At 37.4% G+C, this 57,671-nt stretch carries 49 protein-coding genes and 4 pseudogenes (1 of these 53 running past the window's edge); 12 read left to right on the top strand and 41 right to left on the bottom strand.

What is annotated here, in order from left to right; all coding sequences use genetic code 11:
• Nucleotides 1–15: 15 nt before the first annotated feature.
• The 18 genes and pseudogenes from E4N78_RS01545 to E4N78_RS01460 all read right to left on the bottom strand — a co-directional run bounded on the left by E4N78_RS01545 (nt 16) and on the right by E4N78_RS01460 (nt 16,206).
• Complete coding sequence (locus E4N78_RS01545; RefSeq protein WP_255811348.1) at nt 16–1,065, bottom strand: hypothetical protein; 1,050 nt, start codon at nt 1,063–1,065, stop codon at nt 16–18.
• A 16-nt stretch (nt 1,066–1,081) separates the two neighbouring features.
• A complete protein-coding gene (locus E4N78_RS01540) occupies nt 1,082–2,290 on the bottom strand; it encodes an ABC transporter permease (RefSeq protein WP_255811347.1) in 1,209 nt (402 codons plus the stop codon).
• An 18-nt stretch (nt 2,291–2,308) separates the two neighbouring features.
• Nucleotides 2,309–2,998, bottom strand: coding sequence for an ABC transporter ATP-binding protein (locus E4N78_RS01535; protein WP_255811346.1), 690 nt, complete (start codon nt 2,996–2,998; stop codon nt 2,309–2,311).
• Nucleotides 2,995–3,837, bottom strand: coding sequence for a hypothetical protein (locus E4N78_RS01530; protein ID WP_255811345.1), 843 nt, complete (start codon nt 3,835–3,837; stop codon nt 2,995–2,997). The genes E4N78_RS01535 and E4N78_RS01530 overlap by 4 nt, the downstream gene beginning before the upstream one ends.
• Complete coding sequence (locus E4N78_RS01525) at nt 3,812–4,564, bottom strand: hypothetical protein (RefSeq protein ID WP_255811344.1); 753 nt, start codon at nt 4,562–4,564, stop codon at nt 3,812–3,814. The genes E4N78_RS01530 and E4N78_RS01525 overlap by 26 nt, the downstream gene beginning before the upstream one ends.
• A gap of 65 nt (nt 4,565–4,629) precedes the next feature.
• Nucleotides 4,630–5,277: a corrinoid protein gene (locus E4N78_RS01520; protein WP_255811343.1), complete on the bottom strand. Its 648-nt coding sequence runs from the start codon at nt 5,275–5,277 to the stop codon at nt 4,630–4,632.
• A gap of 9 nt (nt 5,278–5,286) precedes the next feature.
• The gene (locus E4N78_RS01515; RefSeq protein ID WP_255812303.1) at nt 5,287–6,528 is read right to left on the bottom strand and encodes an ASKHA domain-containing protein; all 1,242 of its coding nucleotides are present in this window, start codon (nt 6,526–6,528) and stop codon (nt 5,287–5,289) included.
• Between the two features lie 9 nt (nt 6,529–6,537).
• Complete coding sequence (locus E4N78_RS01510) at nt 6,538–7,056, bottom strand: 2Fe-2S iron-sulfur cluster-binding protein (RefSeq protein WP_255811342.1); 519 nt, start codon at nt 7,054–7,056, stop codon at nt 6,538–6,540.
• The gene (locus E4N78_RS13905) at nt 7,037–7,222 is read right to left on the bottom strand and encodes a hypothetical protein (protein WP_442267882.1); all 186 of its coding nucleotides are present in this window, start codon (nt 7,220–7,222) and stop codon (nt 7,037–7,039) included. The genes E4N78_RS01510 and E4N78_RS13905 overlap by 20 nt, the downstream gene beginning before the upstream one ends.
• Nucleotides 7,223–7,310: 88 nt before the next feature.
• Nucleotides 7,311–7,601: pseudogene (locus E4N78_RS13900) on the bottom strand (uroporphyrinogen decarboxylase family protein); the annotation flags it as partial.
• Nucleotides 7,558–8,052, bottom strand: a complete 495-nt coding sequence (locus E4N78_RS01500; protein WP_255811340.1) for a uroporphyrinogen decarboxylase family protein — start codon at nt 8,050–8,052, stop codon at nt 7,558–7,560. The gene E4N78_RS01500 and the pseudogene E4N78_RS13900, both read right to left, overlap by 44 nt.
• Complete coding sequence (locus tag E4N78_RS01495) at nt 8,045–8,881, bottom strand: uroporphyrinogen decarboxylase/cobalamine-independent methonine synthase family protein (protein ID WP_255811339.1); 837 nt, start codon at nt 8,879–8,881, stop codon at nt 8,045–8,047. The genes E4N78_RS01500 and E4N78_RS01495 overlap by 8 nt, the downstream gene beginning before the upstream one ends.
• A complete protein-coding gene (locus E4N78_RS01490) occupies nt 8,871–9,950 on the bottom strand; it encodes a uroporphyrinogen decarboxylase family protein (RefSeq protein ID WP_255811338.1) in 1,080 nt (359 codons plus the stop codon). Before E4N78_RS01490 ends, E4N78_RS01495 begins: the two co-directional genes overlap by 11 nt.
• A 396-nt stretch (nt 9,951–10,346) precedes the next feature.
• On the bottom strand, nt 10,347–11,603 hold the full coding sequence (locus E4N78_RS01485; RefSeq protein WP_255811337.1) for a ribose-phosphate pyrophosphokinase: 1,257 nt from the start codon (nt 11,601–11,603) through the stop codon (nt 10,347–10,349).
• A 115-nt stretch (nt 11,604–11,718) separates the two neighbouring features.
• Nucleotides 11,719–12,687 (bottom strand): GGDEF domain-containing protein, encoded by a 969-nt coding sequence (locus tag E4N78_RS01480; RefSeq protein ID WP_255811336.1) that lies wholly within the window; start codon nt 12,685–12,687, stop codon nt 11,719–11,721.
• Nucleotides 12,680–13,649: pseudogene (locus E4N78_RS01475) on the bottom strand (GGDEF domain-containing protein). Before E4N78_RS01475 ends, E4N78_RS01480 begins: the two are co-directional and overlap by 8 nt.
• An 84-nt stretch (nt 13,650–13,733) precedes the next feature.
• Complete coding sequence (gene rsgA / locus E4N78_RS01465; RefSeq protein ID WP_255811333.1) at nt 13,734–14,828, bottom strand: ribosome small subunit-dependent GTPase A; 1,095 nt, start codon at nt 14,826–14,828, stop codon at nt 13,734–13,736.
• Between the two features lie 676 nt (nt 14,829–15,504).
• Entirely contained in the window at nt 15,505–16,206 is a 702-nt protein-coding gene (locus tag E4N78_RS01460; protein ID WP_255811332.1) for a lysoplasmalogenase, read from the bottom strand.
• Between the two features lie 178 nt (nt 16,207–16,384).
• On the opposite strand from E4N78_RS01460, the gene E4N78_RS01455 reads away from it, so the two are divergent.
• From E4N78_RS01455 to E4N78_RS01435, 5 genes are all read left to right on the top strand, one after another.
• Nucleotides 16,385–17,158: a TatD family hydrolase gene (locus E4N78_RS01455; protein ID WP_255811331.1), complete on the top strand. Its 774-nt coding sequence runs from the start codon at nt 16,385–16,387 to the stop codon at nt 17,156–17,158.
• 3 nt (nt 17,159–17,161) lie between these two features.
• A complete protein-coding gene (gene dusB, locus E4N78_RS01450; RefSeq protein ID WP_255811330.1) occupies nt 17,162–18,157 on the top strand; it encodes a tRNA dihydrouridine synthase DusB in 996 nt (331 codons plus the stop codon).
• Between the two features lie 65 nt (nt 18,158–18,222).
• A complete protein-coding gene (locus E4N78_RS01445) occupies nt 18,223–19,887 on the top strand; it encodes a formate--tetrahydrofolate ligase (protein WP_255811329.1) in 1,665 nt (554 codons plus the stop codon).
• Between the two features lie 114 nt (nt 19,888–20,001).
• Nucleotides 20,002–20,502, top strand: a complete 501-nt coding sequence (locus E4N78_RS01440; RefSeq protein ID WP_255811328.1) for a LysM peptidoglycan-binding domain-containing protein — start codon at nt 20,002–20,004, stop codon at nt 20,500–20,502.
• 82 nt (nt 20,503–20,584) lie between these two features.
• Nucleotides 20,585–21,613, top strand: coding sequence for a M42 family metallopeptidase (locus tag E4N78_RS01435; protein ID WP_255811327.1), 1,029 nt, complete (start codon nt 20,585–20,587; stop codon nt 21,611–21,613).
• An 81-nt stretch (nt 21,614–21,694) separates the two neighbouring features.
• Here the strand turns inward: E4N78_RS01435 and E4N78_RS01430 are convergent.
• The 3 genes and pseudogenes from E4N78_RS01430 to E4N78_RS01420 all read right to left on the bottom strand — a co-directional run.
• Nucleotides 21,695–23,017, bottom strand: a pseudogene (locus E4N78_RS01430) (AAA family ATPase); the annotation flags it as partial.
• On the bottom strand, nt 23,010–24,047 hold the full coding sequence (locus E4N78_RS01425) for a hypothetical protein (protein WP_255811326.1): 1,038 nt from the start codon (nt 24,045–24,047) through the stop codon (nt 23,010–23,012). The gene E4N78_RS01425 and the pseudogene E4N78_RS01430, both read right to left, overlap by 8 nt.
• An 18-nt stretch (nt 24,048–24,065) precedes the next feature.
• The gene (locus E4N78_RS01420; protein WP_255811325.1) at nt 24,066–24,683 is read right to left on the bottom strand and encodes a TP0733 family outer membrane beta-barrel protein; all 618 of its coding nucleotides are present in this window, start codon (nt 24,681–24,683) and stop codon (nt 24,066–24,068) included.
• Between the two features lie 185 nt (nt 24,684–24,868).
• Between E4N78_RS01420 and folD the strand changes: the two genes are divergently transcribed.
• Nucleotides 24,869–25,750 carry a bifunctional methylenetetrahydrofolate dehydrogenase/methenyltetrahydrofolate cyclohydrolase FolD gene (folD, locus tag E4N78_RS01415; protein WP_255803421.1) on the top strand — a complete coding sequence of 294 codons (882 nt, stop codon included), beginning with the start codon at nt 24,869–24,871 and terminating at the stop codon, nt 25,748–25,750.
• Nucleotides 25,751–25,845: 95 nt separating this feature from the next.
• Here the strand turns inward: folD and E4N78_RS01410 are convergent, their stop codons facing one another.
• The 3 genes from E4N78_RS01410 to E4N78_RS01400 all read right to left on the bottom strand — a co-directional run bounded on the left by E4N78_RS01410 (nt 25,846) and on the right by E4N78_RS01400 (nt 28,881).
• Nucleotides 25,846–27,300, bottom strand: a complete 1,455-nt coding sequence (locus tag E4N78_RS01410; RefSeq protein WP_255811324.1) for a carbon starvation CstA family protein — start codon at nt 27,298–27,300, stop codon at nt 25,846–25,848.
• A gap of 106 nt (nt 27,301–27,406) precedes the next feature.
• Nucleotides 27,407–28,054, bottom strand: coding sequence for a peroxiredoxin (locus E4N78_RS01405; RefSeq protein ID WP_255811323.1), 648 nt, complete (start codon nt 28,052–28,054; stop codon nt 27,407–27,409).
• Between the two features lie 260 nt (nt 28,055–28,314).
• Complete coding sequence (locus tag E4N78_RS01400; RefSeq protein ID WP_255811322.1) at nt 28,315–28,881, bottom strand: NUDIX hydrolase; 567 nt, start codon at nt 28,879–28,881, stop codon at nt 28,315–28,317.
• Nucleotides 28,882–28,965: 84 nt separating this feature from the next.
• Here E4N78_RS01400 and E4N78_RS01395 point away from each other — a divergent pair, with 84 nt between their 5' ends.
• Nucleotides 28,966–29,787, top strand: coding sequence for a cytidylate kinase family protein (locus E4N78_RS01395; RefSeq protein ID WP_255811321.1), 822 nt, complete (start codon nt 28,966–28,968; stop codon nt 29,785–29,787).
• A 109-nt stretch (nt 29,788–29,896) separates the two neighbouring features.
• Here E4N78_RS01395 and E4N78_RS01390 read toward each other — a convergent pair whose 3' ends face one another.
• Nucleotides 29,897–32,572, bottom strand: coding sequence for a heavy metal translocating P-type ATPase (locus E4N78_RS01390; RefSeq protein ID WP_255811320.1), 2,676 nt, complete (start codon nt 32,570–32,572; stop codon nt 29,897–29,899).
• Nucleotides 32,573–32,835: 263 nt separating this feature from the next.
• On the opposite strand from E4N78_RS01390, the gene E4N78_RS01385 reads away from it, so the two are divergent.
• Nucleotides 32,836–34,914 (top strand): MBL fold metallo-hydrolase, encoded by a 2,079-nt coding sequence (locus E4N78_RS01385; RefSeq protein ID WP_255811319.1) that lies wholly within the window; start codon nt 32,836–32,838, stop codon nt 34,912–34,914.
• A gap of 187 nt (nt 34,915–35,101) precedes the next feature.
• Here the strand turns inward: E4N78_RS01385 and pcp are convergent, their stop codons facing one another.
• The 10 genes and pseudogenes from pcp to E4N78_RS01335 form a co-directional block, all read right to left on the bottom strand.
• The gene (gene pcp, locus E4N78_RS01380; protein WP_255811318.1) at nt 35,102–35,755 is read right to left on the bottom strand and encodes a pyroglutamyl-peptidase I; all 654 of its coding nucleotides are present in this window, start codon (nt 35,753–35,755) and stop codon (nt 35,102–35,104) included.
• 17 nt (nt 35,756–35,772) lie between these two features.
• Nucleotides 35,773–36,771, bottom strand: a complete 999-nt coding sequence (locus E4N78_RS01375; RefSeq protein WP_253696717.1) for a DUF979 domain-containing protein — start codon at nt 36,769–36,771, stop codon at nt 35,773–35,775.
• Nucleotides 36,764–37,438 (bottom strand): DUF969 domain-containing protein, encoded by a 675-nt coding sequence (locus tag E4N78_RS01370; RefSeq protein ID WP_255811317.1) that lies wholly within the window; start codon nt 37,436–37,438, stop codon nt 36,764–36,766. Before E4N78_RS01370 ends, E4N78_RS01375 begins: the two co-directional genes overlap by 8 nt.
• Before the next feature lie 73 nt (nt 37,439–37,511).
• A complete protein-coding gene (locus E4N78_RS01365; RefSeq protein ID WP_255811316.1) occupies nt 37,512–39,602 on the bottom strand; it encodes a methyl-accepting chemotaxis protein in 2,091 nt (696 codons plus the stop codon).
• 230 nt (nt 39,603–39,832) lie between these two features.
• A pseudogene (locus E4N78_RS01360) lies at nt 39,833–41,071 on the bottom strand (methyl-accepting chemotaxis protein); the annotation flags it as partial.
• 79 nt (nt 41,072–41,150) lie between these two features.
• Nucleotides 41,151–41,636, bottom strand: coding sequence for a transposase (locus tag E4N78_RS01355; protein WP_255811315.1), 486 nt, complete (start codon nt 41,634–41,636; stop codon nt 41,151–41,153).
• Between the two features lie 20 nt (nt 41,637–41,656).
• Nucleotides 41,657–42,238 carry an IS110 family transposase gene (locus E4N78_RS01350; protein WP_255811314.1) on the bottom strand — a complete coding sequence of 194 codons (582 nt, stop codon included), beginning with the start codon at nt 42,236–42,238 and terminating at the stop codon, nt 41,657–41,659.
• Nucleotides 42,239–42,599: 361 nt separating this feature from the next.
• Complete coding sequence (locus E4N78_RS01345) at nt 42,600–44,258, bottom strand: ATP-binding cassette domain-containing protein (RefSeq protein WP_255811313.1); 1,659 nt, start codon at nt 44,256–44,258, stop codon at nt 42,600–42,602.
• On the bottom strand, nt 44,258–46,066 hold the full coding sequence (locus E4N78_RS01340; RefSeq protein WP_370644991.1) for an ABC transporter permease: 1,809 nt from the start codon (nt 46,064–46,066) through the stop codon (nt 44,258–44,260). The genes E4N78_RS01345 and E4N78_RS01340 overlap by 1 nt, the downstream gene beginning before the upstream one ends.
• Nucleotides 46,067–46,232: 166 nt before the next feature.
• Complete coding sequence (locus E4N78_RS01335; protein WP_255811311.1) at nt 46,233–47,558, bottom strand: hypothetical protein; 1,326 nt, start codon at nt 47,556–47,558, stop codon at nt 46,233–46,235.
• Nucleotides 47,559–47,755: 197 nt separating this feature from the next.
• Here E4N78_RS01335 and E4N78_RS01330 point away from each other — a divergent pair, with 197 nt between their 5' ends.
• Nucleotides 47,756–48,523 carry an alpha/beta hydrolase gene (locus E4N78_RS01330; RefSeq protein WP_255811310.1) on the top strand — a complete coding sequence of 256 codons (768 nt, stop codon included), beginning with the start codon at nt 47,756–47,758 and terminating at the stop codon, nt 48,521–48,523.
• A 108-nt stretch (nt 48,524–48,631) separates the two neighbouring features.
• Complete coding sequence (locus E4N78_RS01325) at nt 48,632–49,531, top strand: adenosine deaminase (RefSeq protein ID WP_255811309.1); 900 nt, start codon at nt 48,632–48,634, stop codon at nt 49,529–49,531.
• A gap of 1 nt (nt 49,532) precedes the next feature.
• On the opposite strand, the gene E4N78_RS01320 is transcribed toward E4N78_RS01325, so the two are convergent.
• The 6 genes from E4N78_RS01320 to E4N78_RS01295 form a co-directional block, all read right to left on the bottom strand.
• Entirely contained in the window at nt 49,533–50,321 is a 789-nt protein-coding gene (locus E4N78_RS01320) for a sulfite exporter TauE/SafE family protein (protein WP_255811308.1), read from the bottom strand.
• A 92-nt stretch (nt 50,322–50,413) separates the two neighbouring features.
• The gene (locus tag E4N78_RS01315) at nt 50,414–51,427 is read right to left on the bottom strand and encodes a tRNA-dihydrouridine synthase family protein (protein ID WP_255811307.1); all 1,014 of its coding nucleotides are present in this window, start codon (nt 51,425–51,427) and stop codon (nt 50,414–50,416) included.
• A 1-nt stretch (nt 51,428) separates the two neighbouring features.
• Entirely contained in the window at nt 51,429–52,109 is a 681-nt protein-coding gene (locus E4N78_RS01310) for a hypothetical protein (RefSeq protein ID WP_255811306.1), read from the bottom strand.
• Nucleotides 52,110–52,129: 20 nt separating this feature from the next.
• A complete protein-coding gene (locus E4N78_RS01305; RefSeq protein WP_370644990.1) occupies nt 52,130–52,759 on the bottom strand; it encodes a rhomboid family intramembrane serine protease in 630 nt (209 codons plus the stop codon).
• Between the two features lie 20 nt (nt 52,760–52,779).
• Nucleotides 52,780–53,895, bottom strand: coding sequence for a diguanylate cyclase DgcA (gene dgcA / locus E4N78_RS01300; RefSeq protein WP_255811304.1), 1,116 nt, complete (start codon nt 53,893–53,895; stop codon nt 52,780–52,782).
• Nucleotides 53,896–53,909: 14 nt separating this feature from the next.
• Nucleotides 53,910–55,514 carry a hypothetical protein gene (locus tag E4N78_RS01295; RefSeq protein WP_255811303.1) on the bottom strand — a complete coding sequence of 535 codons (1,605 nt, stop codon included), beginning with the start codon at nt 55,512–55,514 and terminating at the stop codon, nt 53,910–53,912.
• Between the two features lie 145 nt (nt 55,515–55,659).
• Here E4N78_RS01295 and E4N78_RS01290 point away from each other — a divergent pair, with 145 nt between their 5' ends.
• Nucleotides 55,660–55,968: a helix-turn-helix domain-containing protein gene (locus tag E4N78_RS01290; RefSeq protein WP_255811302.1), complete on the top strand. Its 309-nt coding sequence runs from the start codon at nt 55,660–55,662 to the stop codon at nt 55,966–55,968.
• A gap of 221 nt (nt 55,969–56,189) precedes the next feature.
• On the top strand, nt 56,190–57,671 hold the 5' portion of the coding sequence (locus E4N78_RS01285) for an EAL domain-containing protein (RefSeq protein WP_255811301.1). 918 nt of this gene lie beyond the right edge of the window; only the first 1,482 of its 2,400 coding nucleotides appear in the window; the start codon lies at nt 56,190–56,192; the stop codon falls past the right edge of the window.

Raw genomic sequence — 57,671 nt, 5'->3', positions numbered from 1 at the left:
CAAGAAACTCTATCATCAAACCCCCTGAATAATTCTGGATACTACACCTAAAAAAAAGATCGGTTTAAAGTCTTGATTAAATCCGGCTTGGAATGTAAAAGGAACATTATCAAATAATGTATAGCCTGCTCCTAGACCGAACTCGGCGATAAGATTTAATTTTTTTACTTCGTTAGAACCGAAGCCGGCATCTGCAAAGGCTGAAATAAAAAATCCGTTTGAATTAACGCCCGTTCGGGCTGCATACCATCTAATTTCAGTTCCCCAAATATGCATCGAAGAATATTTTTGAACATCTTTAAACGAAAAGCGCCGCGTCATAGCTTCTTGAGATTTTTCTATTTGGTAATCGGCGGCGGCATTTATATTTTTAGAATTTATCCTATCGGTATTATAAAATGTATAAACAAAACCTATGTCAACATAATACAGTTTAAATGTTATCGGCAAATCGAATTTAAGTCTGTAATTAACAAAACGGCTTTCCGGAATCCAATCGGTAAAAAAAGAAAAAGAAGTTGTTGCTTTAAGATAGCCTAAATCTGCAAGATAAACATCAAACCTGATTCCCTGCGATATTTCAGTAATTGTTTTCGGCAGCAAATCCTTTTGTGTGCCTTTAAGTTTTATTTCATTAACAAGTCTTCTTCCCACACGGGCTGGAAAAGAAATTTTCAGTCTGTTTATAACAAAGATAAAATTATTTCTTGCGTAAAAAATTTGGTCGGAAGCTTTTTTATGCATTGTAAACGGAACAAAATCATAAAAAGCGTTTATATCCCATTTAAACAAATCTTTTTGAACAAACATTCCTATGGAAGAACTTATAGCGAGTCCGTTGTCTGCCGAAAAGAAGATGCCCGTATTCGGGAAAACACTGAAATTATCTTGCCTGTAAAGCCATCCGAATTTTACCGAAAGAGGAAATCCGAAATAATGCGGACGAATATTAAATTTGGAAATGTTTAAAGATTCTTCTTCATCAGCTTTTTTAAGTTCCTCTTTACTTTGAGAAAAGCCTGCCGTCATCATAAAACAAAAAAACAAACATAAAATCTTTTTCATCTTAAAAGTCCTTTGATTAACTTATATTATAATTTATAAGTTTTATACTGCTATATTTTTTAATAGTATAAATCGGATATATAACCGAAATAAGAGCCGTAAAAAATATAAAAAATTGGGTTTTGATTACCGCTTCTGCCGTAATAAAAAAATTTAATAAGTAATAAGAAGTTGAGCCCGGAGGATTCATCTTTATATCAAATGTTTGCGTAATAATATTTCCTGCTTGTGATAATAAAATGCCTCCGATAATCCCCGCAATAGATAAAATACACACTTCCAAAATTAAAATCGAAATAAGCAGGGATTTTTTTAAGCCTATAGCTTCCATTGTGCCGAATTCGCCGATTCTTTCCATAAAGCTTGCTGAAAGACTTTGTGTCAGTGCTGTAAATATTAAAACATACAAGATGCTGCTTATTACAATGAATTGTGCATTAAATAAATTGCTTACCTGTTGCCATGAGGGATTAAGAGTTTTCCAGTTTTTAACTTCAAAATTTAAATTATTTTCTTTAAAAACAGAATTTAATTTATTTTCGATTTTTTCAATATCCTTATTATTTTTTAAATATAATCTTATATATGAAGCGGCATCTTCCATTCCAAAAAAATCAAGAATACCTTTTCGGGAAGCAATTAAAAAGCCGGCGGCATTTTGAGGCGTGCCGATATCTATAGTTCCCGAAACCTCAAAAGAACCGGCCGCAATTTTCTTTTTTCCCATTGCCGACATTATATTTACATAATTATTATTTTCCAAATCCAAACCGAGGGAATTAAATAAAGTTTTATCGAGAACAAGGCTGTTATCTCCCTCAAAAACAGGACATCCTTCGGTTGATCCCAGAGAGTGAGGTTCATCGTACCCTGCCCCGCAAAATATTGAAGAAGAATTTTGCGTTCTTATTATCCCTTGAAAATTAAGTACCGCATCGGAGCTTACTATTTCCGGTATTTTATCAAAAAGATCTTTAAGTTTATTTATATCGTGTGCTGTAAGTATCATATCTGCCGTATTTTTGTTATTCCAAAAATCTTTAAGCGCAACTTGAAGATGGCCTGATTCTTGTATAAAACCTATAGCCATTCCTTGTTCCGAATATTCTACAAATCCTCTATACAATAAGATTGCGGCAGATGCAATTGTAATTAACAATATGGAAAGAATACTTCTTTTTTTGTGAAATTTAATATTATCCCATGCACTTTTTAATAAAAACATTTTTTCTCCAAAACTTTTTTATTCCCCGGCCGCTTCATTCAATGAACCGCTGACCATTTTATAAATTTTATCCGCATAATTTTTTATAATAGGATCATGCGAAACAAAAATTCCTACTCCGTTTTTTTCTTTTAAGTATTTGCGCAAATATTTATAAACTTGATTTGAACGGTCCGAATCAAGTGAGGAAGTTATTTCATCTGCAAGAATGTATTTAGGATTACAGGAAAGAGCTCTGACGATTGAAACTCTTTGTTTTTCTCCGCCTGAAAGTTCATTAGGTTTTTTATAAATCAAATCTTTTAAATCAAAATATTCAAACAAAGGCGTAAGCGTTTCTCGTATTTCTTTTTTGGATTTTTTTTGAATTTTTAAAGGTATGGAAGCATTATCAAAAATAGTTTGAGATTTTATTAATTCAAAAAATTGGAAAATAAGGCCGCAGTTTTCAAGCCTAAATTTAGCTCTTTCACCGTTACTCATTTTATTTATGTTCTTATCTCCCCATTCTATTTCTCCTGCGTCGGGATAATCTATTCCTGTTATAAGATTTAAAAATGTGGATTTTCCCGCTCCGGAATTGCCGTAAATCCAAATCAAGTTTCCCTGTTCGGCAGTAAATGAAATATTTTTTGTAACTTCAATTTTTTTACTATTAACGCTGTAAGTTTTATATAAGTTTTTAACTTTAAGTTCAGGATTTATCATAAATTTAGAATTCCTTTTTTGTAATTTTCATAAAGCAAGGAAACAATCGGATGATTGGGAAAAATATTTTTTGCTTTGTAAAAGCATTCCCAACCTTTTTTTGTATCATATATCTTCATATAAAATATGGAATACCATATATAAGCATTAAATTTATCAACCTCATTTAATTCTTCAATGTATTCTTCCGTTGCTTTAATTTGAGAATTAAAATTAGATGTAGTCTCATCAGCTGAAGAAACATGCCAGCATGACAGTTTTACAAAAGCAGCCTTATTGTTTTTATCTTTTAAAAGAGCCATTCTGTATAAAACCGGAAGCGTTAAAATTGTATTGAAACGTTTTGTTTCGGGAAGCGGAAGTTTTGTATAAAGGTAGTCTGCATATTTTAAATATACCTCACCTTCCAAATCGGATAATTTTAAAAATCTTTTTAAATCTTTATCTATTTTTTTTATTATCTTAGCTTGATGATTCATACTGCCATAATTATAAATGGTAGAAATAATCTCAGCATGTTTAAGATATGAAATTAAAAGTTCATTTTGTTTTTTTATATCCCTGTTTTTTTTATTCTCTAAAAGAATTTTTTCCAGAGAATCTGTGAGTGCCTTTATTCCGTCTATTAAGATTTTCAAATCTTCATCGCCGATAGTATTATTTCTATAATATTCGGTAAAAATAGAATCGCACTCATCCAAACTAAAGATTTTTATCTTATCCGAATCTAATGATTTTACAGGAATTTCTTGGGCAAAACAAAATGATGAGATCCCGATAAAAAGAAAAATTTCCGCTATCAATTTATGCGTTCTATTTTGAAAAGAATATTTTTCCATTTTTATTTAACTCCTCAATAAACAGGGTAAAAGTTTCATCAGGTATTAAGATGGAAGCATCTTTTAAATCCTTTTGGGACAGCTCAAAGTTTTCAAGTGCAAAGTTGACTTGAGCTCTGAAAATAAGGGCTAAGTATTTTTCATAATTATTTTTTGCATTCGATACGGCCTTTGATATTTCATTTAAAGAATTTTCATAACCGCCGCCTACTATAGGAGGAGCAAAGAATAGCCATAACCCAAATGAGATACTTGCCGGAGCAAATTTTTTATCTTTTTTTAAGGCAGCAAGATAAAGCATTTTTGTATCATTAGCTTCCTTCTGTATATCTTGTCCCGATAAAAAAGCTATATATCTGGATTTTATATCCGCCCAACTTAACAAAAACCATTTATCGGCTTTGGAATTCTTTTTGCCTTGCATAAAGGCGGCGGATTCTTCATTTTGTTTTTTAAGCATAAGGTATATTTTCTTTTTGTTGTTTTTATCTCGATTTAAAAGATTTATTTCTTCCAAAACTAAAAAATTTTGAAGAGTCAATTTTTCTTCTTCGGAAATTTGCATTTTTTCAATTTTATTCCTATGTTCATCGATGGCAGCCGCCGTTTTTTCCGAAGGCGTGTTATACAGTTCGGCTTTGAATTTATAAAAATTATCGTAAATTTCTTGAGAGTTTAAACTGAAATTTAACACGAGAAGCAAAAAAAAGATTAATTTTCCTTTCATAATAAATCTCCGACTTTCTTATAGATTATATTATTTTTAATAAAAAGGGAAGTACTGTCAGCCATTTATGACATATTTACCAATCGTTTTGCCAGTTTTACCGCTTCAACAGCGTCCTTAGAATATCCGTCGGCTTTTATTTTATCCGCAAAGTTTTGAGAAATTGGACCGCCGCCTATCATTATTTTAAACTTGCTGCGCATATTTTCGTTTTCCAGTTTTTCAATTACACGGCGCATATTGGGCATTGTCGTCGTCATTAAAGTAGACATTGCAATTATTTCGGCATTTTCTTTAACAGCCGTGTTTACAAATTCATTAACCGGAACATCTCTGCCCAAATCGATAACCTCAAAACCTTCTGTTTGCAGCATTGTTTTTACAAGATTTTTTCCGATGTCATGAGTATCTCCTTCAATTACACCTATAACTATTTTATGACCCGAACTTATATCTTTTTTTTCCAAGCAGGGACGCAAAACCTCAAGCGCATTTTCCATTGCATCGGAACAAAGAAGAATATCCGTAACAAAATATTCGTCTTTTTGAAACATATCGCCGGCACGCTTCATTCCGTCTACAAGTCCGTCCATAATTGCATCGAGTGCAGGATATCCCTCGTTAAGATAATCCTTTGCAACTTGTGCAATTTTTTCATCTTCATATTCGAACACATAATCCGAAAGTTTTTGCAAATACTCGATTTTTTCCATATCGGCTCCTTATAAATCGGGAAAGTAAGAACTTTCCATAAAAAATTTTTGATACTTAGAATCTAAACTTAAATCGCTAAAACCTATTTTATTTTTTAACTCCATTAAATTGTTTCTTTTATTTATATTTAAAACCGCACTTATCGCTCCATCGAGAGATGTATTTTTCATATACGAAAGTTTTTCTTTTTCTATGAATGGAAGAAAGCCGGTATTTATCAGCATATCTTCAGTAAGATGATTTCCAAACTGTCCTGCAATAATTATTTCGTCGAGCTGAGAAGCGGTTAAATTAAATTTATCCAGTAAAATATTGATGCCTGAAAGAATTGCCGTTTTAGAAAGCTGGATGTTCCGTATATCTTTTTTTGAAACATACACTTCATCAAAGAGCCTTATGACAGTTTCTCCATTTATGTCCAATAAAAATTTTCTCCGCACATCGGAAATATCAAGAGAAGAACAAGAAACCAGCCGTCCTTTTTTATCGATAAGTTTTGCTTTTAAAGTTTCGCGTATTAAAGCAAGAATTCCCGATCCGCAGATAGTTTTCGGTTTTATATTTCCTATTACTTTTAAATCTATGTTACCTGAAATTAAATCAAAATGGATATCTTCGATAGCACCGCTTTGCGCACGGGATCCGCAGGTAATATTCATGCCCTCAAGAGCAGGACCTGCTGCACAAGATGTAGCAAAAAAAGAAGAGCCGTGTTTTAATACAAGTTCGGTATTTGTTCCGATATCTATAAAGAGAGTGTTTGTTTTAAGCTTTTCCATTTCGATAAAATTTATTCCGGAAACAATATCAGCTCCGATGTAGGATGAAACCGAAGGTAAAATAAGAGCATGAGTATGAGCTCCTATATGTAAGCCGATTTCGGAAGCTTTAAAGTTCAGCATTTTATCAAAAACATTTTTATACGGAGCCGTTCCTAAAACGCGAGGGTTTATTCCTAAAAGAATATGGTTCATAACAGAATTTGCAGAAAAAACTATTTCATAAACAAAATCCGGATTTACTTGCAATTCATCTATCATTTCAAAAGCAGTTTTTTTTACCGCAGCTGTAATGAGGCTTTGCATTTTAAAAAGATTATCTTCAGATTCAAGCGCAGCACTTATACGGGTTAAAACATCGGAACCGAATTCAATTTGCGGATTTATAAATGAACGCTTTGCGGAAACCTCCATATTTTCCACATCGATTAAAACCATTGCAACCGTTGTCGTGCCTATATCGGCTGCAATTGCGTATTTTTAATTTTTTTCTCCATCCAATACCGCAATTAATTTTTTATCCAAATATACACCGGTGTAATCACCGCTTATTGGTTTTAAGGATTTTAAAATTTCAAAATCGATTTCGCCGAAAGCATCCTCATATTTATTAAGCCAGCTTTTATTTTCATATGCTTCAGGAGCTTCTATTGTTTTTGTTACTGTTTTTATCGCAGCTTCCGTTTTTTTATCGAATTGTGTTTCGCTTATTAAAAAGCCTTCCGCTTTTTCTGCATTCGGAACCTCGACTATAATATCTATTGAGGGCTTTATAATACAGGAAAGCCGGTATGGATATAAATTTAATTCTTTTTCTTCCGGTAACAACGGAATATCTTCACCGGTAAATTTTACTTTGCACTTACCGCATTTTCCCTTGCCTCCGCACGGCGCATCGATAAAAATGTTTTCGCGCTTTATTATTTCCAAAATAGTTTCGCCTAGAGTATAATCGGTTTCCTTTTTAAAATCATTTATTTTAATTACTGCTTTCGGCATTTTCCACACCTATTAAAATGTTCTTTATGTTTTCAAGTTTTGAATTCATACCGAGCCCGCAGGCGGGGGCAATGATGTCTATATTTTTCTTTACCCTGTTTACAGCCATCTGTTTTATAACTTCGGGACGTGAATGCTCCAATGCATAAGTGCTTATGTTCCCCATTACCGGTTTTTTGTATTTTTTCTTTTGCCTCTTTTAGCGAAACTATTGCATCAAAAGAAAAAGCATCGGCATTTATTTTAGCTAAAGGGGTAAACACTTTTTTCATTTGACCGCATATATGAACAATAATCGGAATATTTTTATCGGTTCTAATTATCGAAATCATTTTATTCATATATGTTACCATATATTCTTCAAAATATTTAGGCCCTAATATTTCTCCCGTACCGCTCGGGTCCGAAATGGTAATCAAATCGGCACCCCGCCTAGTTTGCTCAAGTGCAAAGTGTCCTACTTCTTCGCTTATAAAATCAAAAAAGGCGTGAGCGGTTTCTTTATCTTTTTTTAATGCCGTATACACTTTTAGCGGATCTACAATGCTTGTACCGACGGAAAAAGGACCGGGAATATTTCCTATTACCGGAATGCTGACGTTTTTTTAAAATAGAAACCGCCTCCAAGACAGCCCTAGGCCTTCCTTTGGTAAAATCTATTTTATGGAAATGCGTCAGCTCCATAGTATCTGCGGCATATGCTTTTATATGGGGCTCGCAGGTATCCGAGCCGATATCGCATTCGGCTCCCATAGCTTCAGCTTCTATGCTCATACAAAAGGGAACGGCGTAATTTTCAAAAAGATTTTCCTCGACAACCAGTTTTGAAAGAGCTGCCATAGTTTTCCCGTCGGAGTTGGCTTTTTTAAAATCGATATTATATTTTTTAATTAACTCCGTAACACAAGGATTCATCATACCGCCGGGACAAATGACGGGCGGCCGGTCTGTTTTGTTTCCGTTTAAGATAGCAAGAAGACGCTCTTTTTTATTCATCCGTTTCTCCTTTTGTAAATTCAAAAACTTTTATTCTGTTTATTTCGGGGTTTAAATTGATACATATATTTCCGAATATGTTTTTTTCGGCCGTCAAAGCTTTAATAGCATCTTGAACATTCTTTTTCTCTATCTCTATCGTTTTGCCTTTTAAAAAACCTAGGTCTTCCATTACAAAACTTAATTTAGGACAAAGATAAATTGAAAACTTTGTATAATGTAAAATATAATCTAGTAGAGGTACATAAAAATTATTGATTGTATTTTCCAAAGCGGATGGGCCTATAATATCAACGGAGGCTGCCGGATCTGCAAGAGAAATAAGTTTTATATCAAAACAATTTAATGTATTTATAAAAGAAAAATACTTTTTTAAAAAAAGGTTTGCAAGAACTTTTTCAGTTTCAGGATTTTTTCTAAAGGTTCTAAATATTTTTTCTGCGGGAATGATAAACGATAAAAATGTGTAAAAGCCAGTCATCTCATAAGCGAGAGGCTTATCATATTTACAATTAAGACACTCGCTCATTATTTTATAATGAGAAATGGTGTAGTTGAATTCTTTTAAGGAAAATAATTTTTCGACATCCGTTATAATAGGATTTTTTACTCTTATTAGGCTGTTTTCATTTATTAAAGCTCCTTGCAATTCTGCTTCGAGCGTATTTGTAATGGGAAAAAAAACAAAAGAGCCGTTTTTTGATAAATCTTCGGCTGCTTTTTTGTAAGAGTTTATATCCGAAAAAACTACCGATGCATCAATTTCATCTTGAAGAGAGCTTTTAGTTTCCCCGTCTTTATAATTGCAAATATAATTTCTAATCTTCATCAAATCTGTTTTTATCCATCGGCATATGAGCGTAATACCGCCCCCATTTCATAAAGGCATCTATATTTTCAATTTTAGTTCCTTTCGGAATTTGACAGCCGGTTGAAAGAATATATCCGCATGTATTATCCCAGCCTTTTTTTACGCAATCCTTAACCGACTTGCGTATGTCTTCTTCATTCCCCAGATACATAACATCGACGGGCGGAACATTTCCGGTAATCATTACCTTGTGTCCCATAACGGCTTTTGCTTCTTCAAGGTCTTCACAATTATCAATCGAAAAATTCCCGATACCTGTTTCCATTACATCTTCCCATAATTCGCGGGATTTGCCGCAGATATGCACGGTGGGATGGGAACCGCAATATTTTATTACATCCTGAACATTTTCTTTAAAATACGGAAGAGAGAATTCCCTGTACTGCTCCAATTTTAAAATGCTGGAAGAAGAAACGGGGTCGCAAAATCCGGTACCGAATCCCAATTTACCTAAGGCTTTTATATATTCGCGGTTATTCGCCGTAATAATTTTCATAAGGCGGTGCAAGGCTTCCGGTTTTTTGACGATCCAGCGTAAGAGGACTTCGGTACCAAGTACGGAAGCTGCAACCGTAAACGGAGCGGTCATCGAGGCTCCTATATCGGCAATGTCTCCGATTTTGTCGCGTATTTTACAAAGTGCCTCCAAAAGAATGGGAAGTTTTCCGTCTTTATGCGGGTTAACCGGTTTTAGTTTATCTATGTCTTCTTCAGTTTTTACTATAGGTTCTTTTAAATTGGTTATATTGTCATAAGGATAATTTAATACGGACCCCATCGCTTCCGCCATTCCGCGAAGCGTTGTGGAAATACCTACACCTTCGTGTCTGAAACGGTTAAACAAAGCAACTTCCGTTTCCGCCATTACATCGGAACTGGTATAATAATCGTTCGTCGTATGACCTGTAAAGCCCGCCATCGTAACCCCCATATCAGGTACAACAGGCAGTCTGTCAATTGGCTTATGGGAAGCAAAAGCCTCCATCCTTTCTTTCGGCGTCATTTCATCTTTAAATTCTTTATACATACAATAAGACTCCTTTTTGCAAAAAATAAATTCTCTGATTTCAAGCGGAGGCTTTATTCTTTTACAAATAATTTTTAGTTTTTTCAATTTTACGGTTATTAGAATTCAAGGTTAAGACTTATAGATATAAACCGGAAAATCTTTTGATATAAATTTTTAAGTGCTTTAAATTAAGAATACCAAATTTAGGCAACACTTGCCGTAAAATCAGCTTGAGGTCATGCAGAGAGTTTAAATGAATAGTTTTTCATAAATAACCTCCTTGAGCGGGATGATGAAAATACTATACCTAAAATTTATTTGAGTGTCAATAACATTGTCATTCTATAACTGAATTTAAATTATACCGCCATCTTTGAATACGGCTATACCATAATCAAAGACGGAGCAAAAAAATCATTTTTTTTGAGTTGAGGCGTTTTTTAGCAGCTTTTCAATTATATCTCTGTTGTCAAGAAGACTCGAAAGAGAGAGGTTTTCATGAAGACGCATGATAACTTGAGCAAAGAGCCCCGATACATCGGTTTCAATATACCATTCTTTTTGTTTTAACTGGGTATGATAAACCGCATTAGTTCCTATAACCCTATAAAAAAGGCCCTTAGAATAAGCTTCGTCAAATTGCTGAATGGCATCTCCAGTAAAGAAAGGAAGACTTACAGCAGCTATAACTTTTTTTGCTCCCTTGCTCTTCAAAAATTCCATAGCCTTTAAAAGAGTACCGCCCGTTCCCAGCATATCGTCTGCGAGGAAGGCATTTTTTCCTTCTACATCACCCAAAAGCTTAATGCTTATGATATTCGACTGCTTTGCATTTTGGGTAACAACGGAATAATCTCTTTCTTTATAAATCATTGCAAGAGGTTTTTGTAAACCCGATGAATAGAATTTATTTCGGTCTACAGCTCCTGAGTCAGGAGAAACAACTACAAATTCTTCTTTCGAGTCGGCACTTAAATCGAGTATTCTTGTAAGCTCCCTAATAATTTGGTAACTTGCATGAAGATTTTGTAAGCGTGCAGAATGGAAAGAATTTTCAATCTCTCTGGAGTGGATATCAAGGGTAATAATCTGTTCTACATCAAGGTCTTCATAAATATGTCCGAGTAAGCTGGCAGTCAAGCCTTCTCTTCCCTTCTTTTTATGCTGGCGGCTGTAGGGATAAACCGGAAGAACTAAGGATATTCTTCCTGCGCCGGCATGGCGGACAGCATCTATGGTTACGATGAGGGACATAAGGTGATCGTTTACCGAAAAGACCTCCTTGTTTTTTCCCTCATTAATTGTAATTTCCTGCTTGTTTTCAACATCCTGAAAAATATAAACATCTTTTCCCCGTACTGTCTCAAGAAGTTCGGTTTTAAACTCGCCGTTCATAAAGTATGTAAAGCGGGTATCCACTTTGAATTTGGGCACATGTATTTGATTTATATCCTTGTTTACGGACATCCTATTTGAAAATATGTCATTATAAAAGTTAAACTTTTGAATCATATCCTCAGCGGAGGTATTGTACCTTTTTGCTAACTTTTCGCTTTGCTGGTACAGCTTACGGGCATAGATATGCCTTAAGTTTTTAATCGTTAAATTTGCAAAGTCTTCTCCCCCCGGGCAAGCAATAATCGCGAGGTTATTTGATTCAAGATAATTCATTTTGCCTCCAAAAAGAATGTAAAAAAATCTTACTTGGCCTACTTTATCACTTGTTAAGGAAAATTACAATAGGGGAAGATGCGGCTATTTTAACAATAGTAATCTTAAGCCGTGTTTATTTTTGATAAACAGAGACCCTGTTTCTGCCGCCTTCTTTAGCTGAATAAAGAGCCGTATCGGAAAATTTTAAGAGTTCAGGAGTTGTCATCTTTTCGTCATATACGGCAAGTCCGATTGAACATGAAACCCGTAATTCAGGATGCTCTTGAAAAGTTAAAGCATTAACTTCGGTACAGACTCTTTTGCACTGATATTCGGCTCTTTCCAACATTCCTCTGATAATAAACGAAAACTCGTCTCCGCCGTACCGGATTAAAATATCATCAGTATCAAAATTACGTTTAAAAACTTCGACAATGGCTAATAGAACCTTGTCGCAAAAGACGGCTCCGTAGTCTCTGTTAAGCTGCCCAAAGTGGTCGATATCCACCATTGCAAAACTAACCCCTATATGCTGGCGGACACATCGTTTAAGGAGATTTTCAAATGATTCATCTAAATATCGACGGTTATATAAACCTGTAAATTCGTCGGTAATTGCTCTTTTTTTTGCATCATCACCCCATTGAATTATCTGCGATAAAAGGCCGTCCGTCTTACTTAATCGGCTGCCTGTGATTTTAAGCATATTGAACAAAACAGTTGATGCTATTTTCGGCTGATCTATAATAAGGGAAGAAAAATCTTGAGATTTTAAAACGAGGCAAGAGACAGGTTCAACGGCCTGGCATGTTGCCGAGCGGTGTTCTTGTTCCAGCATTGCCATTTCACCGAAAAAGTCTCCGGCACCCAGACGGACAAGCTCTATTTCTTTTCCTTCCGATTTTACAGAAACGGAAATTACTCCTTTTACGATGATAAAAAGCTCATTACCCGACTCACCTTCATAGACTAAAGCTTGGCCCGCTTCAAATTCGGCATAAAACATTGCTTCAGCTAAGACTTTAATTTCTTCTATGGAAAGATGTTCAAAGAGCCGTGCCTTCTGTAAAATTTCAAGCCATTTTTGTTTTGAGCTATTCATTTATGTCCTCCTCAAAGAGAATCTGAGAGCCTCCGCGGGCTCGTCCGATAAGAGGCATTTCGGCACATTGTTTGATAAATTCCGTCTTTTCAATCTTTGTATCCGGATATAATAAAATGCCTAAACTCATGCTCAACTTAAAAGGACTGTTTAAGACCGGAGAAATATCTAAGTTTTCAAGCTCTGCCTTTATCTTTTCGGCTAAACTTGCAGCCCCATCCCGCTCTAACTCAGGCGTTAAAACGGCAAATTCGTTTCCCTGATAACGGATTAAAACCGAATCCGTATCTAAAAAATGGCTCAGGTGATTACCTATAAAGGTAAGACAGGCATCGCCCTTTTCGTGGCCGTATGTGTCATTAATAGCCTTAAAGTTATCGGGCTTCATCATAATAAGAGAAAAAGAGCTTTTCATAAAGTCCGCAATGTTTTCTTCAAGATAGGCTTTGTTAAAAAGTCCTGTCAGCTTGTCCCCATAAACCTGCTTTTGTAATTCTTTCATAATAGGAGAATTTTCTTTTATTAAAGAGTTAGCCTTTCTAGTTCTTCTTGAAACCATTACCAAGTAGGACTTTAAAAGTTGAGCATAAGTTACCGGATTGTTTTTAAAAACCTCTTCCATAGGAACTCCGTCTTTGGGAAAAGAAAGAATAATAGAATTTTCATTAGCAGAGGCTATGGCCTTTTGCTCATCTTGGGTAAGCATAGCCGTTTCACCGAACATTTCACCGCTTACAAATTCTGGCTAAAACGGATTCATCTTCAGGAGATAAAATTATAACATTTCCTTCTACAATAATATAAAAGCGGTCTCCTTTTGTATTCTGCCTAAAAATAATATCCCCTTTTTGATAGCTGTCTACCCCTGCCTTATCGGCTATGTCTTTTAAGTAGATTTCATCCCATCCTGCAAAAAGGGGAGTATTACTTAAAGCTTCTATTTTCTGTTTATCAGTAATCATGCATACCACCTAAGAGCATTATAGCATATTTTAGATAAAAGAAAAGTGCTTATTAAAAAAAACAAGAAAAGAAATCAAAAAAACTTATTCATAAAGCAGTTCATCCAAATCTTTTTTAAAGGTTTGTTTTATGTTTTCCTTTTCTTTAAAGCGCCTTTTTGCCGACTTGGACTTTTCTTCCTTCTTTATTAAGAATTTTTCCTGCCGTTTTTCCCGTCTTATTTTTTTTCTATCCTCCTTTAATAATTGCAGGTAAAGTTCATACCTGTTTTTATCCAGTAAGCCCGTTTTAAGAGCCTCCAAAACGGCACAGCCCTTTTCGCATGTATGTGTACAATCGCTAAAAAGACACTTGGATTTTAGCTCGGTAATATCGGCAAAAGAATTTTCCCCGCTGTCCGAATCCCAGATACCCAGAACCTTCATTCCGGGAGTGTCCATTATAACCCCCGCATCTTCTCCTAAAGAAATTATCTGCCGGTTCGTTGTAGTATGAACTCCCTTATCTATTTTTTTATTTATGTCGCTTGTGCGTAAAATTTCTTTCCCCGTCAGGCTGTTTATGAGGCTTGACTTTCCGACACCGGAAGAACCTATCAATACCGAAGTCTTTCCCTTTTTAAAGTAATGCTTTATATTTTTTAAACTTTCAGGTTCAAAAATACTTATGCAATAGACTTTTAAATGAGGATAAATCTTTTTTATCAAATTTTCAGCATCCTCCCTTGTCTCGGATAAGTCCGCCTTAGTTAAAAGCAAAACGGTTTCAATATTTTGCAGGGCAAAAACATATCTAGCCAAACGGTTTAAATTAAAATCCTTATTTAAGGACATACATATAAAAGCCGTATCAATATTGGCCGCAATAATTTGTTCAAGCTCAATACCTGACCTAGGATCCGTTCGCGAAATCTTATTTTTGCGCTCATATAAAAAATCTATAAGTGCAATCGAAGAATTTTCTTGAGACTCAAAGCCTATCCAATCTCCTACCGAAGGATAAGAACCGGATACCTCGCATTCTTTTTTAAAAGAGCCTTTTAAGCGGGCTTCTTTTTCGCCATCTTTACATATTATTTTATAAGTATTTCCGCCAAAAAAAATAATACGCCCAACCTCTTTTTCGATCTTTTTACCTTTAAAAAAATCTTCAAAGCCGAAATTTAAAATTGTTTCCATAATGTTTCCTTTAAGTTCATCAACCGCAGATTGTATAAACAATCGAGGATTGATGAATTTCCGCACTTTTGCAATGAAATGAAAAAGTGCATACGATAAAGCGATGTTTGCCGTAAGGCAAACTCGCAGCGTTTTTAGACAATGCCGTCAGCATTGTCTAAAATAAGCCTTCCTTTCAATAGAGAATTATTTTCTCCCGGGATATACATCACAAAAAATTCGGATTTAAAAATCTTCAAACTTGAGCACAGATAAAAATCAAGCAAGTGAATTTAAGGTGAGAATCTTATAAATAAAATTGATTTGATAAAATGCGGTCTATAAAGAACTTCCGGGAGTAAGGTCTTTGCCGCTTGTTAAAAATAATACTGTAATCATAGAGCACCTCCCATAAGTTTTAAAATTCAGTAAAAAGACATTAAGCTAAAATAAAGATTTTGTCAAGCAGGCGGTAGGGATTATTTCAGCTATTTTCATAAGCATCTTACCTCATTTTAGATTTTTGCGTCTTTCCGCATTTTTCTAAAATAGAATTATGCCATATATTCTTACAAATAGCAATACCAATTTTTTTTAAAAACAGACTAATTGTTGTCATTGCAAAAAAATAAGCGGCAGCAGATAAATACCCGCTTCCGCTTACTGGTTTGAATTACTAAAGGCTCTTACTAAGCCCTTAGGCTCCTATAATTCCTATAGCTCCTAATACGATTAAAAGTTGGGCAAGAATATAGGTTTTCATAATAAGAAAGCGCATTCCGGCCTTGCCGCCGAAAAAGTATTTGGCTGAAACCATAGTATCCGATATAAGAAACAAAACACTTCCTATAGCAGCCAATATAAGCCCTAAGGACGGATTTGCAAAGGCAAAAACTATAAATAGCCAGCTCATTGATGAGATTATAAGCCCATAAGTTATTACAATAGGTTTAAGCCCTTTTAAGTGTTTTTTTGTTCTCATTATAATATAAACAATTGCCGCTAAAAAGATCACTGCCGCTATGATTCCGGGGATAATGGGAATGTATTCAACCTTAGCACCGAGTATTGCAAAAACTATATAAGATATTTGTGTAATTGCAAAAAATAAGATACCAAGAGCAAAATTCTGTTTTTCTCTATCAAAAAGAAGTATTGCATCTCCCAAAAAACTGAAAACCAAAGCAATTATTATTAAAACATTCAATATTGAAAATGTTTTAATACTTACAAAGCTGAAGGCCAAAAAGAATAAAAGAAGGGCCGGCATCAGCATAAATTTTGTCATATCAGCCCATTTTTGTCTTTGCTGAAAGCACTTGATTAAATGAATAATCGAAATAACTAAAAACAAAGCAAGGGCTGCAATACACAAAGGATCTAAACATTCATTATACATATATACCTCCAAAAATATACTTATACAATAATCATATACTGAAATCATCAAAAAAGCAAGATATTTTTAAAATTTAAGTTGACGATTAAGCATTTCTATGCTATCCTGTACAGGACGGTAATATTACCTTAATTAATAGGTAAAAATTTATTATATCAATTTTACATGGAAGAATAATATGCAGATTTTTGATACTCATGCTCATGTCGGGTTGATCTATTCCGATCCGATTGAGCAATTACGCGTTGTGCAGGAAGCCCGCCAAGGCTCTGTAACGAGAATAGTAAGTATATGTAACAGTTTACACGACTTTTCCAAGGTGTATGAAACTCTTAGGTTTTCACCGGCGGTATACCATGCCGTAGGTGTATCTCCGTCTGAAGTTACATCTCCCGGAAAAGACTGGCAAAAAACAATAGAAGAAAGCTTAAAATTACCCAATGTAGTGGCTGTAGGAGAAATAGGCCTTGATTATTGCAAAAAATACGGAGACAAACGCTCCCAGATTGAGCTTTTTATAGCCCAGCTTGACATTGCCTCAAAGGCAGGTTTTCCGGTAATTATTCACAATAGAGAAGCCGGAAAAGATCTTCTTGATATCTTAAAGGAAAGGATTCCCAAAGAAGGAGGCGTTTTACATTGCTATTCAGAAGACGATATTTATGCAAAAGAAGCCTTAAAGCTTCCTCTGTACTTCTCCTTTGCAGGAAATTTGACTTACCGCAATGCAAGAAATTTGCATGATACGGTTTTAGCCCTTCCCCTTGACCGTATCGTAGTCGAATCCGAAAGCCCTTTTATGCCCCCATCGGTATATCGCGGCCAAAGAAATATGCCGGCCAACACCATCGAAACCGTGAAGTTTATGGCGGAAATGCTGGGTAAAGATATTGAAGAACTTGCCGATCAACTTTGGAAAAACAGCTGTAAGCTCTTCCGGCTGCCCGAATAAAACATGGAAGAATTTCTTTACAAGCCCGTCTCAATAGGCGGGCTTCTTTTATCGGGGAACATCTTTTTAGCCCCTGTTGCAGGCTACTCCGACAAGGCATTCCGTTCCATCTGCGTGGACTGCGGTGCGGATTTTACATACACCGAAATGGTATCCTCGGAAGCCCTCGTGAGGGATTCCGATAAAACCGAAAGCCTCATAGGAAGAGCTCCTAACGAAAAAGCTTATGCCGTACAGATTTTCGGCTCAAACCCCGAATATATGGCAAAAACAGCCGTCATAATCGCCGAAAAATATTCTCCCGAATGTATCGACATAAATTCGGGCTGCCCCATGGCAAAGATTACCAAAAACGGTGCCGGATCAGCTTTGATGACGGACATTCCTCTTTTGTACAGGATTGTAAAGGCCGTAAACGATGCTATGACCCCTTATAAGATCCCCGTAACCCTTAAAATACGCTCAGGCTTTACCGCCGACAAACTTAACTGGAAAGAAGCAGCCTCAGCCGCCATAGATGCAGGGGTTAAAATGCTCACCCTTCATCCCCGTACCCGCTCACAGGTGTATTCGGGCAAGGCCGATTGGAACATCCTTGCTGAGCTGGTTCAATTTGCAAAGCCTTATCAAATTCCGATTTTCGGATCGGGAGATTTGTTTTCGCCTGAAGATGCAAAAAAAATGCTTGAAGAAACAGGTTGTGCAGGCATAATGTTTGCCCGCGGTGCTATGGGCAACCCTTTAATTTTTACCCAAACAAGGGAGCTCTTGACCAATGGAACATACGGCGAAATAAGCACGGAACAAAAAATCCGTACCGGCTTTAAAGAGCTCGTCTTTTTATGCGATGAAAAAGGAGAAGAAAAAGGCTGCCGCGAAATGCGTAAACGCTTTGCCGCCTACACCAAAGGAATACCCGACGGCTCTCGCCTCCGCCAAGAATTGGTACAAGCCTCAACAATAGCGGAGTATAAAACCATAATTCAAAGAATTCTTTAGCATTCATTTCTGATTTCCGTATATTTTAACTTGTAAATATTCTATTTCTATGTCATAATATTTATATGAAAACTGATATAGAAATAGCTAGAGAAGCGAAGCTAAACAAAATCGCTGAAATTGCAGACGGCTTAGGGATTCATGACGACAATGTCATTCCCTATGGAAAGTACATAGCCAAGGTTCCCTATAGCGTTATAGATGATGCAAAGGTAAAAAAGAATAATTTAATCCTTGTTACCGCCATCACGCCTACAAAGGCGGGAATCGGGAAAACGACCGTATCAATCGGTCTTGCCCTGGGCTTAAACAAAATCGGGAAAAAGGCTGTTGCAGCCTTGAGAGAACCTTCTTTAGGACCTTGTTTCGGTATGAAGGGAGGTGCTGCAGGAGGGGGCTATGCCCAAGTTTTGCCTATGGAAGACATTAACCTCCACTTTACCGGAGACTTCCATGCTATCACTTCGGCCCATAACATGATAAGCGCCCTTTTTGACAACTACATCTTCAGAACTCAAGGGACTCCAAAGGCTATTAAAAAAATCCTTTGGAAGAGGGTCTTGGACGTAAACGACAGAAACTTGCGCCAAATTGTTACCGGATTAGGAGACGGGAACGGCGTGGTTATGGAATCGGGCTTCGATATTACCCCGGCTTCCGAAATTATGGCTATTTTCTGCCTTGCAAAGGATATTGAAGATCTTCGCCGAAGAATCGAAAACATTATTCTGGGCTATGATACGGAAGATAAGGCTGTAACCGTAAAGGATTTAGGAATTGCAGGTTCAATCGTAGTTCTTTTAAAGAATGCGATTAACCCCAACCTTGTACAAACAACGGAAAATACCCCCGCCTTTATCCACGGCGGCCCCTTTGCAAACATCGCTCACGGATGTAACTCGGTAATTGCAACAAAAACAGCGCTTACCTACGGAGAATATGTAATTACCGAAGCAGGCTTCGCTGCAGACCTCGGTGCCGAAAAATTCTTCGATATCAAGTGCCGAAAAGCAGGTTTAAATCCGAAATTGACTGTAATTGCGGCTACTACAGGCGGTTTAAAAATGCACGGAGATGTTCCCGAAAAGGAAATATCCAAGCCCAATGCAGAAGCCCTCAAAAAAGGTCTCGCCAACTTGGATAAGCACATCGAAAATATGAAAAAATTCGGACAAACCGTAGTTGTAGCCCTCAACCGATACGGATACGACATTGACTCCGAATTGGATCTGGTTAAAAAGCACTGTGAAGCCCAAGGTGTAGGCTTTGCTGTCAACAATGCCTTTGTTGAAGGAGGAAAGGGCGCTGTTGCACTTGCCGAGCTTGTTGTAAAGACAATCGAAACTAATCCGTCGAAGCCCTTAAAATTCGTTTACGAAGATAAGGATCCCATAAAAACAAAGATAGGAAAAATCTGTAAAGAAATCTACGGTGCCGCTGATGTTACTTATTCGGGAGCTGCCGATAAGATGATTAAAAAGATTGAAGAAGCCGGAATGGCAAACTTCCCGGTTTGTGTTGCAAAAACACAGTATTCATTCTCGGCAGACCCTAAACTTTACGGAGTTCCTACAGGCTTTGAAATGAATGTCAGGGACATCGTTTTAAATTCCGGTTCTGAAATGATTGTAGCCATTATGGGAGACATGATGAGAATGCCGGGGCTTCCGAAAGATCCGCAGGCCGTCAGAATTGACCTTGTAAACGGAAATATTGAAGGCTTATCATAAAATTTGCGATTTTATTTGATTTTTTGGGAATAATGTTGTATAATATTAGAATAGCTATTTATAAACTTGCCGCAAGGCAAGTTTATAAATTATATATTATTTAAGGAGTAAAAAATGAAAAACATTTTGAAAATTTTGACCTTATTGACTGTTTTTTCTTTTATCTTTACGAGCTGCGGAACACCTCCGGCTCCTCCTCCCAAAGAAAAACCGGCACCTGTAGTTGTAGAAGAACCTGCACCGGAAGTAAAACCTGAACCTACCCCCGAACCGGAACCAGCACCCGTTGTCGAAGAACCTCGGGATGTTCCTGTAAAGGAATATGTAGTAGTACAAGGAGATACTCTATCCGAAATTGCTTTAAAATTTTACGGAACAAGAGAAAAAGCTTACTACTTCCCCATAATTATGGCAATTAACCCCGGTATAGTTAAACATCCGGATAAACTTGCACCTAAGACCAAGCTTTTAATCCCTGATTTTGAACTTTTTATGAAACACTCGCCTTCAAAAATGCTTGCAAGACCTGAGTTTGAAAAATGTATCAAAATTTATGAGGATGAAGGAAAATCCGGAGTAGCAGAATCTTTAAGACGACGGCTTAAAGAGCTTTAATCTTACCAAACTTCCTCCCTCGGGAGGAAGTTTTTTTATTCCTTGCAAAAAATACTTATAAATAAATAGGAGAATTTAGTTTATGAATGTCAGATATGCTGTCGAGTTTTCAAAAGAACTTTTACAAATACACAGTCCCGGAGGCTATACAAAGAATGCCATAGACCGAATAAAAAAAGAATTTGATTCTTTAGGCATAAAATATACGGAAACAAATAAGGGTGCTATTTACGGCACTATCGAAGGAAAAAATACGGCTAAGCATAGAGTCGTTTCAGCCCACGCAGATACCCTCGGCGCTATGGTGCGCCAAATAAAGCCTAACGGCTGCTTAAAGCTTGCTGCCATTGGAGGCATAGCCTTTAACAGCATCGAGGGAGAAAATCTTTACATAATTACAAGAACGGGAAAGGTTATCACCGGCACAGGTCTTCCCGAAAAAGCCTCTGTTCATATTTTTGAAGCTATAGAAAAAGAAGAAAGAAACTTAGAAACCTTTGAAGTGCGCCTTGATGCGGAAACTCACTCAAAGGAAGAAACACTGGCTCTCGGCATAAACATAGGAGACTTTGTCGCCTTTGAACCCCGCACAATCGAAACCGAGGACGGCTACATAAAATCCCGTCATTTGGATGATAAGGCCTGTGTTGGTATGCTTTTTGCCGCTTGTAAGGCCCTTAAAGAAAAGGGAGACAAACCGGCCTACACCACCCACTTTTTTATAAGCAATTATGAAGAAATAGGGCACGGTTTTTACGGTATTCCTAAAGAATGTTTTGAAGTACTAGCCCTGGATATCGGAACAGTCGGAGGCGAGCAAAATTCGGATGAACACGCAGTAACAATCATCGCTAAAGATTCACGCACACCCTACGATTTCGGCTTTAGACATAGGCTTGAAGATCTTGCTATTCAAAATAAAATCAACTACAGAACCGATGTTATGTTTAGATACGGCTCGGATGCAAGTATGTATGTAATGCAGGGATTCGATATAAACTTTGCCTGTATGGGTCCGGGAGTAAGTGCTACCCACCACTATGAAAGAACCCATATAGACTCCTACAAAGAAACTATAAACCTCTTATACGCTTATTTAATGAGTGAATAGGTTTTTAGGATTTAATTTAGTTTAATATTATCAAAGTGATAATGTTTAAAAGCGGTAAACCTATAAGGCTGTAAGTCTTTAGCTTTGCCGCTTTTTTAAAATTTCAGGCTTTATCTTGCCCTCATAGCCTTGATCGCTCGGCTCATAAAAATGAGTGCCCTCAAGCCCATCCGGAAGATATTGCTGCTTTACCCAATGCCCCTCAAAAGCATGAGGATACAAATAGCCTTCACCATGACCCAGAGCTTCTCCGTCGCGATTTGAATCTTTTAAGTGATTAGGCACTTCTTTATTTTCTTTTTGAACACAATCAAGGGCTTTGAAAAAGGCTTCGGCACTGTTTGATTTAGGGCAGGTCGCCAAATAGAGGGCAGCATGAGCAAGATGATACCTGCCTTCAGGCATACCGACCCTGTCAAAGGCTTCGGCCGCACCTGCAACCACGCTGACTGCCCCAGGGGACGCAAGCCCTATATCTTCGCAGGCAGAAATTAACATTCGCCGGAATATAAATCGCGGGTCTTCTCCTGCCGCTATCATTCTGGCAAGCCAGTACATGGCGGCATCAGGATCGCTCCCTCTGATAGACTTTATAAAGGCACTTATGACATCATAATGATAGTCGCCGTCCCTATCGTATAAGACAACCTTCTTTTGGATGCTTTCTTCGGCTGCCTTTAGACTAATCGTGATTTTAAAATTCTCTTCAGGAGGCCAATGTTCAACACTCGTTTCAACAGCAAGCTCAAGGGCATTTAAAAGACTTCGCGCATCTCCGGATGCCGTATCGACAAGATGCTCCAAGGCACCTGCTTCAAATTCTATTTTCCAATTACCGTAACCCCTTTCTTTATTTGTCAGAGCAAATTGTGCAACTTTTTTTAGCTCATCATCGGTTAAAGGCTTTAATTCAAAAACACGGCTGCGGCTTACAAGAGCCTTGTTTACCTCAAAATAAGGATTTTCCGTTGTGGCACCGATTAAAATTATCGTTCCGTTTTCTACCCATGGCAGGAGAGCGTCCTGTTGGGATTTATTCCAGCGGTGAACTTCGTCCACAAAAAGAATAGTCTTACGGTTATAAAGCTTTTTGTTTTCCTCAGCATTGGTTACGGCTTCCCTTATCTGCTGCACACCTGCTAAAACGGCATTTAAACTTAAAAAATTGCTTTTGGTTGTATTTGCGATAACTCTGGCAAGGGTTGTTTTTCCTGTTCCGGGGGGCCCGAAAAAAATAAGTGAAGAAAGCCTATCAGCTTGGATTGCCCGCCTTAAAAGACATCCCTTTCCGATTATGTGTTCTTGGCCTATATATTCGTCCAAGCTGACAGGCCTCATGCGGGAGGCAAGAGGTTCATTTTGTTTAGAACTTGAAGCCGCAGCTTCAAAAAGATCCTTACTCACGGTTCCATTCGCATTTTTTATCGCTATAAAAGCCCCAAAGGCCCGTATTCCTATAGATGGCACCTGCATGTATGCCTACAAAAAGAGCATAAGTAGAGTCTCCTCTACCAACGCCTAAGATAGGCGAAGTAACATACAAACCTATGGCAGATTGATATTGAGCATTAGAATCAGGAGGAGTTGTAGATCCTTCTTCACCGGGATTAAGCTGTTTTGCCTTTGAAAGATCCGTAGGATTGTCATTATCTAATTTTATCTCCGTATATCCTTTTATACAGCCGATCAAAACTGTTTTTCTTTCCTTAAAGTAAGAGATAGTAAATGGAACTTTATCTTTTTTAATCTCTATTTTGTTATTCCAAGTCCCATTGTCTGTATAATAATATAGGCTTGAATCCGCCAAGACAAAGATATTGTCATTATCAAAAGCACAAATATTAATTGCTTTTTCAGGCAGACCGTTTTGTAAGGCCGCCCCCTTATACAGCTTAGGCGAAACAGCCGCTTCATTGTCCGTTTTAGATTTGCCGGTTATTAAAAAATAGTCATTTGCAGCAGAAATAATGCTATTATCGTCAGCTAATATTTCTTGACTACTGCTTGTAGATATTTTATATACTTTTTTATTGCTTGAATCATAACCGAAAACCGTTTTATTCCCAAAAACACGTTGAATATTTTCAGTATGCGGAATATCTTTCCATTCATTGTTTGTATCGAGAAACTTGACTTTCCCGGATTGAAATGATACAAAGATATTTGTTCCGTCTGAAGCTAAACCGGTAATTCTTCCGGCATCTAAAATTTCACTCCAAATCGCATCAGAACCGTTTCCTTTTGAATATATTTTTGCAGGGCTTGCAGCATATACATTAGCCCCTACATTTATAATGCCTATGATATTGCCATCAACAGAAAAATTTTTTAAATGTATTTCCTGCTCAATTGCCGAAAAAATAGGCTGGTTTTGACATGAAGCAAATAACAGTATACCTAAGATAGCTATAAGAATGTATTTTTTTGTTTTCATACATTAAACTCCTAAAGATTAAAAGTGATACCGGGCAGCAAAACTAATTCCTAGAATATTACCGGTTCTATTATGGGTTGTATCCTTATACCATTGAGGTAAAACATTCCATGATACATCTCCTCCAAAGGACCATTCCGGCGAATATTGATAGTATACCCCCGCATCAAATTTAAAAAGCATTCCAAAATATCTACCGCCGTTCCCATTATAAGATTGAAAAGCAGCTCCCACGCCTCCTCCTAAAGGGAAACGCCATTTTCCTTTAGCAAAGGTATAAGCCATATCAAAGGTGATTGGAACTGCAAAATATAAATTCTTTGCAATTGTAGGATAAAAATGAAAGCTCAAACTCCCGCCCAATGAGAAGCCGTTCAGTACATAATAACTAAAGCCGATATTTATCGACCCTCCGGGATATATCCGGGGATTAACGGCGAACTTGGTATTAGAAGTATTAAATAAAGGAACTCCTAAGGATAAGCCTATTTTCATAAATGTATCGCCTTGCCGTACAGGCTGAAATACAACCGCCCCATCAATCCCCTTATTTGGAGAATTTTCACTCTCTTCTTGAGCCGTAACATGAGTAAAAAAAACACAGATAATAAAAATACAGAAAATAAATCGTTTCACCTTTGGTTAACCCTCTGACATAAGCTGATAAAATCAGTATATATTATTTTTTACAAAAATGTCTATATGCAAGTCTTGCACAAAACCTAATTATGTTATAACATAGTAAAGGTTCTATAGTTATAACGATGTAGAACAAACAAAAAAATTAATAGTTACTTAATCTACTACAATGGAGGAAAAAAATGAGTGCAAAAATTATTGACGGTGCCCGGATAGCGGCAGACTTAAGGGCCGATATTGCAAAAGACGTTGAAAAAATAAAGGCAAAGGGAGTTCAGCCCACCTTAGCCGTTATTTTGGTAGGAAATGACCCTGCATCCCAATCCTATGTAAAGGGAAAGACAAATGCTCTCCACGAGGTAGGAATGAATGACAGGACATTCAGGCTTCCGGAAACTACTACACAGGATGAATTACTAAAACTTATCAAAGAGCTGAATGCCGATAAACTTATAAACGGTATTTTAGTGCAGTTACCTTTACCCAAACAGATTGATCCCGATGCTGTAATCGAAGCTATTAATCCCGAAAAAGACGTAGACGGATTCCATCCTGTAAATGTCGGAAAACTTCTTTTGGGACACGATACCTTTATTCCTTGCACCCCCCACGGTGTAATTCATCTTTTAAAGAGAACCGGAGTTGAAACAAAAGGTGCAAAGGTTGTAATTGTAGGCCGCTCCAATATCGTTGGGAAACCTCTTTCCGTTTTGATGATGAATAAGGATGTAAACGCAACAGTAACCGTTTGTCACAGCGGTACAAAAAATTTGGCGGAAGTTACAAAAGAGGCTGATATACTGGTTGCAGCTATGGGAAAACCCCAGTTTATCAAAGCCGATATGATTAAAAAAGGAGCTGTCGTCATAGATGTAGGTGTAAACCGGATTGATGATAGTACCAAAAAAAGCGGCTTTAGGCTTGTAGGCGATGTTGACTTTGAGCCTGCCTGTGAAATTGCCTCTGCAATAACGCCTGTTCCAAAAGGAGTAGGCCCCATGACCATCGCCATGCTTGTTGCAAATACCCTTATCGCAGCAAAAAGGCAAAACGGTTTGGAATAAACAGAGTTGTTTTAATACGGTTAAAATAAGGTAATTATAATAACCGTATTATAAAGAGAAGCCCCGAATTGAGATGCTCAACTCGGGGCTTTTTTTTAAACTGATGGAGCCGGTATAGGCGGCACATCCGTACCGTTTTTCTTTTTTCTCATAATTACAAATATAAAGGAGCCCAAACAGATAAGAGCAGCAGCAATTCCTATGGGATAAGAAATCATCTTATCAAGCCTAAATCCTTCAGGGGCCATTAAAATATATGTAACCGAAACAGCTGTCATAAAAGTCGCCGGAACCAAGGCAATGATAAAATTCTTCTTGTTTAAGAATAGATACATCGCTCCTACCCATAATGCAATCATTGCCAAAGTTTGATTTGACCATGCAAAATACCGCCAAATAATATTAAAGTTTATTTGGGACAGAAGACCTCCTATAGCTAAAAGAGGAATAGCCAATAGAAGTCTTTTACTAATCGGTTTTTGATCTACCTTGAACCAGTCGGCAAGAGTTAAACGGGCACTTCTAAATGCCGTATCTCCTGATGTTATAGGACATGCAATAACGCCCAATACTGCCAAGAAACCTCCGATACCACCCAATAACTTAAATGAAATATCGTAGACAACACCTGCAGGGCCGCCCAATGTGTTAAGAGCTTCTTGCAGTCCTCCCGTTCCATAATAGAATGTCATACCGGCTGCAGCCCAAACAAGGGCAATAATTCCTTCACCTACCATTGCACCATAAAATACCTTGTGTCCGTCAGCTTCGGATTTAATACAACGGGCCATTAAAGGAGACTGAGTTGCATGGAATCCTGAAATAGCACCGCAAGCAATGGTAATAAAGAGCAATGGCCAACGCGGTAAATTGGAAGGATGAACATTAGCCAATGAAAATTCGGGAATGGTCATTGTTCCGCGGAAAGCATTAAAAAGAATACCGGCGCCGATACCCAAGGCCATAATTATAAGAACAATACCGAAAACCGGATAAATCTTTCCGATAATCTTGTCTACCGGTAAAATTGTAGCAAGGAAATAATAAGCAAGAACAATAATCAGCCAAAATGTCGAGCCGAATTTTTCCGGTGTGAGTTTTGCTAAAAGATCTGCAGGCCCTTTCATAAAAACCGTACCTACAAATATAAGTAAAACAACGGCAAAAACTCTCATGATAAATTTCATAATCGGGCCCAAATACACGCCCGAAAGCTCTGAAATACTAGCACCCTCATGTCTTTCGGAAATCATTCCCGAAAGGTAATCATGCACTCCTCCCGCAAAAATCGTTCCAAGCCCGATCCAAAAGAAAGCAGAAGCTCCCCAAAGAGCCCCCGAAATTGCTCCAAAAATCGGCCCTAATCCCGCTATATTCAATAATTGAATCAAAAATACGCGGCCTGTCGACAGAGGAACATAGTCTACCCCGTCCTGCTTAGATATTGCCGGTGTCGGCGCAGAAGAAATACCAAATACTTTTTGGACATATTTTCCATAAACAAAATGTCCTACAATAAGTATTGCCAAACAGATAAAAAATGTAAGCATACTCGCCTCCTTAGTAACAGTATACCATATATTTAAAAAAAATACACCCAAAAATGACCTTAATATAAAAAAAATAGCCGATTATTACTAATCGGCTATTTAAATTTTATAAAGATTTGTAGCAGAACCAGAAATCGTAACCGTCATATTCCTTTAAGCGTTTTTTAGCTTCCTCTTCTGTGGGAGGCGGGGGAACGATAGCTCTGTCCTTGATAAGACCGTTATTAGGCCAATCGGCAGGCAAAGCAACCTTATTCTTATCGGAGGTTTGCAGAGCTTTAACGGCTCTAACGATTTCTTCCATGTTTCGGCCGATTTCCTGAGGATAGTAAAGGACAAGTCTTACCTTTCCATTGGGGTCTACGATAAATACTGCACGGACAGTATTTGTGCCTTTTCCGGGGTGCAGGAGACCGATCTTATTTGCAATGCTGTCATTTGCAGCAATTACAGGGAAGGTAATCTCTACACCGAGCTTTTCCTTAATCCATTCAATCCATTTTAAATGGCTCTGTATTTGATCTATTGAAAGACCGATTAGTTTTACACCGAGTTTTTCAAACTCAGGCATGAGTTTTTGAAAAGCCACAAATTCCGTAGTACATACGGGAGTAAAATCGGCAGGATGGCTAAAAAGCACAAACCAACTGCCTTTAAGATCACAAGGAAGCTTCATAGGTCCGTGTGTTGTTGAAACCGCTAACTGAGGAAAGTCATCTCCTAAAAGAGGCATATTCATTGTCATTTGTTCCATAATTTTCTCCTTAAAAAATTATTTTAAAGCAAACTTTTTTAAATAACTTTTAGTAATTTTTAAAGATTTTTTAGCATCTTTCAGTTATATATAAGCAAATTCCATGCTAAAGATAAAAAAATTAAAATAAGACACATTTTTAACAAAAATACAGGGATTTGTATTAAAATACTTAGAATTCCGATAAAAATAGAGTGTTTTAGACAAAATTTGCACTGTTATATCGGTGATTTTCACTGATATAACAGTGCACTGATATATCAGTGAAAATATTTTTCTTTTAGATATAGAAAAAGGGCTGCATTCATAATAGCATGGGTATAGGGCGGATTACCCATATTTTGAATAACTTTTTTAACGGGAATTTTAAGGATATTTAAAAATTCATCTTCATCAAGGTGCTGCTTTCCTTCTACACTGTCTAACTCAGCTAAAAAAACGGTACAAGAGTTTTCCATTATCGCAGGATTGGGGGACAGTGTCGACAAGCATTTTATATTTTTAGGTGTGCGGCCGGTTTCTTCCAAAAGCTCCCTTAAAGCTGCCTCTTCCGGTTTTTCTCCTTTATCAACAACCCCTCCGGGAAATTCTATGCAGACGCTTTCCGAACCATGCCTCCATTGTTGGACCATCACAAAAATATCTTCGCCTGAAGAATCTTTATAAAAGGGAACAACAATGACCCAGCTAGGCGCTTTTAGAGAAATAAATGTCTTTTTTTCTCCTTCAGGAGAAATGCTGTCTTTCTCACAGACACTAAAGACCCTTGTTTTTAAGATTTCTCTGGAATCAGCAGGTTTCCATTCAATCTCGTTATTCTTTTCCATAAAATTGCAATTCTCCATTTGACATATCAAGGATTTCAGGTTATTCTATTATAAAGAGAATTTAATTGCAATAGGAGGTTTTTTATGGCAATTATAACAATTTCACGCAAGATCGCTTCCTTTGGCGACGAAACAGCGGTGGAGCTGGCCAAGCTTTTAAATTACAATTTTATTGACCGCAAATCTTTAGAAAAAGATTTACTTGCAAAGGGAATTTCGGAAGGACAGTTAAAAAAATATGATGAGCGCAAGCCCGGCTTTTGGGCATCCCTTTCAAGAGAAAGAGACTCATATTTTGACTATCTTCGAGAATCCGTATATGAACACGCTTCTTCAGGCAACTGCATTTTTATAGGCAGAGGAGGCTTCGCAATCTTGAGAAATGTACCCGGTCTTTATTCGGTACGCTTAGTCGCGGCTGATGATGTAAGAATTTCACGGTTGATGAAGGAATTTAATTACTCCGAAAAAGATGCAAGAGCACTGATGGAAGAAAGCGATAATAACCGTGATGGGTTCCATAAGAGTTTTTTTAATACAGCCAATGAAGATTCTTCAGAATATAATTTAGTCATAAATACAGGATATATCACGCCTCTACAAGCGGCAGAAATAATTAGATACGGTTTTGAGAAAACTATAAGTAAAAAAGAAACAGCTATAGGAGATAAGCGAATAAAAGAGCTTTTATTAGCACAAAAAATCGTCAATCATGTTTCTTTCGACTTAAAACTTCAAATATATTTCCTTGAAGCCGATATTTCGGAAGATGAAATTATTTTGCACGGTGTAGCCGATAATGCAGGGCTTATCCAAAAAGCCGTATCCGTAGCCGAAGAAATGTCCGGAGGCCGCAAGGTTTCGTCTGCAATAAGCATGGTAAACGAATATAAGCCTTTTCCATAACAGCTAAAAGCATATTCATAAGCTTATGAGAAAATCGGCCGGAATTAAGCTTCGGCCGATTTTTTTTTCTTTTACTAAAATCTAAGGTAACCCTCTAAAGTTTTTTAAGCTATTCTACCGTATAACCCGCATCTTCAATAGCTTTTTTTAGATCTGACACTGAAACAGTTTCGGGATGAGTGATAGTTGCGGTTTTTGCACCTAGGTCTATTTCGGCTGAAACACCCGAAATCTTTGTCAAAGCTTCCTTAACATGGGAAACACAATGTTGGCACTGCATGCCGTTTACCTTTAATACCGTATTCATAAGTTCTTTCTCCTTAATTTTATTTTTATCCGCTGCGCAAAATTCTGTGTTTACAGTACAGCTTGACTCAGATTCAGCTGAGCTGCTTGATACGGAACCTGCATCACGGCTTATTTTATATTTTCTTTTGGGCTTAAAATAATTTAAGCGCAAGGCATTGCTTACAACAGATACCGAGCTTAAACTCATGGCAGCTGCGGCAATCATCGGGCTTAAAACAATTCCGAAAAGAGGGTAAAAAGCTCCTGCCGCCAAGGGTATACAAAGAGAATTATAAAAGAGAGCCCAAAAAAGATTTTCTTTTATATTCCGCATAACGGCACGGCTTAACTGAATAGAATCTACAGCCGTTTGTAAATTATCGTTCATCAAAATAATATCGGCACTTTCAATAGCTATATCGGTTCCGTTTCCTATGGCTATGCCCACATCGGCAGTCATAAGGGCTGGGGCATCGTTTATGCCGTCGCCTATCATAGCCGTTTTAAGACCGGCTTGGTGCAATTTTTCGATTTCGTTCTTTTTGTTTTGAGGCAAGAGCTCGGCCGCAAAATCATCTACTCCCGTCTGAGCCTTTATGGCATTTGCAGTTTTTTTGTTGTCGCCCGTAAGCATTATGGTCTTTATGCCCATAGCCTTAAATTCGGCTATTGACTCAATGCTGCCTTCCTTAATTTTGTCGGCAACAGCTATAATTCCTATGAGCTTTGCACCCGTATCGGTTTCCGAAGAGCTTCCGCCTGTACCGCCGCTTACGCCAATCAAAAGAGGTGTCGCTCCCTTTTCCGCAAGGGCATCAATTTCGGCCCTGGCATGAGAAATTTCGATATTGTTTTTTTGGAAGAGCTTTTCATTTCCTGCAAAGATTTTTAGACCCGAAGCTTCTTCAATACCCGAAATCCCGAAACCGTGTTCAGCCCTAAAGTCTTTAATTTTTAAAGCTTCTAAGTTTTTTTCCTTTGCCCGTTTTATAACGGCATTTGCAAGGGGGTGCTCGGAAAGCACTTCAAGACTATAGGCAAAGCTTAAGACTTCGTCCTCGCTAAAGGTTTCGGTTTTTTTAATTGCGATTACATCGGGGCGGCCCTGGGTTATTGTACCGGTCTTATCCAAGACTACGGTGCTTGTTTTATGAGCCGTTTCAAGAGCTTCTGCAGAGCGGATTAAGATACCCAGCCGAGCACCCTTGCCTGTTCCGGCCATAATGGCTGTAGGCGTTGCAAGGCCTAGGGCACAGGGGCAGGAAATTACAAGTACCGAAATCGCTCTGGAAAGAGCGAATTCAAAGCCTTCGCCTGCAATCAGCCAGATAAAAAGCGTAATCACCGCAATAGCTATGACCGCAGGCACAAAGTAGTTGCTTATCTTATCTGCGAGTTTAGAAACGGGAGCCTTCGAGGCCGAGGCTTCTTCTACAAGAGCAATTATCTGGGAAAGGGTTGTATCATCGCCTACTCTTTCAGCCTTAAAGGTAAAGGTTCCCGATAAGTTTATGGAGGCGCTTACTACCTTGTCTCCTGCGGTTTTTTCGACAGGGAGGCTCTCGCCCGTAATTGCCGCCTCATCTACCGAAGAATTTCCTTTCACTATAATACCGTCAACTGGAATGGAAAAACCGGGCTTGATTAAAATCAAATCTCCCTTTACAATTTCTTCAACCGGAATTTCATCTTCATTACCGTTCCTTATAACAAGGGCGGTTTTAGGTTTAAGATTCATCAGCTTTGTAATTGCTTGAGAAGTTTTTCCCTTTGCATTGGCTTCAAGGAATTTCCCCAAGGTTACGAGGGTTAAAATCATCGCAGCGGATTCAAAGTAAAGGTCTCCGGCAAAAAGCCTTACCGTTTCCATATCTCCGTGCCCCATTCCGTAGGCCATCTTATAAATAGCAAAGATGCCGTAAATAAGGGCTGCACCGGAACCGACCGCAACGAGGGAGTCCATATTGGGTGCCTTGTTTAAAAAAGCCTTAAAGCCCCCTGTAAAGAATTTTTTATTTATAATCAGCACGGGAAGAGCAAGCAGAAATTGAGTAAAACTAAAAATAAGAGCATTTTCTATTCCGTGCAAAAAATGAGGAATCGGAAGAGAGGCCATGTGCCCCATCGATACATAAAAAAGAGGAATCATAAAGACTAAAGATAAGAGCAGCCTTTTTTTTATCTTATCTCTTTCAAGTTTGGCGGCATCGTTTTGAAATGAGCGAGGACCGGAAGTCTTGTCGTCAGCCGAGTTTTTATTTGAAGAAGAGTTTTTTAAACTATCGGCAAGCGAGGCTCCGTATCCGGCTTTTTCAACCGCCTCTATAATCTTATCCGTACTAAGGAAAGTCTCATCGTAATTGACGCTCATGCTGTTGGTTAAAAGATTTACCTGTACCTCGGCAGCTCCTTCAAGTTTTTCGACAGCCCTTTGAACATGGGAAGAACAAGCCGAGCAAGTCATTCCCGTAATATTGAACTTTATTTTTTTACTCATGTTACTAATATACAACTTTTAAACGGAAAGGTCTAGGAAATATGCAGTTAAATGATTTTTTTAAAAGATAATACTTGACAATATCCGGTAAATAAAGTAGTATAAAGGCGAATAATAAGAGTTCTTGTTATTTTGCATCTCCTTGTAATAATCTTGCAAGTATGCCTGACTTACCATATTAGGTCCTATCTATTTATTTTAGATCTTAATTTATAAATCAATAGCATTATGCAGTTCTAACACTGCATTATAAGGAGAATCATATGAATAACACAAAAAAAGAAAACAAACTGAGAATTGCATTTATGGGAGCAATCAACTGCGTATCAGGCTCCTGCACCTTGCTGGAATATAGTAATTCAGAAAAAGGCATTTGCAATTATTATCTGGTAGATTGCGGAGAATACCAAGAAACAAATCAAAATTATACCTGTAACAAAAAAAGAGTCCTTTCCTTAGCAAAAAAGGTTAAAGCAGTCTTTTTAACTCATGCTCATGCCGATCATATAGGGCTCTTACCCGATCTAATTGAAAACGGATTTAAAGGAAAGATTTACTGTACTAAAGCAACAATGGATCTGACTAAGATTATGCTTGAAGATGCTCTACATATAAAAGAACAAGAAAATAGCAACATAAAACAATTCATAAACCAAATGAATTTTGATCCGATAGATGAAAGGCCCGGATTTTTGTTCGGTAATGCAAAAAATCCTATATCCATTGATGATGGTTTATGTATGTATCCGCTCAGAACAGGACATATACTCGGCTCTTGCTCATTTACGTTTACATGGATTAAAGAAAATTCTAAGCATCCCGAAAACAATAAGTATGAACATTGGGAAGCAATTTGTTTTTCGGGTGATGTCAGTCCATGCGATGAGCTTTCAGTAAAAAACGGAGATGCTCAAAGTATATTGCTAAAAGATTTTGCAACACCTTATTACAGTGAATCAAACCGCTATATTGTTTTAGAATCAACATACGGAGACAGGGTCCGCAATAAAAAAAATCTTTTTCTTAAAAAGATTTATAAGCTTTGGAGCATCATAAATAAAACAAAAAAAGAGGGCGGGAAAGTTTTAATTCCTGCATTTGTTTTAAACAGAATGCAAGAAATTTTAACGGATTTATATTACATCAAAAATAAGCCGATGCAGTTTACACGAGAGAGTTTTATCGAAGAAAACCTAACAGAAGAAGAATGGCTGAGCTATTTTGATTTAGTTGAACAAAATATTACTTTTTCTGAACAAAATCAGGAATTTCAGGATGCATTATATTTAAAAGAATTTCCACAGCCTGATAGGATAAAAAACTATATCACATATACTGACGGCGCACCTTTTAACAGCATACCTGAGCATGCTCAAATCGGAATAATTAATATATTAAATGCCCTGTATAAAAGATTTTATAGCGGCATGTATATCAATTACGGCTATTATTCGTCCTTAACCGATGAAGTAAATCAGATTTATCAAAAAAATCTCTTTGACTGTGCTATGAATAAAAACAAAGAGATAAAATATAACTATATCTCACCTCAATTTTTTAAAACTTTTTTACCTCAAATTACAGAAACGGAAAAAAAATTAGAGGAAGGCAAAAAACTCATTAATGATATTTTATCTAATGATTATTCACACTCACGATTATCCCCAATAGGGCCGGATGAAAAACTTGATACATTCTTTTATCGTAATGATGTCTGTTTATTTTCAAATAATTTTTTAAATAGCGAAAATATAAATAAATTAGTTGAATTTCTAAAAGATGAGAAAAACACGCTTGTTTTAACCGGTTATCAAGGTGAAGGAACAAATGGGGCTTTGCTTAAAAAATTAGGACAAGGAGTATATAACGAGCAGGATTTATTTAACATAAAATTAAACAATACTGAGATGCGTTTGTATGAAGTAAAGTGTAAAATAGAAGACATGTCGGCATTCTATTCGGGGCATGCAGACCAAGAACAGCTCGTTGAATACGTTCACGGGTTCAATAATACACGTGGAACACAAAATATCTTTCCCGCAACAGTATTTTTAAATCACGGAACACAAACACAGAGAGAAGCATTAAAAAAAGCTATCGAAGAAAAAAATAATGGTTCTCATAAAATTAAGGCCGTACTACCCGAATCTTTTAAATGGATTAACTTAAATACCGGCGGATCTGAAGAATTTGCCGATATTGAAATTGAGAATAAACATTCGGGAACTTCTTATAAAACTAAAATAACGGTTAAAGACACCATAGACATTTTTTATCCTGAAACGCTTGATCCGAGGCTTTTAGCAAAAATTATAAATGCCGTTAACACTATATTAGATTAAAAGACTCTAAGTATTTGAATATTAAGGCAGTCATGCGCCTCTGATTGTCAGATAGGCCATCTTTAACATGAAATATCAAAATTCACTCCGCCCCTTAAAACCGCCGGTCTCATAATCTTCTCGCCCGGCGGTTTTAAATTTTATACATCTCTACAATTAAATAATGTAAAGAAATCCTTTTAAAAATTTAGCAAATTTTACCGCCCGAAACTTTTATGTCGGAATTATTTTCGACAATAGCTTCGATTGCAAGCTCAATTCCTTTTACAATCATCTCCAAACTCATTGAAGGCGTTAAGGCGGGCTTTCCGATAACCTGTTCGGGCAAAAACGGAATATGAATAAAACCGCTTTTCATCGGTTTGCCCTGAGCCGTTCTTTCCGCAGCAATATGAGCTACGCCGTAACAGACATGATTGCAAATAAAAGTTCCTGCCGTATTCGATATTGAAGCAGGTATTTTACCGGCTTTTATCTTTTCGACAATGGCCTTGATGGGCAGAGTAACAAAATAGGCGGCAGGCCCGTCTTTTACAACGGGTTCATCAATGGGCTGATTACCCTCGTTATCGGGAATTCGGCAGTCATCAATATTTATACCGATTCTTTCAACCGAAATATCCGCCCTGTTTCCGGCTTGACCGATACTTAAAACCACATCAGGGTTTTCTTTTTCGATCATTTCTTTTATCTTCGCTACGGATTTTCCGATAACCGTCGGAATTTCCAGCTTTATAATTTTTGCTCCCAAAATTTCATTGGGAAGAAGTTTAATTGTTTCAAGGGCCGGATTAATCTTTTCACCGCCGAAAGGATCAAAACCGGTAACTAAAATTTTCATTTATCTCCTCACTAATTTTAAAAAGCAAATATCAACATCAAAATAATATGAACAATAATCAAAGCAAAGGACATAAGGGCTTGAGCCTTAATCAATGTATATTTATTTTTAGTTTCCAAAATTGCGGCAGGAACAATGTTAAAGTTTGCAGCCATAGGTGTTAAAAGCGTACCGCAGTATCCGCAAGTCATACCTAAGGCTCCTACAACAGCAGGATTTCCGCCTTGTGCAATTACAAAGGGAACACCTACACCGATTGTGATAACGGTAAAGGCAGCAAAAGCATTTCCCATAATCATCGTAAAGATTACCATTCCAAGACAATAAGCGATAACACCCAGTACGGGAACACCCTGAGGAACAATACCGCTTGCAAAATGGCCAATTATCTTACCTATTCCGGCTGTTGCAAAGATTGCACCCAAAACACCGAGGAGCTGAGGAAGTAAACTTGAAGAGCCTACCTGCATCAGCATCTTTGAAGTATCGTTGATTGTATCTTTCATTTTCGGCTTAGTTAAAATTATTGCAAAAATAAGGGCAACTATCGAAGCAAGGCCTACAACTTGTGCAGTAGAAAAGCCGAAGATTATTTCTTTTCCGGCAGCATTTGTTCCAAGTGAAATTTTAAAGCTCTTCATTTGAGCCAATAACATCGCAACAACACCTATCAAAACGGCAGGAATAAAAATCTTGTTGCCGACCTTTTTTGAATTTTCGGTAATCTCTTCTTTTGTTGCCGACTTAATATCCGCAACTTTTACTTGTTTTGTAAGAGTAAAACCGCCCAAAACAAAGAGTAAGCCTCCGATAATGGCTCCTCCGTAAGGTACATTAAGAACGATAACTTTACCGAACATAAACAAAAGACCTAAGATTCCCCAAAACAAGAATGTTCCGATAGGGTTCTTTTTATCTTTTAAGGAGATTACGGCTGTGATAATTGAAACAAGACCGCAAAGGCCGTAAACGATTTCATCTATAACCATTGTATTATTTTGAATAAAACTAAACATCTGCCTTTTCTCCTTTTCTAAGTGATTTTTCAAAGAGCCAGCACTGTAGTAAGGCTATAAGAACCATTGCAACACCTGCCAAGATTGAATATTTAGCAACATCGATATTGCTTATATCCAAGCCCTGTTCTTTTAAAGTTCCTGTAATTAAAAGAACTCCTGATGCAACGGGAAAAATATTTTGACCGAAAAAGTTTCCGTAGTTTTCGGAAGCTCCTGCGAGACCCTTAATTTTTTCGATGTCGTCTTCGGTAAGCTTTACATGTTTTTGAGCAGCTCCTTCAGCCATAGGGAGGATTAATGGTCTGATAAACTGAACATGACCGCCCAATCTGATCGAAAATGCCGAAGCAATTGTTCGTATAAGAATGTAGAGCCAAATAACCATACCGGCACTTGCTCCCTTAATCTTTTTAATAAAGTCTGCAGCACGCTCTTTTAAACCGTAACGCTCCATAATAGCGATTACAGGAAAAGAAATAAAAAACAAGCTCATGTAACGGTTGTTGACAAAACCTGTGCCTATTGCATTAAGGACTTCAACAAATCCCATCTTTGCAATCAAGCCTGTTACAAGGCCTGAAATCAAAACAACTGCAACTACATCGAGTTTTAAAATAAAACCGGCAATAATAATTGCAACGCCTATTAAAACCAAATAGTTCATACAATTCTCCTTTTATTGGTTTATATCCGGCGTATTCTAACAAAAAAATAAGGGTTTGTCTATTATAAAATAATTACACCTTGAATTTAGAAACTTCTCCTGCAAGTTTTTGAATGCTGGCCTTATTCTTTTGGCTTATCTCATTTACTTCCTGTATGGCATTGCTGATCTGCACAGCGCCGGAAGCCATCTCATTCATGCTGCCGGTTATAACACGGGTCAGACCGTCAAGTTTTTGCATTTCCTCTGCAACGCTTTCCCCTCCTTTCAGCATCTCTTCAGAACCTGCCTGAACTTCTACCGTTACAGTGTTGATGCCCTTAATCGCAGACAGAACTTCCTTACTTCCGTTTTCTTGCTCATGCATAGCTTCGGTAAGATGGTCACTCATCGATTTAACTTGATCCGCCAAATTGAAAATAGCATTAAATTTTTCCTCTACGGTTTTTGAAGAATCTGAAAGAGCTTCTATTTCGCCTGACAGCGTTTTAAGAGTTGCGGTTATTGTTTTGCCCTGTGCAGAAGACTCTTCTGCGAGTTTACGGATTTCGTCGGCTACGACGGCAAAGCCTTTGCCTGCTTCTCCTGCATGGGCGGCTTCGATTGCAGCGTTCATCGCCAAAAGGTTAGTTTGGCTTGCAATGTGCTGAATAACACTTGAAGCTTCCAATAGACTGCCAGACTCTTCCGTTATCTTCTGCGTAACGCTGTTTGCTCCCGAAATTGTCTCTTTACCGTCGGCGGTAGCGGAGGCGAGTGTTTTTATAACATCATCGGTTTTACCGAGAGTCTGTGTGATGGATGCTATGTTTCCTACCATCTGCTCGATAGCCGAAGAAGATTCTGCGACGCTTGCAGCCTGATTTTCTATACTGCTGTTCAGCTGCTTAATAGTACGGATAATCTCTTCGATTGTCGCCGCCGTTTCGCTAACGCTTGCGGCTTGGGTAAGAGCCTGCTGCTTTACCCCGTCGATATTGGCACTTATCTCGTGCACGGCACTGGCAGTTTCGGTCATATTCGAGGCAAGTTCGTTGCCGATATTTTCCATATCGGAGCTATTAAGGCTTACCTGTTTAATCGATGTGCCTATCTTCTCAATAGTTTGATTAAAGTATTCCGATAAATCAGTAATTTCATCGTTACCGTGTACGGGAAGACGCACAGTTAAATCTCCTTCACCCTGTGCTATGTCTTTGAGTGCACTAACAATAGCCGTTATAGGTTTAATCAATGCAAGGGCTAAAAAGAAAACAATGACCAGTGCACTGGATATAACAACCGCTCCGATTCCGAGTACGGAAATACGCAAAGCATTAATCTCCCCCATAAACTCATTTACCGGTGCGCGGATAATAACAGACCAAGCTGTAGTTTTCATGGTGGCAAAAGAGGCTATATAAGATACTCCTTGGTATGTGTAGTAACCGACCTCGCTTTCGTCGGTATCCCAAACGTACTCCAAAAAATCGGCGCATGAGGCAAGTTCTTTGTCCGTTTTTGCCTTCTCAATAATGCTCACTTGATTTCTAACGAGCTCGATATCTTTATCTGCAACAATGTTGCTGGTGTCTCCCATTATATAGCAATTACCTGTTTTACCGACAACTATATCTTTAATCTGTTCGGAAAGCCATGCCCCGTCAAAATCTGCACTTAGAACTCCAATAACTTGACGATTAGCATCATAAATCGGAACAGCAATAACTTGGATTAGCCTTTGTGTCGTTCGTGAAAAAAGCGGTTCGGAAAGAAATGCTTTTCCGCTTCGTGCTGCCTTGAACCAATCCCTATCGGCAACTTGAGCCTTCCCGTTGATGCTGTGGAGCGTGCCGTCAAGCTCGCTGAAATCCAACTCATGAATAGCCGTATTAAATGCAACCTGATCCTTAAGCAGAGCAAGTTTTTCCTCATCTGAAACGGAAGGATTGCTGAACATAGGCATACGCGCTATACCTTCAAGGAATTGCTGAACTGCGGTAATGCGCCCGTCAATAATTTCGGCGACATCAGTCGCCTTGTCGATTAAGTGTGTTTCGACCTTTTCGGCAACGGCCTTACGAGCAATACGGGTTGCAAGAAAACCTTCCGTCGAAGAAGCGATGACTATCAATAATCCGAAGACTATGATCAGCTTGTAGCGGATCGAAAAACGTTTTTTCATTTATATTACTCCTTTTTTTAGATTGACAGGTCTCAATCCAAGACATGATGTATATTTTGTTAAAGAGTCATGAGTTTTGTTAGGCACGCACGTTTCATACCACGTACTTTTTAAAAACTTTTTGCACTTTTTTTATGAGAAGGTTTGTAACTGCTATTGAAGTGCTTCTCTATCATCGCTATAAAGTATATCATGTCTTACCGTATACTGCAAGCTTTAAAAGGAATTTTTTAAACTTTAAATTTTCCAACTTCCTCCGTAAGTTTTTGAATATTGGCCTTATTCTTTTGGCTTATCTCATTTACTTCCTGCACGGCATTGCTGATCTGCACAGCACCCGAGGCCATCTCATTCATGCTGTCGGTTATAACGCGGGTCAGACCGTCCAGTTTTTTCATCTCCTCTGCGACACTCTCCCCTCCTCTCAGCATTTCTTCAGAGCCGGCCTGAACTTCTACCGTTACAGTGTTGATGCCCTTAATCACAGACAGCACTTCCTTACTTCCGTTTTCTTGCTCATGCATAGCTTCGGTAAGACTGTCACTCATAGATTTAACTTGCTCGGCCAAATTGAAAATAGCGTTAAATTTTTCCTCTACCGTTTTTGAAGAATCGGAAAGAGCTTCTATTTCGCCTGACAGAGTTTTAAGAGTTGCGGTTATTGTTTTACCCTGTGCGGAAGACTCTTCTGCGAGCTTACGGATTTCGTCGGCTACAACAGCAAAGCCTTTACCTGCTTCCCCTGCATGAGCTGCTTCGATGGCTGCATTCATCGCCAAAAGGTTAGTCTGCGAGGCTATGTGCTGAATAACACTTGAGGCTTCCAATAGACCTCCAGATTCTTCAGCTATTTTCTTAGTAATGTTGTTCGCTCCTGAAATCGTCTCTTTGCCGTCGGCGGTAGCGGAGGCGAGTGTTTTTATAACATCATCGGTTTTACCTAGTGTTTGTGTGATGGATGCAATATTCGCAACCATTTGCTCGATTGAAGCGGAAGATTCGGCGACGCTGGCAGCCTGATTTTCGATACTTCCGTTTAATTGTTTAATTGTACGGACAATTTCTTCAATGGTTGCAGCCGTTTCTGTAACACTTGCAGCTTGGGTAAGAGCTTGCTGTTTTACCCCGTTGATGTTGGCACTTATCTCGTGTACGGCACTGGCTGTTTCGGTCATATTCGACGCAAGCTCATTCCCTATGTTTTCCATATCGCTGCTGTTAAGACCTATTTGATTAATAGATGATCCTATCTTTGAAATAGTTTGATTAAAATATTCGGAGAGGTCGGTTATCTCGTCATTTCCGTGTACGGGAAGACGCACAGTTAAATCTCCTTCGCCCTCTGCGATGTCTTTAAGTACGCTAACGATAGCTCTTATAGGTTTAATCAACGCAAGGGCTACAAAGAAGACTATGACCAGCGCAGTAGATATAACCACTATTTCGATACCGAGTACTGAAATACGCAAAGCATCGATCTCTCCCATAAAAAGTCAACAAACAAAATCGACTTTCTTAAAAAAAATTAAAATAGATGGCAGATAAAAATTAAACTGCAAGATTCATACGGTTGTATGTTCCTTTCATCTTTTCACAGTCAAAATCTTCTTTATTGCTGAGCATTGCCCATACAATCTCTGCCAACTTCCTCGCAGCGGCTATGATTGACTTTCCGCTGCCCTTATGTGTTTTCATATATTCATAACGCTGCATTAAACGCCAACAGGCAGTATCTTTGCAACGTCTTATACCCATTACCAATTGTACAAAGCTCACTCTTAATTCCTGCGGGCCTCGCTTCGTAATTTTTCCATGCCTAATACTTTCATTAGAATCAGACACCCATGGAACAAGTCCGCAAAAGGCTGCATATTTTTTTGCACTTGCAAACCTTCCCATATCCTCAGTATAGGCTCTTATGGTCCATGCCGTTATCTTTCCACAACCTCGTATACTCAAAAGACGATTTACCATTTGATCATCCTTTGTCAATTCTGTAAGTTGTTTTTCTATTATCTTGACACTTTCTTCCATTTGCCTTATAATTTCAAACATCAGTTGTACTGATTGTGCCTCGAGCACGTTGTCGTTATTCGACTCAAGGACGTCCAGAACTCTCTGGCGTCCTTTTTTACTTTGCAGGCTCCGGCTTTCATCTTTAGCCCCATGCTTACCAAAAGAGCATGCACTTCATTCTTTTGTCCCACTATCGAGCGAACCAGCCTTTCCCTCGACTTTAAAAGCCGCCTCATATTTTCAGTCTCTTTACTGCAAAGATAGCTTTCAGGCAGCATGTCTTTTGATAGAAACTCTGAAATTGTACAAGCATCATGCTTATCCGTTTTTTTAGCAGATTCGGTTATAACCTTGAACTTCAAAGTATTTATGACTGTAACTTCTGCTCCTGCCTTTTCTACCTCGTGTTTGAAAAAACGGGTGTTCCCTGTTGATTCAACTCCAATTTTTACAACAGCTCCGATTTCTTTGTAAGCTTTTATTCTTGTCATAAAGTCGGCATAACCTTTGTCATCAGTTTTATATTGTCTTATCTGATTTAGGGTTTCAGACCTTTCTTCCGTTCTTACATGAACTGTAAACTGTGTTTTGTGCAAATCCACACCAATAAAAAATGTCATTTCGACCTCCCTCCCTTTGTGTTTCAGCGGAAAGTCTTTTCGGTAATATATTCCAATCTCCCATTCAGTCTTTAACGACTACTGTATGATGCGGCAAAAGCTCTTCATTCTCCCATTCGGAGGTCATTGCCTCCACTAAACATGACGAACTATTGCCTGGTTTCCACTGAACTTCTTTTTAGTTCAGTTTATCACATTACCGTTTGTTTGTTTACTATTTTATCATACCTCCCATAATACGAAGTTTTGTACTTTTGGTACAAAACTCGGCAGATAAACAGCGAGGCTGAATTTCTGCCGAACTGTTTATCATATCTCCTTACTCATTCGGCACTCAGGATTATCGGCCGCGGATATTTAATTATGCATCCTCTTTTTCCAAGTACCCCAAAGAAATCAATCTTTGATTAAGGCTTGAAAAGAGCATAATCCTATCGCCTTCAATATCGAATTTTATTTTTTCGCCTATTTTGTAGGTTATATTTAAAAACACGACACCCGTTAAAAGGAAGTTCCCCACTTTAATTTTGACAGTAGTTTCCATACCTGTGGGCATCGAGCTGTATATAGAACCTGTCAGTTTTCCGTTTTCGTGTATTTTAATAAACTCGGGGCGGACTCCGATGATAAAATCTTTTTCAGTAGGTGCCGGAGAATTTAAATCAAACTCTGCTTCATCGGCCTTTGCAATGTGATACTTAAAAGGCAAAATCTTATTTTCCTTTTCTGCATTTTTTGTGCGTTCGGCTTCTTCTTCTCTTTGTTTTTTAATTTCAGCCTCCGTTTGCAAAAGCCATTCTTTATAATCTATTTTTTGAGCGGGTTTAAACTTAAATTGCAAGCCTTCTAAACAGTTTAAATTAAAATCTCCGTCTGCAGAAGTTTCGCCCGCAGCTTCTATAAAGTTTATCGAAGGATTTCCTATAAAGTCTGCAGTAAATAAGTTTACCGGTTTTTCATAGATATCCAAGGGAGCATCATATTGCTGCAAAAGACCGTTATCCATCAAGCATATCTTTGTAGCCAGAGTCATAGCCTCCAGCTGATCATGGGTAACATAGATAAAGGTCGATTTTGTATCCAAATGAAGGCGCTGCAATTCGCTCCGCATTTCCAGCCGGAGCTTTGCATCAAGGTTTGAAAGGGGCTCATCCATAAAAAGCACCTTGGGCCCGGGGGCTAAGGTTCGGGCAATGGCAACCCTTTGCTGCTGTCCGCCTGAAAGTTCATTGGGATACCGATCCATAAACATTCCGATTTTTACGATGCGGGAAACACGGCGGACTATTAGGTCTATTTCTTCGTTTTCGAGCTTGCGTATTTTTTTTATAACTTCGCCTTTTTCATCTACAAGTTCGTAGTTGCCATTTACCGAAAACCCGTTTTTCTTGTGCTTCTCTAAAAGAGATGCCCTCTTTTCATCCAAAACGGAAATTATTGACCTTACTTTTTCTTCACGATTTTCAGCTTTTTCAAGCCCGTAAGACAAAATCGTTTTTGCCGTATATTCCGAAATAATAAAGTTGTCTATTAACTTTATCAAGGCTGTTTTTTCATCAAGTTTATTACCTTTTTTCTTGTCTTTAGTCTGCGAGTCGATAATAATTTCTACAGCTTTTTCACATTCATTTAAAATCTTTTTTAAGTCATCTATTCTTTTAATTTCAAAATCGCAGAGAGGCATGAGCTCTTTAATGTTTTTTAAGCCGAAACTTATGTTTTCATAAACGGTCATATTCGGCCAAAGGGCATAGTTTTGAAACAAAAAGCCGACCTTTCTTTTATTTGCAGGAATGTTTATACCTTTCTCGCTGTCAAAAAACGTTTCCCCGTCGATGACTATCTTTCCGCTTGTCGGAGTTTCAAGACCGGCAATCATTCTAAGCGTTGTCGTTTTGCCGCAGCCTGAAGGCCCCAGCAGGGTAATAAACGAATTATTTTCTATAGTTAAATTTAAATTATCCGTTCCGTAAAATTTTCCCCATCTTTTGGTAAGGTTTTGTAAAATTATCTCAGGCATTATTGACCTCCTACACCCGTATCGATTCCGGCCTTTGTAAGCTTGTTTAATCCGAAATTTACGGCCAAAATAAATATAATTAAAATTAAGTTGATTGCGCTTGAAAAGGCGTATAAGCCCATCTCATCATAATAGTCAAGCATGGTTGTGCTTATCTTGGACTGACTGCACAAAAGCATAAATAAGGTTAATTCCCGAACGCAGGTTATAAAGGGCAAAAGATAGCCGCTTAAAATTGCCGTCTTTTGAATGGGAATTATAATCCTTGTCATACGCTTATGCCAGGGCGTATCCTGTATCAAAGCCGATTCTTCTATTTCATTGCTGATTTGAAGCATCGAGTTAAGAGAGCTCCTTGACGAAAAAGGAATATACTTAATTGTTCCGACTATTATTAAAAGTAAAAATGTATCATAGATTCCCAGCATAGACCCGAAGATAAAGAAGGCTATACCAACTGCAAGTGAAGGCAAAAGGTAGGGCAAAAAAGCTATGTCATTTACATAATTTGCAAACTTGTTTCTTCTATGCTTGCTTACCGAATAGCCTATCAAAAGCCCTATCGTTCCTGCAAGAAAGGCGCAGAAAAAGGCAACAATCATTGTTCCTTTAAAACTCATCCAAAAGGCACGGTTATATAAAATACCGAATTGTCCGTACATACCGACATCTTCTGCCGAGTGATGCGTCCACCATTTTAAGGTTAGGTTTGCAAAATTACCCGTCCTAAAAAAACTGTAGTCTCCCGGGTTGGGCAAAAATGTTTCAAAGGCAAAGGAAATAACGGGATATATTCCGGTAAATAAGGTAAAGATAATTAAAATTGCAGGAATTAAATATTGCCCGATTTTTCCCACATTTACCTTGCTGACCTGTCCGCTCTTTCCCGTAATTGTCGTATAATTTTTTCGGGATTTCATACTGAGCCTGTTTGTAATCAGTATTAAAATTCCGAAGAGCATCATCACTACTCCGATAATACTTGCCTGCCCCGTTCTTACAACCTTTAAGTCTATGTATTTGGTGGAAAGGGTTGTCAGTTTTAAATAGTGCGGAACAGGATAGCTTCCCATAGCACTACCGAAAACGAGCAAGATGGTCGATAGGATAGCAGGTCTTAATAAGGGAAGGGTTACTTTACGGAAAATCTTTGATTTTGAGGTATTTAAAATCAAGGCGGCTTCTTCCAAATTGGAATCCATATTTTTAAATATGCCACCTATTAAGATATAGGCAAAGGCTGCATAGTGCAGGGACAGTACAACAATTGAAGGGAATAGACCCTCAGCCCACCACGCCGGCATTGTAATTCCAAAAAGCCCGGCAAGTATTCCGTTAGAGCCTCCCGTAACGGCAGTACTCTTAAATAAGTTCATCCAAGTAAGAGCCAATGTCCACTGAGGCATTATGTACGGAAAAATAAAAACAACATTCAGATATTTTTTGCATTTTATATTTGTGCGTGTAATCAAATATGCAAAAATTCCGCCTATTAAGATAGCCCCTATACAGCTGAATATCGCAAGCAACAGAGTGTTTGTAAGCGGGCTCCAAAAATTTCTTGACGAAAGAGAGCCGGTAAAAATATCTTTCCAGTTAAAAACGGTAAAACCGTCAGGCCCATGCATAGCATCTATGGTACCGGGATGAACCGTAATTGTATCCAAAAGAATAGTTACTATCGGAGCTATAGTCGTAACAGAGAGCACAACACCGAATATAAGCAATATCAGGTTTTGAGGTTTTCTAAAAAAATCCTTACTTTGATTTAAAAAAACCGGAATTGTCTTAGTCAAAGTCTCCTCCATAAATTAACTTCCTTACGATTATACTATAACTCGAGCATTTATGCAATATTATTCTTTACTGCTTTACCGCAGACAGGAGGACGCATACATTTAATAATAAAGCCTCTAAACACCTGATATAGTTTTTAGAGGCTTAATAAATTCAGATTAATTTTTTAATAATCTTTTAGTTTCTTAAGGAGCTGATCCACTCGCCTACGGTAAAGGTTACACTTGCACAGTATACGGGCTCTTCGACAATTAAGCCGCCTTTTCCTTCACCTGTCCACCAGTCATAGCCTCTATCGTTTTTAGCGGGGAATTTATTTATTTTTTTGGTTTCGCCGTTTACTTCTTCATCAACATAGCCGTCCATGCTGTGATCTTGATTTATAGCAGGGTTGGAGCTGTATCCGCCCATGTCCTTTCCCCAAGGATGGAAACCTTCCTTTGTGGTTACCATGTAAGCAATAAAGGCACATGCTGTCCAAGGAAGAGGAGCATTGTTTAGCACCTGCAAATAGTGCTTATATGCATAGCCTCCGAAGCCCTTATATCCGTCCTGATAAGCCGCAACGGTAATATTGTTTACAGAAGATTCGTCTGTTTCTTTAATTGAGCGCAATTTGGAGTAAACCAATAAACCCGTTTGATCTTTAGAAGATTTTTTTACTAAGTCTACGCTGATGGGGCCGTCATCGGTTTTCATGTTAAACTGAGAAACAAATAGTTTGATCCATGCAAGGGAATATTTTCCGTTTTCGTTTAAGCCGAGTTCTTTAGCCGTTTTTTCCAAACCGTCAACTATGGGCTTAAAATAAGCTTTATCGGCTTCAGGCAAAGCATCATAAGCGGCTTTTACAACCTTCGAATACTTTTCATGAGTAAGCATGAGCAAAAGGTTTTTTCCGATAGGTTCGGATTCCAAACCCATAAACAGGGGACTTTGACCTTCTTTTACAAAATCCCAGACATTTAAAAACTTGTTTGAAGCTTCAACATTATTGTACATAAAAACTTTGCTCAAAGTCTGCAAGGCCAATGGATTTCCGTTTTCTTTCATGTCGGCACCCGCAGATTCTTTCCACTCTTTAGGAACAAAATTATGTAAAATGCCTGTATCAATCATCTTAGCCTTAATCTGAGCTCCATCCTGAATAAGAGTCATAGAAAATTCGGGATTAACGTTCTTATTATCGTTTGTAAGCTGGTCAAAAATAGTATTGTTTTTAGGCTGAGACCAATCTATTTTTCCGGTATAGTCGGGATATTTTGCCTTCATTGCCTCAACAAAGGTCTCTCCCGCAGTCTTACCTCGGCTTGAGTTACCCAAACCTTTTAGAACCTTTCCGTTTGATTCTTGATAAGCCTTTTCGAAAAGCTGATCAAGGGTCATACCTTCGGCTTCCTTTATTACTTTAAGAACAGCATTGTTCTTTTCCGATTTGCCGCCGCAGCTTGATATTGCAATCAATAATACGGCAATTGATAATACTGAAATGATTTTTTTCATTTAAAATCTCCCTATGGTGTGTATCTTTCCATAGAATATATTACATATTCTTTAAATGCACAATAGCCATGCTAATAGTGTGTTAATACTTTTTATAAATATATCCGGATGCATAAAAAAATTACTATGTAATACCTAGTTTATTTATAAAAAAAGATATATAATATTAAAATATTCTTAAATAAAGGAGATTTTGCGTGTTTTTTGACAATTACCCTATAAAACTTTCAGATACAACAAAGCCGTTTTTTTTAAAGGGATTAAAAACAGCTCCGGCTATTTTACTTATTCACGGCTATACAGGCTCTCCGCGTGAGATGATTTGGCTGGGGCGTCAGCTAAATGAAGCCGGCTACAATGTCTACATACCTCGGCTTCCGGGACACGGTACAAATAAAAACGATTTTTTAAGCTCGGGCTGGAAGGATTGGCTTAGAAAAGTATGCGATGAATATATAGATCTTTGTGCAATGTATGAAAGAGTGTTTGTCGGCGGCCTTTCAATGGGAGGGGTGCTAACATCTCTGATTGCAGCCCGTTTTAACCCTGAAAAAATATTTTTATGCGCTCCGGCTTTTATAGCAACAGATAGCCGGATAAAACTCACTCCCTTTTTAAAGTTTTTTGTCAAAAAAGTCGCGACCGTCAAAAAAACTTATGAAAATGACCCTGAATATGGAAGGGCGATGGCAGACTATAACGGTATAGAGTATTTAGAAAAATCTGCGGATCTGTATAAGCTTCAAAAATTAGCAGTAAAAAATATGATTTTTATTAAGTCCCAAACTCTTACAATTTTATCAAAAGCAGACAATTTAGTGCCGTTTAGAGTAAAAAACCTCATAGACAAGAATCTAAGAACTCAAAATGAATATCTAATACTCGAAAAAAGCAGCCATATAGTTACAAATGATGTTGAAAAAGAACTTGTAGCAAAAAAAGTTATAGAATTCTTAAAGGATTAAACTTTTTAACATAAATTACCGATAATATTTCAGGATTATTGTATATTTGATATGACTTTTTTAAAAAAGAGTGATATACTTATACTATATGGTTACAAGGAAGTATTAATGAGAGACTTTGATTACTATAAGAAACAACCCAAATCTGATACTCATAATCATCTGAATTTAAGTATGAATTATTCCGATTATAAAAAATGGGCAGGTTTTGAAATTCCCAATTTTCCCCGCAAGATGAACGGTCTTGATGAGATGCATGAAATAATCGGACAATATACTCGTCCTGCATGTACCACAGCACAGGATGTTATAGACCTAATCGAGATGTCCATAAAAACTGCAATTGAAGATAATATTGTATACATTGAAGGCTCTGTAGATATAGGCTTCATCAAGCAATTTAATGAAGACCTAGAGGCTTTTTTGTCAGCCGTAGAAAATATTGTAAAAAAATATAAAAATAAAATCAAAATAATACCTGAATTAGGAATATCAAAGACTATAGATCAAAGTTTTTTAAAACAATGGGTAGAACCCATGATATCATCAAAAATTTTTAAAAATATAGACCTTTACGGGCCTGAAGTTTCCGAGGGTATTGAACAGTGCGTATATATCTTTAAATTAGCCGAAAAATACGGCTTAAAGAAAAAAGCTCATGTCGGCGAATTCTCGGATGCGGCTTCAGTCAAGTATTTTGTTGAAATGTTTGATTTAGACGAAGTTCAGCACGGCATAGGGGCGGCTCAAAACGATAAGGTGCTGCAATTTTTAGCCGATAGAAAGATACGATGCAATGTTTGTCCGCAAAGCAATATCATGCTGGGGGCAGCCAAAGACCTAAAATCCCATCCGTTACGTAAAATGATGGATGCAGGAGTTCTTATAAGCATAGGAACCGACGATATTCTCTTTTTTGGAAAGACAAACAGCGAGCAGTTTTATGACCTTGTAAAGGAAAACATAATAACCGAAAAAGAAGCCGATAAGCTGATGGCAATTAGATAATTTAAAATAGCCCTAAGATCATTTCTCCGAATACATCATAAAATAATTTTGCAAACAGTAAAATTATAACCGCAATCATAAGAGGCCTGATAAATGCTGCTCCTTTCTTTAATGCAAATCCGGAACCTAAGTAATTCCCGATAATACCGAAAGCAGCCGCAGGTAAAGCAATTGAAAAAATCACCTTATTATTCAGTAGAACCGCTGTCAACGAAGCATAGTTTGAAGCGAGGTTTAAGAGTTTAGCATTTCCCGATGCCGTTTTTAAATCATACTTCATCCATGCAGAATAGGCGATAATTGCAATCGTACCTGTTCCCGGCCCTATAAGCCCGTCATAAAAACCTACACAAGCACCTATCAAGGCAGCCAAAGCAAAAGCCTTTTTTTTAAGGATTTCCTGTGATTTATTTTCATTGCCGAAGTTCCGTTTTAATAAAAGAATAACAGCTATTGCCGGAAGTATTAAAATCATAGCTTTTTTTAGAAAAACTTGGTCTATTCCTAAGGCAATTTTCATTCCCAGATAGGAAAAAATAAAAGAAAACGCAGCAGAAACTAAGGCTATACGCCACTCAAGAGCTCCATGTTTAAAAAACCGAAAGGCCGAAAAAGTTGTCCCGCATGCTGCCGAAAATTTATTGCAGCCTATAGCCGTATGAGCCGGAAGCCCTACAAAAAAATAGGCCGGAATAGAAATAAGACCGCCGCCTCCGGCAGCCGAATCTACAAAACCTGCAAGAAAAACACAAAAGCACAAAAAAATCATAGCCGCTATGGATATACTCATAACAGAGCCCCCTATTTTAGCTTCTATAGAAGCAACGGCATTATACAATCTTTTTATAAATAGATTAAGAGGGAATAAAGCTTAATCCATGATTAAATCTTTATTATTCTATCCTCAGGAACTTCTTCAAAATAGAGCTTTAGGCTAAAAATCATATCTTCAAGCCTTTTACAGTTAAGCACCTTTGTTTTTATGTGATGAGCAAATGTAAAATTATCACAAAAGAAGGCAAAAAAACGCTGAGCCCTCGTAATATAAAATTCTTCAGGCTGTTCCTCTCTTAAAAATTCAAGAAACAGAGCAGCTGTTTTTAATAAATCTATTTCGTTTTTTTCTTCCTTATCTTCGGAGGTTCCGTTTTTTAAAACACCTTTTGAAGGTTCATAAAAAATCCAAGGTTTTTGCACTGCAGCCCGTCCTATCATCCAGCCGGAACATGGATATTTTGAGCTAACTTTTTCTAAGGTTTCAAGGGAATTTATATCTCCGTTACCGTAAACAGGAACACTTAAATCGGAGGCAAGTCGGGCTGTGTACTCGTGTTTACAGGGGCGTGAGTATTTTTGCTTTTGGGTACGGGGGTGGAGGGTAATTAGGTCTACTCCTTCCAAAACAAGCATTTTGCAAAAGGACAAAAGCCTATCATAGTTTTCGTCTTCTCCCAATCTTAGTTTTACACTAAGGCGGATAGGCTCCGTTTGCGGCCCTGCTTTTTGCTCATCATATAGAAGGACTGCTTTTTTTACCCTGTTTACTAAGGAAGCGGCTTCTAAAACAGGCTTTTTCATCCATGCAAAGCCTGCTCCTGTATTTACAATTTGCGGAGCACAGCAGCCCATATTTAGGTCAATACCGAAACCTCCGTATTGAAGCAATATAGGAACACAATCGGCAGCGGCCTCCTCATCAGGGCTTGTAATCTGCCAAACAAGTTTTTCAGGCGATGGATTTGCTCTAAAATACCACTTTTCAAAGCCTCCGCCTGAGACAGCCGAGGGGGCATGGATCATCTCTGAAAAATACTCATCAGGTTCGTAAAACTCAGCAATCAGCCTCCGCCATCCGGAGTGAGTAATAGCCGCCATAGGAGCCGATATTAAATTCATATTAAAAAACCGTATATTTTATAACTTCATGTATTTGGACATAAAGCTCAAGTTCAGCCTTAAAAAAACCTGACTCGACAAAGAGGCGGGGAGAAGACTTTATTAAGACCGAGCCTCTAATTTCCTTAGGTTTATTTTTTAAAAAACTTCTGGCATATTCGCGTACTGCATTTTTTACAGCTTCAGTATAGGCCTCATAAACACCTTCAAGTTCGGCAAATCTGTCTCCCTGCCCCCTTCCCTTGATGGTTTTATGAGAATTCTTTGTCCAAAGTTTAAACCTCATTGCATAAGACTCGGGGATTCTGTGCTCTGCCCACGAATAACAATAGGGGTACTTAAGCCTCACATCTGTAATCTTTATATTTTTACCCGTAATCTTAAAAACAGGCTCAAGCTCAAAGGATTCCTCTACCCCCGGTTTTTTATCGTATGGGGTATAAGAAAAATCCAGTCCATATGTCATTCCGGAAAGAACATAGGAAGAAAGCTCCAATATAGCCTCCTTAGGAGGCTTAAATGTTCCGGTATTTCCTTCACCAAGCCCTTTCGGAGCCTCATCAAGAAATACCCATACCGGAGCTCTAACAATTAAAGCTTCACTTTCAGACGAACCTGAATAAGATTCCGTATAAAGAGTAAGACTTAATAAAAAAAGAAGGAGAGCTGCCGATTTCCTCATAAATTAATTATCGGATATTTTTAGCCTCTTTTTGAGTTCCAAATTTTAAGAGGTTTGATACCGAAACGTATTCTTATATAGCACCATCCTGCAAAAAGGCCTATAAAATGAGTTAAATGAGCTATACCGTCTCCGATTGAAAAAATACTTATAAGCTCGATTACGGCATAACCTAAGATTAAAAGAGGGGCCGGTACGGGAACGACTGCCCAAAGATATATTATTGAATCTGGATACATTACCGCATATAGAAGCAAAATACCGAAAATAGCCCCGGATGCCCCCATAAGTGTTATATAATAAAATCCTGTTAGAGTGTATACAATAAAACTTAAAGCACCGCAAATTGTCCCTATCAAAAGATAATAAAGCACGAATTCTTTTGTTCCGATTTTACGCTCTATAGGTACTCCGAAAAAAAAGAGAGCGAGCATATTAAAAATCAAATGGAAAAAATCTCCATGAACAAATTGATAGGTAAAAATTTGCCAATAAGCGTTGGAATTTAATACAAGAAATGGAACAAGACCTAAATATACATTTAAAGTCCGAAAAAGGCTTGTAAGGATAAAAACTATTACATTTATAATAGCCATCGCGAGCACTGCATTCTTATATGTATATTTAAAAGGAGTCCGTAAAAATTTCATGTATAAAATATCGAAAATTTTTAAGATTTAGGCAAGTTATTTTTAGATAATGTTATACGATTACGCCCGTTTTGCTTGGACTCATATAAGGCTTTATCGGCTCTATCGACAAGGGATTTAGCCGATTCAAGATCAAAATTATAGCTTGAAATACCTATAGAAATTGTAACTTTCAGCTCATTATTATCATATACAACAACTTTAGACTCAACCAGCTTTCTTATCCTTTCGGCAACATTCATTGCGGTTTTATATGGAGTATTGCTTAACATCAAAACAAACTCTTCACCGCCGTACCTTGCCGCAGTATCTGACTTCCGGGTACAGCTTTTTATAATACCGGCAATTTCTTCCAAGACGGTATCTCCTGCAGCATGTCCATAAGTGTCATTGATTTGCTTAAAAAAATCGATATCCATCATTAAAATCGACAGGTTTTCATCTTTTTTTCCTGAAGAGTTAATAATATCCAATCGATCCATTAAAATCGTAAAAAAGTAATGCTTCAATTTTAAATGGGTCATTATATCTGTGGTTGTCATCTCCAAAAGCAGAGCATTATTAATGGCTATAGCCGCCAAAGACGCTATATTCGCTATCAAATTTTTTTCATAATCGGTAAATTGATGCCCCTTTTCCATTTGTTCACCCAAAAGTAAAAATCCTATCATCTTAGTCTTAGCCTTTAAAGGAACAAAAAATGAGGGTTTAAGGTTAAAAACAGCTTCAGTTACCTTATCCCGCTTAATATTTTGGCTTATCTCTTCAGTAGAAGCGCCCGATTCTTCTTTTTCTAGGAAATTTATAAGAGGATGCCCCATTTCAATTGAATATGAAATATCACGGGGTATATCAAAGCCGTAGTGGTCTCTATTTAGAACAAATACGTTATCGGTAAAAGATTTTTTTGTAAAAATTGCAGCGCCGAAAGTTTTTAACTGAGCCATCACAATATATAGGATTGCTTCAATCAAACGGTCAAATTCCAATACGGAATTTAAGCTTTTTGAAATTTCCAATAGCTGTTTTAAATCAAAAATCTCTTTTTCTTGATAAAAAATTTTGTCAGAGTATTTTTTCGAATTGTCAGCGTTTAATGTTTTTTTTAATAATTTTTCTTTTGGGTTTAGTTTCATACTTTTTTTCCTTTTTAATTAAATTCGGGCATATCGATGACGACATATTTTTTTAAAAGCTCTATCATTTTTTCAAAATTTTCCATTCCTTTTGAAAAAGCTAAAAACTTTTCTTTATTTTTTGTAGAGTTAATCATTGAGGTTATATTATGCACATGTTCAGGGGCCGCTTTATAAGCATCCTTTATTATAAGATTACAAAATTTAAATAAATTTATATAATGTTTTCCTGCGTCTTCTAAAAATTTCTTTGCACGCAAATTCATTTCGTCTAGAATTTTTGAAAGAGGCTTTTCAAAATCTCCGCCGCTTTCAATTCTGGTTAAATATCCTCTTACAAGTTCTATAGAAGATTCGTTTTTACCGTACATTATTTTCTCTAAATCGTCTATTTTTGAAGCAACAGCAGCACAATAATAATAGTCAGAGGCAAAATTAGATTGCATCTGTTTATCTTCAAAAAAGCCTTCAACCAGCAGCTCTCTTAAAAAAGGTTCAAATAATGGCTTAAAAAAGCATTTTGTATAGGTTTTTAAAATTTCCAGAGGTTTTATCCAATCTAAAGAAAGTTTTGTTAAAGATTGGATCCTATTATTTAACTCTTCATTATATAGATTGAGTTTTAACATCTCTTGATTTTCAAATAAGCCGTTTATAAGAGATGCCATTTGTGCATCTTGCCTTAATTTAAGTATTTTTTTTGTATCCGAGCTAAAACTTGCTATAATTCTTGTCTTATATTCTTCTAACTCAGAGAAGCTTCTGGGAAGCTTTATCTTATCCTCAAAATGAGGATCTTTTTTTATCAATTTTGCAAGATTGATAAGTGTATTTTTACCTAAACTTGTCGTTAATGTAAAGGAAAGAAGCTGTAAGCTCTTTTTTAAAAAATCCCCATCCAGCTTTTTGTCTTCAGGCTGCATAGAGTTGACAAAAAAAAGAACCGAAACCAGATCATCATCGAGACTTATATTGCGGATAAGATAGTCCAAATCAAGAATTTCCTGTAAGACAACCATTCCGTCGACATTTTCAAAATTAAAACGCTCTCTTACAGCATCCGTATCGGTTATTGTACTAAACCCAGGGTCAAAATAGGCAAAAAAGGTATTAAATTTGAAGCTGCAAAAATCAAAAAAGGCAAAAACTTTATTAGTCTTTATGTCTACAGTCTTAAATACGGGTTCGCTTAAAGAAAATAGTAATTCGTCAAAGTTTTTTACTTGATCTTTTAGTTTTTGTTCAAAATCCTCGCCGGTAAAATCCCCTAAACTCTCAATTCTATTAGCGAAGAGAATGCCCTCTTTTAATTTCTTTTGATTTTCTGAAAAGGAGGCTTCAACAAGGCTATCTAAAAAAGAGTTAGAAATTCTAATATCGTTTGAGCATATAGATTCCTTTAAAAGATTATTAAAAGGCAGGCTAACACGATAAAGCTCATATATAATCATAGGTAAGCCAGCCAAAATGGTATTATCATTGCGGTATACAGGATATTTGCATGCTTTTACCTCCTGCATTATAGCCCGCAAAGCTTTTTGCGAATTTATTTCTTCATCGCTTGAGAAAAATAAGGAATAAAAAAAACCTTTAATATATTGAATTAAATTAGTTAGCACTGACACTTTCCATATTATCAGAAATTATCCTAATTTTCAAGTATAGATAATACCTTGATTATCTTTTACATAAATTCAACTGATAGAATAATTTATTATACTGCCAGCTCTTTGCCGTCATCAAATTTTGGAGGTATTATTAACTATGAGTTATGATTATGCATCTGTTTTAGCTAAAAATATAAAACGAATTCGGCATAAGCTGGAAATGTCACAGATGGAACTGGCTTTGAGGGCAGATGTTTCTATCGCCTTTATCAATGCAATAGAAAATAAACAAAAGTGGGTTTCAGCAACAACTCTTTCGAAAATTACGGATGCTTTGAACACCTCACCTTATGAACTTTTTGTCACAGATGATATGGATAAAAAAGACTTAAAGGTAATGGCGGGCCGTCATTATGAGTTGATAGCCGATTTAAATGCTATTGTCAAAAAATATGCCCAAGATTGACCTAAAGAAATCTTATGGAAATTAAAGCTGATTATTATTTTGCCTTAAATAAATTCAGTAACCTTTATGTTTTAATTTAGTTATACATCAGTATGCATAAGATAGCATTTTTATTTTGAGCAAATCTATGACAGAGTACTTGTTTATGTGTTTACCTTTCTGCATAATTTTATAAAATAGATCTGCAAATAAGTTCGGATATCCGCTTTTAGGGGGGCCCTGTGCGCTTAAAACAAAAGATTATTCTCTCAAATGCAATAGTTTTTAATGCTTTAATAATTATAGCTGTTCTTATTAACTTTTTTTACGCAGCTAATATTTTTAGTATAAACCTGGACGGTAAAAACAGGCTAAGGGCGGATCTTATCGCGATGGAGATAGATGAGTGGCTTATTCAAAAAACTACAGTCATCGAGAAGTCTATAGAAACTCTTACTTATATGGATCTAACCGATTATGAATCATGTACCAGTTTTTTAGTAAACCTCAATCAAACCGATCCTGAAACAGACTATGCAGTATTTTATGAAAACGGAGTCTTTGCAAACGGACAAAACTGGAAGCCTTCGCCTTCTTATAACCCAAGAGAAAGGCCATGGTACAGAGAGGCAAAGAAAACAACCGAGACTATAATAACAGAGCCTTATATAAGCATAAGCTCAAGACCGGATTCAATAGTTTTTTCAGTTTTAAAGCAGTTTACTACCAAAAACGGCATCAAAGGAGTTTTCTTAGGAGAAATCAAGATAAATGAATTGCTATCCCTGATACAAAAACTTAAAAGTAATGAAGGCTCTTATTCTTTTTTGATTGATGCCGACTGCTGCATATTGTCTCACCCAAATGAACAGTATATATTAAGTTTAAACAAAACTACAAAACTGTTCCAGATAGAAGGAGGTTCCCTTTTTACCGACTATCTAAATAAATTGAATTTGGATAGAGAGTACCATGCCCCATTGCCTGAGATAAAAGATTATGACGGGCAGAAACGCTTTTTCTATTTTGCACAATCTAAATTATCAAACTGGACAGTAGGTTTTGCAATACCGGCTTCAGACCTGTACGGCCCAATAAACGGACTAAAAATTAGAGGAATTTTGTTTGTACTGATTCTTACCGTTTTTGTAAATCTTCTTTCATTTATAATAGCAAGAAGGGTTGCGAATCCTATTGAAAAAATTACAAGCAGACTGGAAAAGGCTGCAAAAAATAATGAACTCATTAAATTCGATTTTTTGGATAAACAGAGCCATGAGCTTAACAGAATTGCTAAAAGTTTTAATGCTGTAATAAAAAACTCTAAAACACCTTCAAATAAGGATATAAGTTTTAGCAAAAATACTGCTACTTTGACTCAAAAAGTGGAAAAGATCATTCTTGAAATGAATGAAAACGATAAAATATATCTTTTATATCTGGATATAGATAAGTTTAAGATGATCAATCAGCTTTGGGGATACTATGCAGGCAATGCTCTTATAGAACATGTTCACTCTGTAGTATTGAGCTACATAAAATCTATAAATATGCCTGAAGATTCCTTTATCCATGTTATGGGAGACGAGTTTGCAATCTTTTATATGGGTTCTGAAGAGCAGGTACGCAATTTTGCACAAGAAATTATAAATAAAATTGCCAATGGTCCCTTTATTTGGAGCGAAAAAAAATTAACCGTTTGTATAAGCGTGGGTATTGTAAAT

The sequence above is a fragment of the Treponema denticola genome, assembly GCF_024400535.1.
Lineage (GTDB): Bacteria > Spirochaetota > Spirochaetia > Treponematales > Treponemataceae > Treponema_B > Treponema_B denticola_C.
The sequence above is the reverse complement of the archived record's forward strand: the minus strand, read 5'-3'. Positions and strand labels throughout refer to the sequence as shown.

Coding starts and splice junctions, on each gene's coding strand:
- E4N78_RS01545 (WP_255811348.1), bottom strand. CDS start 1,065: ATGAAAAAGATTTTATGTTTGTTTTTTTGTTTTATGATGACGGCAGGC.
- E4N78_RS01540 (WP_255811347.1), bottom strand. CDS start 2,290: ATGTTTTTATTAAAAAGTGCATGGGATAATATTAAATTTCACAAAAAA.
- E4N78_RS01535 (WP_255811346.1), bottom strand. CDS start 2,998: ATGATAAATCCTGAACTTAAAGTTAAAAACTTATATAAAACTTACAGC.
- E4N78_RS01530 (WP_255811345.1), bottom strand. CDS start 3,837: ATGGAAAAATATTCTTTTCAAAATAGAACGCATAAATTGATAGCGGAA.
- E4N78_RS01525 (WP_255811344.1), bottom strand. CDS start 4,564: ATGAAAGGAAAATTAATCTTTTTTTTGCTTCTCGTGTTAAATTTCAGT.
- E4N78_RS01520 (WP_255811343.1), bottom strand. CDS start 5,277: ATGGAAAAAATCGAGTATTTGCAAAAACTTTCGGATTATGTGTTCGAA.
- E4N78_RS01510 (WP_255811342.1), bottom strand. CDS start 7,056: ATGCCGAAAGCAGTAATTAAAATAAATGATTTTAAAAAGGAAACCGAT.
- E4N78_RS13905 (WP_442267882.1), bottom strand. CDS start 7,222: ATGGGGAACATAAGCACTTATGCATTGGAGCATTCACGTCCCGAAGTT.
- E4N78_RS01500 (WP_255811340.1), bottom strand. CDS start 8,052: ATGAATAAAAAAGAGCGTCTTCTTGCTATCTTAAACGGAAACAAAACA.
- E4N78_RS01495 (WP_255811339.1), bottom strand. CDS start 8,881: ATGAAGATTAGAAATTATATTTGCAATTATAAAGACGGGGAAACTAAA.
- E4N78_RS01490 (WP_255811338.1), bottom strand. CDS start 9,950: ATGTATAAAGAATTTAAAGATGAAATGACGCCGAAAGAAAGGATGGAG.
- E4N78_RS01485 (WP_255811337.1), bottom strand. CDS start 11,603: ATGAATTATCTTGAATCAAATAACCTCGCGATTATTGCTTGCCCGGGG.
- E4N78_RS01480 (WP_255811336.1), bottom strand. CDS start 12,687: ATGAATAGCTCAAAACAAAAATGGCTTGAAATTTTACAGAAGGCACGG.
- rsgA (WP_255811333.1), bottom strand. CDS start 14,828: ATGGAAACAATTTTAAATTTCGGCTTTGAAGATTTTTTTAAAGGTAAA.
- E4N78_RS01460 (WP_255811332.1), bottom strand. CDS start 16,206: ATGTATAATGAATGTTTAGATCCTTTGTGTATTGCAGCCCTTGCTTTG.
- E4N78_RS01455 (WP_255811331.1), top strand. CDS start 16,385: ATGCAGATTTTTGATACTCATGCTCATGTCGGGTTGATCTATTCCGAT.
- dusB (WP_255811330.1), top strand. CDS start 17,162: ATGGAAGAATTTCTTTACAAGCCCGTCTCAATAGGCGGGCTTCTTTTA.
- E4N78_RS01445 (WP_255811329.1), top strand. CDS start 18,223: ATGAAAACTGATATAGAAATAGCTAGAGAAGCGAAGCTAAACAAAATC.
- E4N78_RS01440 (WP_255811328.1), top strand. CDS start 20,002: ATGAAAAACATTTTGAAAATTTTGACCTTATTGACTGTTTTTTCTTTT.
- E4N78_RS01435 (WP_255811327.1), top strand. CDS start 20,585: ATGAATGTCAGATATGCTGTCGAGTTTTCAAAAGAACTTTTACAAATA.
- E4N78_RS01425 (WP_255811326.1), bottom strand. CDS start 24,047: ATGAAAACAAAAAAATACATTCTTATAGCTATCTTAGGTATACTGTTA.
- folD (WP_255803421.1), top strand. CDS start 24,869: ATGAGTGCAAAAATTATTGACGGTGCCCGGATAGCGGCAGACTTAAGG.
- E4N78_RS01410 (WP_255811324.1), bottom strand. CDS start 27,300: ATGCTTACATTTTTTATCTGTTTGGCAATACTTATTGTAGGACATTTT.
- E4N78_RS01405 (WP_255811323.1), bottom strand. CDS start 28,054: ATGGAACAAATGACAATGAATATGCCTCTTTTAGGAGATGACTTTCCT.
- E4N78_RS01400 (WP_255811322.1), bottom strand. CDS start 28,881: ATGGAAAAGAATAACGAGATTGAATGGAAACCTGCTGATTCCAGAGAA.
- E4N78_RS01395 (WP_255811321.1), top strand. CDS start 28,966: ATGGCAATTATAACAATTTCACGCAAGATCGCTTCCTTTGGCGACGAA.
- E4N78_RS01390 (WP_255811320.1), bottom strand. CDS start 32,572: ATGAGTAAAAAAATAAAGTTCAATATTACGGGAATGACTTGCTCGGCT.
- E4N78_RS01385 (WP_255811319.1), top strand. CDS start 32,836: ATGAATAACACAAAAAAAGAAAACAAACTGAGAATTGCATTTATGGGA.
- pcp (WP_255811318.1), bottom strand. CDS start 35,755: ATGAAAATTTTAGTTACCGGTTTTGATCCTTTCGGCGGTGAAAAGATT.
- E4N78_RS01375 (WP_253696717.1), bottom strand. CDS start 36,771: ATGTTTAGTTTTATTCAAAATAATACAATGGTTATAGATGAAATCGTT.
- E4N78_RS01370 (WP_255811317.1), bottom strand. CDS start 37,438: ATGAACTATTTGGTTTTAATAGGCGTTGCAATTATTATTGCCGGTTTT.
- E4N78_RS01365 (WP_255811316.1), bottom strand. CDS start 39,602: ATGAAAAAACGTTTTTCGATCCGCTACAAGCTGATCATAGTCTTCGGA.
- E4N78_RS01355 (WP_255811315.1), bottom strand. CDS start 41,636: ATGGAAGAAAGTGTCAAGATAATAGAAAAACAACTTACAGAATTGACA.
- E4N78_RS01350 (WP_255811314.1), bottom strand. CDS start 42,238: ATGACATTTTTTATTGGTGTGGATTTGCACAAAACACAGTTTACAGTT.
- E4N78_RS01345 (WP_255811313.1), bottom strand. CDS start 44,258: ATGCCTGAGATAATTTTACAAAACCTTACCAAAAGATGGGGAAAATTT.
- E4N78_RS01340 (WP_370644991.1), bottom strand. CDS start 46,066: ATGGAGGAGACTTTGACTAAGACAATTCCGGTTTTTTTAAATCAAAGT.
- E4N78_RS01335 (WP_255811311.1), bottom strand. CDS start 47,558: ATGAAAAAAATCATTTCAGTATTATCAATTGCCGTATTATTGATTGCA.
- E4N78_RS01325 (WP_255811309.1), top strand. CDS start 48,632: ATGAGAGACTTTGATTACTATAAGAAACAACCCAAATCTGATACTCAT.
- E4N78_RS01320 (WP_255811308.1), bottom strand. CDS start 50,321: ATGAGTATATCCATAGCGGCTATGATTTTTTTGTGCTTTTGTGTTTTT.
- E4N78_RS01315 (WP_255811307.1), bottom strand. CDS start 51,427: ATGAATTTAATATCGGCTCCTATGGCGGCTATTACTCACTCCGGATGG.
- E4N78_RS01310 (WP_255811306.1), bottom strand. CDS start 52,109: ATGAGGAAATCGGCAGCTCTCCTTCTTTTTTTATTAAGTCTTACTCTT.
- E4N78_RS01305 (WP_370644990.1), bottom strand. CDS start 52,759: ATGAAATTTTTACGGACTCCTTTTAAATATACATATAAGAATGCAGTG.
- dgcA (WP_255811304.1), bottom strand. CDS start 53,895: ATGAAACTAAACCCAAAAGAAAAATTATTAAAAAAAACATTAAACGCT.
- E4N78_RS01290 (WP_255811302.1), top strand. CDS start 55,660: ATGAGTTATGATTATGCATCTGTTTTAGCTAAAAATATAAAACGAATT.